55 protein-coding genes and 1 riboswitch (1 of these 56 only partly in view) are annotated in these 55,071 nt (G+C 67.4%); of the genes, 19 read left to right on the forward strand and 36 right to left on the reverse strand.

Annotated features, from left to right (window positions below):
* Nucleotides 1-1,372: the 3' portion of an ABC transporter substrate-binding protein gene (locus AB4Z10_RS23310; protein ID WP_441472783.1), read on the forward strand. The gene continues 218 nt to the left of window position 1, outside the view; only the last 1,372 of its 1,590 coding nucleotides appear in the window; its start codon lies beyond the left edge, outside the window; the stop codon is at nucleotides 1,370-1,372.
* 12 nt (nucleotides 1,373-1,384) lie between these two features.
* Here AB4Z10_RS23310 and AB4Z10_RS23315 read toward each other — a convergent pair whose 3' ends face one another.
* Nucleotides 1,385-2,287, reverse strand: a complete 903-nt coding sequence (locus AB4Z10_RS23315) for an aldose 1-epimerase family protein (protein ID WP_441472784.1) — start codon at nucleotides 2,285-2,287, stop codon at nucleotides 1,385-1,387.
* A 273-nt stretch (nucleotides 2,288-2,560) separates the two neighbouring features.
* Between AB4Z10_RS23315 and AB4Z10_RS23320 the strand changes: the two genes are divergently transcribed.
* The 7 genes from AB4Z10_RS23320 (at nucleotide 2,561) to dapD (ending at nucleotide 7,464) form a co-directional block, all read left to right on the forward strand.
* Nucleotides 2,561-3,160, forward strand: coding sequence for a nitroreductase family protein (locus AB4Z10_RS23320; RefSeq protein ID WP_441472785.1), 600 nt, complete (start codon nucleotides 2,561-2,563; stop codon nucleotides 3,158-3,160).
* A 68-nt stretch (nucleotides 3,161-3,228) separates the two neighbouring features.
* A complete protein-coding gene (locus AB4Z10_RS23325) occupies nucleotides 3,229-4,215 on the forward strand; it encodes a TRAP transporter substrate-binding protein (protein ID WP_441472786.1) in 987 nt (328 codons plus the stop codon).
* A gap of 24 nt (nucleotides 4,216-4,239) precedes the next feature.
* Nucleotides 4,240-5,019: a VOC family protein gene (locus tag AB4Z10_RS23330; protein WP_441472787.1), complete on the forward strand. Its 780-nt coding sequence runs from the start codon at nucleotides 4,240-4,242 to the stop codon at nucleotides 5,017-5,019.
* A 156-nt stretch (nucleotides 5,020-5,175) separates the two neighbouring features.
* Nucleotides 5,176-5,442: a hypothetical protein gene (locus AB4Z10_RS23335; RefSeq protein WP_441472788.1), complete on the forward strand. Its 267-nt coding sequence runs from the start codon at nucleotides 5,176-5,178 to the stop codon at nucleotides 5,440-5,442.
* A gap of 91 nt (nucleotides 5,443-5,533) precedes the next feature.
* On the forward strand, nucleotides 5,534-5,749 hold the full coding sequence (locus tag AB4Z10_RS23340; RefSeq protein WP_441472789.1) for a hypothetical protein: 216 nt from the start codon (nucleotides 5,534-5,536) through the stop codon (nucleotides 5,747-5,749).
* Nucleotides 5,750-5,802: 53 nt separating this feature from the next.
* Entirely contained in the window at nucleotides 5,803-6,564 is a 762-nt protein-coding gene (gene cobF, locus AB4Z10_RS23345) for a precorrin-6A synthase (deacetylating) (protein WP_441472790.1), read from the forward strand.
* 57 nt (nucleotides 6,565-6,621) lie between these two features.
* Nucleotides 6,622-7,464: a 2,3,4,5-tetrahydropyridine-2,6-dicarboxylate N-succinyltransferase gene (gene dapD / locus AB4Z10_RS23350; RefSeq protein ID WP_441472791.1), complete on the forward strand. Its 843-nt coding sequence runs from the start codon at nucleotides 6,622-6,624 to the stop codon at nucleotides 7,462-7,464.
* A 123-nt stretch (nucleotides 7,465-7,587) separates the two neighbouring features.
* Here the strand turns inward: dapD and AB4Z10_RS23355 are convergent, their stop codons facing one another.
* The 3 genes from AB4Z10_RS23355 to AB4Z10_RS23365 all read right to left on the reverse strand — a co-directional run bounded on the left by AB4Z10_RS23355 (nucleotide 7,588) and on the right by AB4Z10_RS23365 (nucleotide 10,308).
* Nucleotides 7,588-8,148 carry a DUF1269 domain-containing protein gene (locus AB4Z10_RS23355; RefSeq protein ID WP_441472792.1) on the reverse strand — a complete coding sequence of 187 codons (561 nt, stop codon included), beginning with the start codon at nucleotides 8,146-8,148 and terminating at the stop codon, nucleotides 7,588-7,590.
* A 96-nt stretch (nucleotides 8,149-8,244) separates the two neighbouring features.
* The gene (locus AB4Z10_RS23360; protein ID WP_441472793.1) at nucleotides 8,245-9,738 is read right to left on the reverse strand and encodes an MDR family MFS transporter; all 1,494 of its coding nucleotides are present in this window, start codon (nucleotides 9,736-9,738) and stop codon (nucleotides 8,245-8,247) included.
* A 123-nt stretch (nucleotides 9,739-9,861) separates the two neighbouring features.
* On the reverse strand, nucleotides 9,862-10,308 hold the full coding sequence (locus AB4Z10_RS23365; RefSeq protein WP_441472794.1) for a MarR family winged helix-turn-helix transcriptional regulator: 447 nt from the start codon (nucleotides 10,306-10,308) through the stop codon (nucleotides 9,862-9,864).
* Nucleotides 10,309-10,441: 133 nt separating this feature from the next.
* Between AB4Z10_RS23365 and AB4Z10_RS23370 the strand changes: the two genes are divergently transcribed.
* Nucleotides 10,442-10,972, forward strand: coding sequence for a hydrolase (locus tag AB4Z10_RS23370; RefSeq protein WP_441472795.1), 531 nt, complete (start codon nucleotides 10,442-10,444; stop codon nucleotides 10,970-10,972).
* Between the two features lie 10 nt (nucleotides 10,973-10,982).
* Here AB4Z10_RS23370 and AB4Z10_RS23375 read toward each other — a convergent pair whose 3' ends face one another.
* The 5 genes from AB4Z10_RS23375 to AB4Z10_RS23395 form a co-directional block, all read right to left on the reverse strand.
* Nucleotides 10,983-11,972 carry a branched-chain amino acid ABC transporter permease gene (locus tag AB4Z10_RS23375; protein ID WP_441472796.1) on the reverse strand — a complete coding sequence of 330 codons (990 nt, stop codon included), beginning with the start codon at nucleotides 11,970-11,972 and terminating at the stop codon, nucleotides 10,983-10,985.
* Nucleotides 11,973-11,992: 20 nt separating this feature from the next.
* Nucleotides 11,993-12,880 (reverse strand): branched-chain amino acid ABC transporter permease, encoded by an 888-nt coding sequence (locus AB4Z10_RS23380; RefSeq protein WP_441472797.1) that lies wholly within the window; start codon nucleotides 12,878-12,880, stop codon nucleotides 11,993-11,995.
* A 195-nt stretch (nucleotides 12,881-13,075) separates the two neighbouring features.
* Nucleotides 13,076-14,281 (reverse strand): ABC transporter substrate-binding protein, encoded by a 1,206-nt coding sequence (locus AB4Z10_RS23385; RefSeq protein ID WP_441472798.1) that lies wholly within the window; start codon nucleotides 14,279-14,281, stop codon nucleotides 13,076-13,078.
* 77 nt (nucleotides 14,282-14,358) lie between these two features.
* Entirely contained in the window at nucleotides 14,359-15,105 is a 747-nt protein-coding gene (locus AB4Z10_RS23390; RefSeq protein WP_441472799.1) for an ABC transporter ATP-binding protein, read from the reverse strand.
* A complete protein-coding gene (locus AB4Z10_RS23395) occupies nucleotides 15,092-15,859 on the reverse strand; it encodes an ABC transporter ATP-binding protein (RefSeq protein WP_441472800.1) in 768 nt (255 codons plus the stop codon). Before AB4Z10_RS23395 ends, AB4Z10_RS23390 begins: the two co-directional genes overlap by 14 nt.
* Before the next feature lie 403 nt (nucleotides 15,860-16,262).
* Between AB4Z10_RS23395 and AB4Z10_RS23400 the strand changes: the two genes are divergently transcribed.
* Nucleotides 16,263-17,912: a caspase family protein gene (locus AB4Z10_RS23400; protein WP_441472801.1), complete on the forward strand. Its 1,650-nt coding sequence runs from the start codon at nucleotides 16,263-16,265 to the stop codon at nucleotides 17,910-17,912.
* Between the two features lie 146 nt (nucleotides 17,913-18,058).
* On the opposite strand, the gene bluB is transcribed toward AB4Z10_RS23400, so the two are convergent.
* From bluB to cbiE, 5 genes are read right to left on the reverse strand one after another with little or no spacing between them, the layout of a single operon-like run.
* Nucleotides 18,059-18,670, reverse strand: a complete 612-nt coding sequence (gene bluB, locus AB4Z10_RS23405; RefSeq protein WP_441472802.1) for a 5,6-dimethylbenzimidazole synthase — start codon at nucleotides 18,668-18,670, stop codon at nucleotides 18,059-18,061.
* On the reverse strand, nucleotides 18,667-19,995 hold the full coding sequence (locus tag AB4Z10_RS23410) for a cobyrinate a,c-diamide synthase (protein ID WP_441472803.1): 1,329 nt from the start codon (nucleotides 19,993-19,995) through the stop codon (nucleotides 18,667-18,669). Before AB4Z10_RS23410 ends, bluB begins: the two co-directional genes overlap by 4 nt.
* Nucleotides 19,992-20,756, reverse strand: coding sequence for a precorrin-4 C(11)-methyltransferase (cobM, locus tag AB4Z10_RS23415; RefSeq protein ID WP_441472804.1), 765 nt, complete (start codon nucleotides 20,754-20,756; stop codon nucleotides 19,992-19,994). The genes AB4Z10_RS23410 and cobM overlap by 4 nt, the downstream gene beginning before the upstream one ends.
* Nucleotides 20,753-21,145 (reverse strand): cobalamin biosynthesis protein, encoded by a 393-nt coding sequence (locus AB4Z10_RS23420; protein ID WP_441472805.1) that lies wholly within the window; start codon nucleotides 21,143-21,145, stop codon nucleotides 20,753-20,755. Before AB4Z10_RS23420 ends, cobM begins: the two co-directional genes overlap by 4 nt.
* Complete coding sequence (cbiE, locus tag AB4Z10_RS23425; protein ID WP_441472806.1) at nucleotides 21,142-22,392, reverse strand: precorrin-6y C5,15-methyltransferase (decarboxylating) subunit CbiE; 1,251 nt, start codon at nucleotides 22,390-22,392, stop codon at nucleotides 21,142-21,144. Before cbiE ends, AB4Z10_RS23420 begins: the two co-directional genes overlap by 4 nt.
* On the opposite strand from cbiE, the gene AB4Z10_RS23430 reads away from it, so the two are divergent.
* Nucleotides 22,391-23,155 carry a cobalt-precorrin-6A reductase gene (locus AB4Z10_RS23430; RefSeq protein ID WP_441472807.1) on the forward strand — a complete coding sequence of 255 codons (765 nt, stop codon included), beginning with the start codon at nucleotides 22,391-22,393 and terminating at the stop codon, nucleotides 23,153-23,155. The two genes, cbiE and AB4Z10_RS23430, sit on opposite strands and share 2 nt — an antisense overlap.
* Here the strand turns inward: AB4Z10_RS23430 and cobJ are convergent.
* Genes cobJ through AB4Z10_RS23475 form a run of 9 tightly spaced genes read right to left on the reverse strand, consistent with a single transcriptional unit; the run spans nucleotide 23,098 to nucleotide 32,600 of the window.
* On the reverse strand, nucleotides 23,098-23,889 hold the full coding sequence (cobJ, locus tag AB4Z10_RS23435; RefSeq protein ID WP_441472808.1) for a precorrin-3B C(17)-methyltransferase: 792 nt from the start codon (nucleotides 23,887-23,889) through the stop codon (nucleotides 23,098-23,100). The two genes, AB4Z10_RS23430 and cobJ, sit on opposite strands and share 58 nt — an antisense overlap.
* A complete protein-coding gene (locus AB4Z10_RS23440) occupies nucleotides 23,886-24,656 on the reverse strand; it encodes a precorrin-2 C(20)-methyltransferase (RefSeq protein ID WP_441472809.1) in 771 nt (256 codons plus the stop codon). The genes cobJ and AB4Z10_RS23440 overlap by 4 nt, the downstream gene beginning before the upstream one ends.
* On the reverse strand, nucleotides 24,631-25,263 hold the full coding sequence (locus AB4Z10_RS23445; protein ID WP_441472810.1) for a precorrin-8X methylmutase: 633 nt from the start codon (nucleotides 25,261-25,263) through the stop codon (nucleotides 24,631-24,633). Before AB4Z10_RS23445 ends, AB4Z10_RS23440 begins: the two co-directional genes overlap by 26 nt.
* A complete protein-coding gene (locus AB4Z10_RS23450; protein ID WP_441472811.1) occupies nucleotides 25,260-26,630 on the reverse strand; it encodes a hypothetical protein in 1,371 nt (456 codons plus the stop codon). Before AB4Z10_RS23450 ends, AB4Z10_RS23445 begins: the two co-directional genes overlap by 4 nt.
* Nucleotides 26,627-30,169 (reverse strand): cobaltochelatase subunit CobN, encoded by a 3,543-nt coding sequence (gene cobN, locus AB4Z10_RS23455; protein WP_441472812.1) that lies wholly within the window; start codon nucleotides 30,167-30,169, stop codon nucleotides 26,627-26,629. Before cobN ends, AB4Z10_RS23450 begins: the two co-directional genes overlap by 4 nt.
* Before the next feature lie 9 nt (nucleotides 30,170-30,178).
* Entirely contained in the window at nucleotides 30,179-31,234 is a 1,056-nt protein-coding gene (cobW, locus tag AB4Z10_RS23460) for a cobalamin biosynthesis protein CobW (RefSeq protein WP_441472813.1), read from the reverse strand.
* A 4-nt stretch (nucleotides 31,235-31,238) separates the two neighbouring features.
* Entirely contained in the window at nucleotides 31,239-31,628 is a 390-nt protein-coding gene (locus AB4Z10_RS23465; RefSeq protein WP_441472814.1) for a DUF1636 family protein, read from the reverse strand.
* Between the two features lie 39 nt (nucleotides 31,629-31,667).
* Nucleotides 31,668-32,411 (reverse strand): CbtA family protein, encoded by a 744-nt coding sequence (locus AB4Z10_RS23470; protein WP_441472815.1) that lies wholly within the window; start codon nucleotides 32,409-32,411, stop codon nucleotides 31,668-31,670.
* A 12-nt stretch (nucleotides 32,412-32,423) separates the two neighbouring features.
* The gene (locus AB4Z10_RS23475; protein ID WP_441472816.1) at nucleotides 32,424-32,600 is read right to left on the reverse strand and encodes a CbtB domain-containing protein; all 177 of its coding nucleotides are present in this window, start codon (nucleotides 32,598-32,600) and stop codon (nucleotides 32,424-32,426) included.
* Nucleotides 32,601-32,636: 36 nt separating this feature from the next.
* Nucleotides 32,637-32,836, reverse strand: a riboswitch (cobalamin riboswitch).
* A 112-nt stretch (nucleotides 32,837-32,948) separates the two neighbouring features.
* On the opposite strand from AB4Z10_RS23475, the gene cobU reads away from it, so the two are divergent.
* Both cobU and cobO read left to right on the forward strand, forming a co-directional pair.
* Nucleotides 32,949-33,467: a bifunctional adenosylcobinamide kinase/adenosylcobinamide-phosphate guanylyltransferase gene (cobU, locus tag AB4Z10_RS23480; protein ID WP_441472817.1), complete on the forward strand. Its 519-nt coding sequence runs from the start codon at nucleotides 32,949-32,951 to the stop codon at nucleotides 33,465-33,467.
* A gap of 13 nt (nucleotides 33,468-33,480) precedes the next feature.
* A complete protein-coding gene (gene cobO / locus AB4Z10_RS23485; protein WP_441472818.1) occupies nucleotides 33,481-34,089 on the forward strand; it encodes a cob(I)yrinic acid a,c-diamide adenosyltransferase in 609 nt (202 codons plus the stop codon).
* Nucleotides 34,090-34,231: 142 nt separating this feature from the next.
* On the opposite strand, the gene AB4Z10_RS23490 is transcribed toward cobO, so the two are convergent.
* The 5 genes from AB4Z10_RS23490 to AB4Z10_RS23510 form a co-directional block, all read right to left on the reverse strand.
* The gene (locus AB4Z10_RS23490; protein WP_441472819.1) at nucleotides 34,232-35,404 is read right to left on the reverse strand and encodes an aminodeoxychorismate synthase component I; all 1,173 of its coding nucleotides are present in this window, start codon (nucleotides 35,402-35,404) and stop codon (nucleotides 34,232-34,234) included.
* 345 nt (nucleotides 35,405-35,749) lie between these two features.
* Nucleotides 35,750-36,775 (reverse strand): Gfo/Idh/MocA family oxidoreductase, encoded by a 1,026-nt coding sequence (locus tag AB4Z10_RS23495; protein ID WP_441472838.1) that lies wholly within the window; start codon nucleotides 36,773-36,775, stop codon nucleotides 35,750-35,752.
* A 9-nt stretch (nucleotides 36,776-36,784) separates the two neighbouring features.
* Nucleotides 36,785-37,678: a sulfurtransferase gene (locus AB4Z10_RS23500; protein WP_441472820.1), complete on the reverse strand. Its 894-nt coding sequence runs from the start codon at nucleotides 37,676-37,678 to the stop codon at nucleotides 36,785-36,787.
* Entirely contained in the window at nucleotides 37,671-38,579 is a 909-nt protein-coding gene (locus AB4Z10_RS23505) for an ABC transporter permease (RefSeq protein WP_441472821.1), read from the reverse strand. The genes AB4Z10_RS23500 and AB4Z10_RS23505 overlap by 8 nt, the downstream gene beginning before the upstream one ends.
* Nucleotides 38,579-39,553, reverse strand: a complete 975-nt coding sequence (locus AB4Z10_RS23510; protein ID WP_441472822.1) for an ABC transporter permease — start codon at nucleotides 39,551-39,553, stop codon at nucleotides 38,579-38,581. The genes AB4Z10_RS23505 and AB4Z10_RS23510 overlap by 1 nt, the downstream gene beginning before the upstream one ends.
* Before the next feature lie 406 nt (nucleotides 39,554-39,959).
* Here AB4Z10_RS23510 and AB4Z10_RS23515 point away from each other — a divergent pair, with 406 nt between their 5' ends.
* From AB4Z10_RS23515 to AB4Z10_RS23535, 5 genes are all read left to right on the forward strand, one after another.
* Nucleotides 39,960-41,309: an LLM class flavin-dependent oxidoreductase gene (locus AB4Z10_RS23515; RefSeq protein ID WP_441472823.1), complete on the forward strand. Its 1,350-nt coding sequence runs from the start codon at nucleotides 39,960-39,962 to the stop codon at nucleotides 41,307-41,309.
* A 38-nt stretch (nucleotides 41,310-41,347) separates the two neighbouring features.
* On the forward strand, nucleotides 41,348-43,006 hold the full coding sequence (locus AB4Z10_RS23520; RefSeq protein ID WP_441472824.1) for an ABC transporter substrate-binding protein: 1,659 nt from the start codon (nucleotides 41,348-41,350) through the stop codon (nucleotides 43,004-43,006).
* 78 nt (nucleotides 43,007-43,084) lie between these two features.
* On the forward strand, nucleotides 43,085-44,446 hold the full coding sequence (locus AB4Z10_RS23525; RefSeq protein WP_441472825.1) for an LLM class flavin-dependent oxidoreductase: 1,362 nt from the start codon (nucleotides 43,085-43,087) through the stop codon (nucleotides 44,444-44,446).
* A 6-nt stretch (nucleotides 44,447-44,452) separates the two neighbouring features.
* Nucleotides 44,453-45,982, forward strand: coding sequence for an FAD/NAD(P)-binding protein (locus AB4Z10_RS23530; protein WP_441472826.1), 1,530 nt, complete (start codon nucleotides 44,453-44,455; stop codon nucleotides 45,980-45,982).
* Nucleotides 45,921-46,541, forward strand: a complete 621-nt coding sequence (locus AB4Z10_RS23535) for a glutathione S-transferase family protein (RefSeq protein ID WP_441472827.1) — start codon at nucleotides 45,921-45,923, stop codon at nucleotides 46,539-46,541. The genes AB4Z10_RS23530 and AB4Z10_RS23535 overlap by 62 nt, the downstream gene beginning before the upstream one ends.
* 306 nt (nucleotides 46,542-46,847) lie before the next feature.
* On the opposite strand, the gene AB4Z10_RS23540 is transcribed toward AB4Z10_RS23535, so the two are convergent.
* The 7 genes from AB4Z10_RS23540 to AB4Z10_RS23570 form a co-directional block, all read right to left on the reverse strand.
* Nucleotides 46,848-47,738 (reverse strand): DUF1684 domain-containing protein, encoded by an 891-nt coding sequence (locus tag AB4Z10_RS23540; RefSeq protein WP_441472828.1) that lies wholly within the window; start codon nucleotides 47,736-47,738, stop codon nucleotides 46,848-46,850.
* 65 nt (nucleotides 47,739-47,803) lie between these two features.
* On the reverse strand, nucleotides 47,804-49,114 hold the full coding sequence (locus AB4Z10_RS23545) for an acyl-CoA thioesterase/BAAT N-terminal domain-containing protein (RefSeq protein WP_441472829.1): 1,311 nt from the start codon (nucleotides 49,112-49,114) through the stop codon (nucleotides 47,804-47,806).
* A gap of 2 nt (nucleotides 49,115-49,116) precedes the next feature.
* A complete protein-coding gene (locus tag AB4Z10_RS23550) occupies nucleotides 49,117-50,028 on the reverse strand; it encodes an Ldh family oxidoreductase (RefSeq protein WP_441472830.1) in 912 nt (303 codons plus the stop codon).
* Nucleotides 50,025-50,744, reverse strand: coding sequence for a GntR family transcriptional regulator (locus AB4Z10_RS23555; RefSeq protein ID WP_441472831.1), 720 nt, complete (start codon nucleotides 50,742-50,744; stop codon nucleotides 50,025-50,027). Before AB4Z10_RS23555 ends, AB4Z10_RS23550 begins: the two co-directional genes overlap by 4 nt.
* Before the next feature lie 21 nt (nucleotides 50,745-50,765).
* Nucleotides 50,766-51,581: an ABC transporter permease gene (locus AB4Z10_RS23560; protein ID WP_441472832.1), complete on the reverse strand. Its 816-nt coding sequence runs from the start codon at nucleotides 51,579-51,581 to the stop codon at nucleotides 50,766-50,768.
* A gap of 1 nt (nucleotide 51,582) precedes the next feature.
* Nucleotides 51,583-52,389 carry an ABC transporter ATP-binding protein gene (locus AB4Z10_RS23565; protein ID WP_441472833.1) on the reverse strand — a complete coding sequence of 269 codons (807 nt, stop codon included), beginning with the start codon at nucleotides 52,387-52,389 and terminating at the stop codon, nucleotides 51,583-51,585.
* Entirely contained in the window at nucleotides 52,386-53,405 is a 1,020-nt protein-coding gene (locus AB4Z10_RS23570; RefSeq protein WP_441472834.1) for an ABC transporter substrate-binding protein, read from the reverse strand. The genes AB4Z10_RS23565 and AB4Z10_RS23570 overlap by 4 nt, the downstream gene beginning before the upstream one ends.
* 482 nt (nucleotides 53,406-53,887) lie before the next feature.
* Here AB4Z10_RS23570 and AB4Z10_RS23575 point away from each other — a divergent pair, with 482 nt between their 5' ends.
* The gene (locus tag AB4Z10_RS23575) at nucleotides 53,888-54,466 is read left to right on the forward strand and encodes a LysE family translocator (RefSeq protein ID WP_441472835.1); all 579 of its coding nucleotides are present in this window, start codon (nucleotides 53,888-53,890) and stop codon (nucleotides 54,464-54,466) included.
* Nucleotides 54,467-54,592: 126 nt separating this feature from the next.
* On the opposite strand, the gene AB4Z10_RS23580 is transcribed toward AB4Z10_RS23575, so the two are convergent.
* Nucleotides 54,593-55,071: aldehyde dehydrogenase family protein (locus AB4Z10_RS23580; protein ID WP_441472836.1), on the reverse strand; the 479-nt coding region annotated here is incomplete at its 5' end.

Here is a 55,071-nt window from a genome sequence, read left to right on the forward strand (position 1 = left end):
CCAGCCGAAGCCGCAGATGGTCGAGAGCTTCGAGACCTCGCCGGACAAGCTGAGCTGGAGTTTCACGCTGCGCCCCGGCCTGAAGTTCCATGATGGCCAGCCGGTCACCACGAAGGACGTCATCGCCTCGCTCGCCCGCTGGATGAAGCGCGATACCATCGGCGGCAAGCTCGGCGAATATACCGAGGGCATGGAGGCGGTCGACGACAGGACCTTCAAGCTCAAGCTCAAGCGCCCGCTGGCGCTGGTGCCCTTCGCGCTCGGCTCGGCCGTTGGCCAGATCCCGGTGATCATGCGCGAGGCGGACGCCAAGAGCGATCCGATGAAGCCGATCACCGAGACGGTCGGCTCCGGCCCGTTCAGATTCAACCGCGAGGAATGGCGCAGCGGCTCGAAGATCGTCTACGACCGCAACCTCGACTACGTGCCGCGCTCCGAGCCGGCCGACGGCCTCGCAGGCGGCCGCGTCGTCAAGGTCGACCGCGTCGAATGGCTGATCATGCCCGACGCCGCGACGGCCGCCGCCGCGCTCCAGACCGGCGAGATCGACATCTGGGAGCAGCCCAGCCAGGACCTGATTCCGGTCGTCTCGGCGAACAAGCAGGTGAAGGTCGAACGCTATTCCAATCTTGCCAACCAGGTGATGCTGCGGCCGAACCATCTCTACCCGCCCTTCGACAATCCCAAGGCCCGGCTCGCCTTGGCCTATGCCACTGACCAGGCGGACTTTCTTGCGGCCGGCTTCGGCGACGAGGAATGGTGGAAGCGCTGCAACGCCTATTTCGTCTGCGGCGGGCCGAACGGCATCGAGGCCGGTGCGGAAGGCTATGCCAAGCCCGATCTGGAGAAGGCGCGCCAGCTCCTCAAGGAGAGCGGCTACAAGGGCGAGAAGCTGGTTCTCTCGACCAGCAACGACATCGCCCCGATCGGTCGCATGGCCGAGGTTGCGGCGTCGCAGCTCAAGGCCGTCGGCTTCAATGTCGACGTCCAGTTCGCGGATTGGGGTGCCGTCACCACGCGCCAGCAGAACAAGAACCCGCCGGATCAGGGCGGCTGGAACCTCTTCGTCACCTATGCCTCGGGCGCGACCATGCAGTCGCCGCTCACCAATATCGGCACCAATATGGCATGCGAGCGCGCCTGGGCCGGCTGGCCTTGCGATGCCGAGGCGGAGAAGCTGCGGGGTGCCTTCGTCGACGCCCCCGATGACGCCAGCCGCAAGGTCGCGCTCGAAGCGCTGCACAGGCGCCTTGCCGAGGCGCAGCCCTATCGCGTGCTCGGCCAGTTCGATCAGCCTTATGCCCGCCGCACGAACGTCGCCGGCGTGCTGGCGGCGCCGGTCATGCTGTTCTGGAACATCGAGAAGAAGTGAGGCCGCGGCTGCTCATGCCGGCGAAGCCGTCGGGATGAAATGCGGCGTGGCATGCCAGACGAAATCGCGGCTTTCGCCCGGCGCCAGCGTCAGGATGCCCGGCTTCTCCGCGAATTCGCCCTGCCAGCCGACCGGGCTCGCCATGCTGAACCAGGGTTCGATGCAGAGGAAGGGGGCGCCGGTCGGCTTCGACCAGATGCCGAGGTCCTTGTAGCCCTCCCAGCTCACGGTGAGGGCGCGGACCTCGCGTCCGGCCGCGTCGAGGGCCGCAAACCGCACCGAGTGGTTGGCAACATCCGGGATCACGATCGCGTCGTTGGCGAACAGCGCCTCCGCAAGCGCCAGCTCCGTGCCCTCGAAGGGCAGGGGGATCGGCGCGCCGAGCAGGCCGCCTTCGACGCTGAGGCCAGGGCCGGGTTCGGCTTGAAGGAAGCTGAGGCGGTGGTCCTCCTTGGCGACGCCCTCCGCCAACGGCCAGAGGAAGGCCGGGTGAGCGCCGGCGCCGCAGATCAGTGTCGTCTCGGCCGGGTTGACGACCCGCGTCGTCACCGAAAGCGTGTCGCCTGCGAACTCGTAGATCATCTGCAGCACGAAGCGGAACGGGTAGCGCGCCAGCGTGTCCGTGCTCTCCCGCAGTTCCAGCACGGCGCGTTGGGGCGCCCGCTCGATCCATCGGAACAGGCTGTCGCGGGCGAAGCCGTGCTGCGTGAGATGGTAGGACCGGCCTTCATGGATCAGCGTGTCGTCGGTGAGGCGCCCGACGATCGGGAAGAGCACGGGCGCGTGGCGCGGCCATTCCGGCCCGCCATGCCAGAGCAGCGGCCCATTCGCATCGGACAGCGCGATCAGCTCGCTGCCTTCGGCACGGATCGTCGCACGCAGCCGGCCGGAGGCAATCTCATATGTGTCGGTCATCTTCGTCTCCGCCGGCTGGCCCTGATCTCGCGAGCCGGTCTGTCCTGCATATCACGCAAGCGTGATCCCGCATTCCCCGGAAACCATGCAAAAGCGGCATCGTTCTCCGCCGGCTTCATCCGGCAGGCAATGCATTGTCGAATCCGGTCTTTTTTAGGTTTTTCCTTTCCTTGACCCCTCCTTCGCCCATGCCGATCCTGCCGGGAGCCTCCGCAGGCGCTCCCGCCGTGACGCATCCCGCGCCGGGTTTCGTTCATGCCGTCAGGATTTCCGATGACCAACACTGCCAATAACCGCTCCGCCGAGCACGACATCGACCCGCTTTTCCTGGAGCGTTGGTCGCCGCGCGCCTTCACCGACGAAATTATCTCGGAGGCCGAGCTGAAGGCGCTGTTCGAGGCGGCGCGCTGGGCACCGTCCTCCTACAACTCCCAGCCCTGGCGCTTCATCTATGCCCGTCGCGGCACGGCGCACTGGCAGACGCTGCTCGGCCTGCTCAACGAGTTCAACCAGTCCTGGGCCAAGAATGCGGCGGCTCTCGTCGTCATCGTCTCGAAGGAGACCATGGCGCTGCCCGGCAAGACCGAGGAAGTGCCGTCCTACAGCCATTCCTTCGATGCCGGCGCCGCCTGGGCCAATCTCGCCCTCCAGGCCGTGCGGCTCGGCTGGCAGGCCCACGGCATGGTCGGCTTCGATCGTGGGCGTGCGCTGTCGGAGCTGAAGGTTCCGGCCGGCTATCGCGTCGAGGCGGCCGTCGCCATCGGCAGGCCCGGCGACAAGACGCAGCTGCCGGAAGCCTTGCAGGCGCGCGAGACGCCGAGCCAGCGCAATCCGATCTCGGCCACCGCCTTCGAGGGCGCCTTCCCGGCCTGAGCGGTGTGCCTCTTGCCGCGGGCCGCGATTCGCGCGATCCCGCGGCATGCGCTGAAGGAGGCACGCTCTTGCTGATCACCCGCCGCCAGTTCGCCGCCGGTTCCCTCGCCGCGCCCGCCATCCTGAAGGGCGGGCGGGCCTTCGCCGCCGGCCGGCCGGTCACCGTCGCCTCTCTGCTTGGCGAGGACAAGCCGGAGACGAAGATCTGGCGGCGCGTCGCCGAGATCCTGGCGCGCACCGCGCCCGGGCGCTTCGATCTGCGGATCGTGCCCAATGCCGCGCTCGGCGGCGAGAAGGAGGTCGCCGAGGGCTTGCGTTTGGGCTCGATCCAGGCGGCGCTCTCGACCGTTTCGTCCTTGTCCGGCTGGGTGCCCGAAGGACAGATTCTCGATCTGCCTTTCCTCTTTAGGGATCGCGACCATCTCGGCCGGGTTCTGGCCGGCCCGCTGGGCGCCGAACTCAAGGCGCGCTACGAGGCGCAGGGCTTCGTCGTGCCGGGCTTCATCAACTATGGCGCCCGCCATCTGCTGGCCAAGGAGCCGCTGACGACGCCGGCGTCGGTCAAGGGCAAGCGCATCCGCGTCATCCAGAGCCCGCTCCATACCGCGCTCTGGTCGGGCTTCGGCGCCTATCCCACGCCGATCCCGATCCCCGAGACCTACAACGCCCTGAAGACCGGCGTGGTCGACTGCATGGACCTGACCAAATCCGCCTATGTCGGCTTCCGGCTGCATGAGGTCGTGCCGGTCCTGATCGAGACCGGCCATATCTGGGCGACCGGGGTCGTGATGTTCGCCGCACCGTTCTGGAAGGCTTTGACGCCGGCAGACCGTGAGGCGCTGGCGGCAGCCATGGCCGAGGGAACCGCCTATTTCGACGAATTGATGCTGGCCGACGAGGCGGCCTCGATGGCGAAGGCCGCTTCCGAAGGCGGCAGGACCGTGCCGGCCGAGGACCGTGCCGGCTGGCAGGACGGCGCCCGCAAGGGCTGGGCGAGCTTTGCGCCCCAGCTCGGCGGCATGGCAAAGATCGAAGCCATCGCGCAAAGCGCTTGATCACCGCATCGCAGGACGACAGCCATGCCGCTTTCGATTGACCATATCGTCATCGCCGTCACCGATCTCGATGCTGCCGTACGGGACTATGCCGCGCTCGGCTTCACCGTGCTGCCGGGCGGCGAGCACCCGCGCGGCTCGCGCAACGCGCTCGTCGTGTTCGAGGACGGCGCCTATCTCGAGATCATCGCCTTCCCGCGGCCCGTGCCGGGTTTCCGCTGGTGGCAGGTGCTGGACCGTGCCGGTCCGGGCCTCGTCGACTACGCCGTGCTGCCGGATGATTTCGAGGCCGATCTCGCCCGCGCCCGCGCCGCTGGCATCGTCATGGACGGGCCGATCGAGGGCGGCCGGCTCCAGCCCGATGGCACACGCATCGCCTGGCGCTCGGCGCGCCCGCCCGAGCCGGATATCCCCTTCCTCGTCACCGACGTCACGCCGCGCGATCTGCGCGTCCCGGCCGGTGCGGCACGTCGTCACCGCAACGAGGTCACGGGGGTCGCGGGCGTTACGGTCGCGGTTCAGGATCTCGTGAGCTCGACAGCCCGCTACCGGGCCTTGCTCGGCCGCGAGCCGCTGGCGATCGGTGGCGTTCCCGGACTCGGCTTCGGCCTCGTCCAGTTCCGCTTGGAACGTCAGACCCTCTCGCTGGTGGAACCGCGCGCTTCCGCCGCAGCCGCTCCGGCGGCCCATCTCATCGCCCGGGGCCAGGGCGCATATGCGATCGCCTTCTACGGCCCGGACGACGCCGTGCTCGACGACGGCCTGACCCATGGTGCCCATCTGGAGATCGTCCGCGATCCCTGAGCCGGCGGCGTCATTTTCCGGTCACGCTTGCGGGCGACAGTGGCCCGTTACCTTCGAATAGTTATATTTATGTAGTAATAACAAAGGCTTGCATCGAATCGCCGGTCTGCCTATCTCTCCCTCGCGATCAGTGAATCAACCGACGGAGGGACCGGAATGGGTGGAGTCACGGAGGTCGATGTCGCGGCCGCGATCGGCCGGATCGACGAGATCATCATTCGCGAAATCGTTCGCACGGGTGCGAGCCGGCCGGAGCTGCGCCGGGCGCTCGCCCTTGCGAAAGGGCCGGGCGATCTCGCTGCCGATGCGGCACTGCCGCCGCATATGCAGCGCCTTGTCGATCTGCTTGTCGTCACATTGCCTGAACAGGGGCCGCCGAACCGCCTCCATGCCGCCATGAAGGGCATCGATCGTGCCGCCTGATCAGGGGAGCGCCGAATCGTTGGAGACCGCCCGGGCCGAAATCCGGCAGGCGGTGCTGACGGCTTTTTGCGCGGCGCTCCACGATACTCGGTTGCCGCCTCTCACCCTGATGGAGTTGGCGGCGCAGGCGGTCGGTTCGGTCTACAGAGAGGTGGCGGATGCTCATTGCGGCGATCAGCCATGCCCTTGCGGCTGGCGGCCGCGCCTCCAGGCGGATCTGGAGGCGCTTCAGGCGGCGCTCGCGCTGAGCGCGGTGCCGGGCTCGCAGCCGGACCTCGCCAGCATGGCCGTTCTCGGCCGGGCCTGACCTCGCATTCCGCTGACATGCCATGCTAAGGCGCCGTGGATCGGCGGAGCGGCATGCGCAACATCCTCATCATCGGCATCGGGGCCGGCAATCCCGACCACATGACGATCGAGGCGATCGCGGCGCTGAACCGCGCCGACGTCCTGTTCATCCCCGACAAGGGCGAGGAGAAGGCGGCTCTGCGGGCCCTGCGCGAAGGCATCTGCGCACGCTTCATCCGCAGCCCGGACTACCGCACCGTTCCCGTCGACATCCCGCGCCGCGGCGAGGCCGGCAGCGACTATCACGGAGTGGTCGACGATTGGCATGAGCGCATCGCCACGCGCTACCGCGCCCTGTTCGAGGCGCAGTTGGCCGCGGGGCAGACAGGCGCGCTGCTGGTCTGGGGCGACCCGGCGCTCTACGACAGCACCCTGCGCATCATGGAGCGGGTCGTCGCCTCCGGTCTCCCCATCGACTGGCAGGTCTATCCCGGCATCAGCAGCGTCCAGGTGCTGGCCGCGCGCCACCGCATCCCCCTCAATACGATCGGCGCTCCGATCCTGATCACTACGGGCCGGCGATTGGCGGCGGGCTTCCCGGCCGATCAGGACAGCGTCGTCGTCATGCTCGATGGCGAGCAGGCCTTCGCCAGGCTCGATCCTGATCGTCTCGACATCTACTGGGGCGCCTATCTCGGCACGCCCGACGAGATTCTCCTCGCCGGGCCGCTCTCCGAACTCTCCGCCGAGATCGTGAGCGTGCGTGCTGCGGCCCGCGCCCGCCACGGCTGGATCATGGATACCTATCTGCTGCGCCGGCGCCCTGCGGCTTGACGCACGAGCCCGCATCCGCCATCGCTCCCGCGACCTTCTAAGCGCTGGAGCTGCCCGATGTCCCTCGCCGATCTCGCCGCCACCATCGACGCCGCCTGGGAGAACCGGGCCGAGATCGGCATCTCCACCAAGGGCGCTGTCCGCGAGGCGGTCGAGCAGGCGATCGAGATGCTCGATGCCGGCGAGACCCGCGTCGCCGAGAAGCAGGGCGCGGATTGGATCGTGCATCAGTGGCTGAAGAAAGCCGTGCTGCTCTCCTTCCGCCTGACCGACAACATGATCATCGCCAACGGACCGGGCGAGGGCGTGTTCTGGGACAAGGTGCCGTCGAAGTTCGAGGGCTGGGGCGAGAACCGCTTCCGCGCCGCCGGCTTCCGCGTCGTGCCGCCGGCCGCCGCGCGCAAGGGGTCGTTCATCGCGTCCGGCGTCGTGCTGATGCCGTCATTCGTCAATATCGGCGCCTATGTCGACAGCGGCACCATGGTCGACACCTGGGCGACCGTCGGCTCCTGCGCCCAGATCGGCAAGAACGTGCATCTCTCGGGCGGCGTCGGCATCGGCGGCGTGCTCGAGCCGCTGCAGGCCAACCCGACCATCATCGAGGACAACTGCTTCATCGGCGCCCGCTCCGAGGTCGTCGAGGGCGTGATCGTCGGCGAGGGCTCGGTGCTCTCGATGGGCGTCTTCATCTCGGCCTCGACCAAGATCGTCGATCGCGCCACCGGCCAGGTCCATGTCGGCAAGGTGCCGCCCTATTCGGTGGTCGTGCCGGGGTCGCTGCCGGGCAAGCCCTTCCCGGACGGCACGCCCGGCCCGGCGCTCTCCTGCGCCGTCATCGTCAAGACGGTCGATGCGCAGACGCGCTCCAAGACAGGCATCAACGAGCTGCTCCGTGACTGAGGCAGCGGTCGCCCTGCGTCATGCTCGGGCTTGACCCGAGCATCTCGGAAACCAGTGTCTTCTTGTGACGAGATTCTCAGGTCGAAGTTTGGCTTCGCCTGAGAATGACGCTGCAAGGACCCCTCAACCCACCGGCGAGGGAGCGCCCGTTCCCTGCGGATAGGGCTCGGGCGGCGTGTCGGTCGCTGGCGCCGCGCCATGTGCGTCGGCGAGCGCGTCGCGCAGCTTCTGCTCCTGCGTGTGGTCGAGCGAGGTCTTGAGCACGGTGCCGCCGGTGCCGCGGATCGCCTCCAGCACCTTGTCGCCGGTCACCTTCTTGACCAGCACGAAGAGCGCGGCGTTGCCGGGCCGCAGGCTGCTCGACAGCTCCTTCATGAACTTGTCGTCGACGCCGTAGTCGGTGAGGGCGCCACCGAGCGCGCCGGAGGCCGCGCCGATCGCCGCCCCGAAGATCGGCATCAGGAAGATCGCGCCGATCAGCAGGCCCCAGAACGAACCGGAGACCGCACCCATCGCCGTGGTGTTGAGCAGTTGGTTCAGCTTCACCTTGCCGTCTTCATGCATGACCGCAATGGCGGCATCCCCGATCTCGATCAGATATTCCTTCTGCAGGCCGATGAGCTTCTGGCGCATTTCTTCGGCGCGGGCCTCGGTCGGATACACGATGACGACGAGATCGGACATGGCGGGAACTCCTGCTGCTGATGCTGCATGTTGGCCCGTGCGGATCACAGGCACAAGGCAACGCACAGCTGCGCTGTCGGTTCCCCCGATGCGGCGCTACTCGCCGCCGACGGCCTTGGCCGCTTCGATTGCCCGGCCGCGCAGAGGCCGCTGCTCCATGCGGGCGAGCGAGATCAGGGCGCAGCCGAAACCGAGGCTCGCTGCGCCGAAGACATAGCGAAACAGCGTCACCATCGTCTCGCGATCGACCGTGCCGAGCTTCAGCGCTTCGGGCGAAAGCTGCGCTGCGGGGCCGCCGACGCCGCCGAGCACGATCGCGCCGAAGACCGCGACGATCAGCGCCCCGCCGATCTGGCGGAAGAAATTGGCCACTGCGGTTGCCGTGCCGAGCTGATGCGCGCTCACCGCATTCTGGATCGAGACGGTCGCGACCGGCAGCAGCGTGCCGAAGCCGATGCTGACGACCGCGAGGATCGCGGAGAAGGCCAGCAGCGGGAGCTGGCCCGAGAAGGCGGACAGCACGGCCGTGCCGGCAAGGGCGACGAAGAGACCGGCCAGCGGCACGCGCTTGTAGTTCGTGACATGCGACATCGCCCGGCCGGAGCTCGTCGCGCCGACCACCGTGCCGCAGGTGAGCGGCAGGAGGCCGAGGCCGGAATGGGTCGCGCTCATCCCCATCACCGTCTCGAAATAGAGCGGCAGATAGATCGTCAGGCCGATGAAGGTGCCCATGCCGAAGCCGGCTGCGACGGTGCCGCGCCGCACGACACGGTTGCCGAGCAGATCGAGCGGGATGAGCGGCTCGGACGCGGTCCGCAGCCGCCAGGCGAAGAGTGCCCAGAGCGCCAGGGACATGCCGACCACCCCGGCGATCGGCAGGGAGCGCCAGGGATAGGCGGTGCCGCCCCAGGAAAGCGCCAGCAGCAGCGATACGGTTCCCAGCGTCATCAGCAAGGCGCCGAGCACGTCCAGCTTGTGGGGGCGCTCATGGCGCGGCAGGCGCTTCAGCGCCGAGCTCGTCATCCAGTAGGCCACGAACCCGAGCGGGACATTGATCCAGAAGATCACCGACCAGTGCAGCTGCTCCGCCAACACGCCGCCGAGGACCGGGCCGAGCAGTGAGGACGACATGAAGACGCTGGCGAAATAGACCTGATAGCGTCCGCGCTCCTTGGGCGGCACCATGTCGGCGACGATGGTCTGGGCAAGCGCGATCAGCCCGCCGCCGCCGAGCCCCTGGATGAAGCGTGCCAGCACCAGCAGCCAGAGCGACGGCGCAAGCGCGCAGGCCACCGACCCGACGACGAAGACAGCGATGCCGGAGAGCAGAACCACCCGCCGCCCATGGATATCGGCGAGCTTGCCGTAGAGCGGCGTCACGGCAGTCGAAGCCAGCAGGTAGATTGTGACGACCCAGGACAGATGCGTGACGTCGTTGAGCTCGCGGCCGATCGTCGGCAGCGCGGTCGCGACGATCGTCTGGTCGAGCGCCGCCAGGAACAGCGCCAGCATGACGCCGATCAGGATCGAGCGGATATCGGCAGGGGTCAGCGATGCGGCCTGGGCCGGTGCGTCGAGCCGCTTGTCCATGGAAACCGTGTTTGAACCTGCATTTTCGGAATGACAGAACTTAGTGCCGGCTTGTGCCATGCGCCAGCCGCGTGTTGTCGGGGCGGCCCTGCGATGAGGGCGGAGCGGTTGCTGCGCGCTTCGTCAGGCCAGCTCGCGCAGGGCGGCGCGCAACGTCTCAGGCGCATCCCCGGGCAACGCCGCCTCGATAGCGGCATGGGTGCTCTGCCAGATCGGTACGGCCGCGGCGAGCAGGGCGCGTCCTTCCGGTGTCAGCGACAGAAGCTTGCTGCGACGGTCGGCGGGGTCGGCGGCAACCCGGATGAGGCTGCGCCGTTCGAGCGGTTTGAGCGCCGCCGTCAGCGTCGTGCGGTCCATGGCGAGAAGGTCGGCGACCGGCCTCAGCGATGGCGGGGCCGGACGATTGAGCGCCATCAGCAGCGAGAACTGGCCGTTCGTCAGCCCGACAGGCCGGAGCGCCTCGTCGAAGCGGCGCGCCAGGGTGCGCGCCGCGCGCTGTACATGCAGGCACAGGCAATGGTCGCGCACATGCAGCGTGGTCGCGAAGGGAACGCCGGCATCCTCGTTCATGCCGATTGCATGTGGGGCGCGCCGGAGCGAGTCAAGCGGCTGCACCCGGCGGCTGCTGGCAGGCCGGGTTGACGCCGACAGTGCCAAGGCGCGCTATGACGGGCAACCAAGAAACAGCGCGAGGAGGTTTGCGATGGCGCTGCTGGCCGCCGAGAATGCGATGCTGGTCGTCATCGACTTCCAGGCGCGGTTGATGCCGGCGATCCATGCCGGCGACAGCGTGCTGCTCAATGCGGGCCGCCTCGTCGAGGCCGCGCGCCTGCTCGGCATTCCCGCAGTCCTGACGGAGCAGAATCCGCGCGGCTTGGGCGCGACGGTGCCGGAGCTGGCGGGGGCTGGGCCGGTCGTCGCGAAGATGAGCTTCGACGCCTGTGCCGAGCCGGATTTCCTCGACGCCTTGGCGGGCGACCGCGAGCTGGTGATCTGCGGCTGCGAGGCGCATGTCTGCGTCGGCCAGACCGTGCTCAGCCTGCTCGATCACCGCCGGCGTGTGATCGTCGTTGCCGATGCGATCGGCTCGCGTGCCCCGGAGTCGCGCGAGATCGCCCTGAACCGCATGGCGAGCCATGGTGCCGAGATCGTCACCACCGAAATGGTGCTGTTCGAATGGCTGCGGACGGCCGATCACCCGCAGTTCAGGACGATCTCGAAGTTGATCCGCTAGAGGCGGCCTCTTACAGCGGCTTCCTGATCGCCTTGGCGATGACGCCGACGATGCCCTCGCGGAAGAGCAGGACGCAGACCACGAAGACGATACCCTGGACGACGGTGACCCAGGCGCCGAGGGTGGCGAGATAGTTCTGCATGGCGACGATGACGAGCGCGCCGACGATCGGTCCGAAGACGGTGCCGAGGCCGCCGACCAGTGTCATCAGCACGACCTCGCCCGACATCGACCAGTAGACGTCGGTGAGCGACGCCAGCTGGAACACGATGGCCTTGGTCGCGCCGGCGAGGCCGGCGAGCGTGGCCGAGAGCACGAAGACCATCAGCTTGTACTGGTTGGCGCGGTAGCCGAGCGAGATGGCGCGGGGCTCGTTGTCGCGGATGGCCTTGCAGACCTGGCCGAAGGGCGAGTGGATGATGCGGTAGATCAGCAGCAGGCCCATCATGAAGATCGCCGCCACCAGCCAGTACAGCACCCGGTCGTCGGCGAGGCTGATCAGGCCGAGGAACTTGCCGCGCGGCACGGCCTGGATGCCGTCCTCGCCGCCGGTGAAGCGCGGCGTCTGCAGCGAGAAGAAGAACACCATCTGTGCCAGCGCCAGCGTGATCATCGCGAAATAGATGCCCTGGCGGCGGATGGCGAGCGCGCCGAAGACGGTGCCGAGCACGGCCGCGATTGCCGTGCCGAGCAGGATCGCGAGCTCCGGTGTCAGGCCCCAGTTCTTGGCGGTGTAGGCGCTGACATAGCTCGCCATGCCGAAATAGGCGGCATGGCCGAAGGAGAGCAGGCCGCCATATCCAAGCAGGAGGTTGAAGGCGAGCGCGAACAGCGCGAAGCACAAAACCTTCATCACGAAGACGGGATAGACGACGAAGGGCGCGACCACGAGCACCGCGGCGATGGCGATGAACAGGTTGCGGTGGAGGCGCGCCGTGCTGTCGTCGGTCTCGGTGACGACGGCGGCAGCCGGGGTGTCGGTCGAGGCAAGGTCGGTCATGTGATTGTCCCTCGCTTGCGTCAGTGGGCGCGGCCGAACAGGCCGGCAGGCTTCACCAGCAGCACCAGCACCATGATGATGAAGATCACCGTCGCGGCCGCTTCCGGGTAGAACACCTTGGTCAGGCCTTCGACCAGCCCGAGCGAGAAGCCGGTGACGATGGCGCCCATGATCGAGCCCATGCCGCCGATCACCACCACGGCGAAGACGACGATGATCAGGTCCCCGCCCATGTTCGGGTTGACCGAATAGATCGGCGCGGCCAGCACGCCGGCGAAGGCCGCGAGCGCGACGCCGAAGCCGTAGGTCAGCGTCACCAGCAGCGGCACATTGATGCCGAAGGCCTGGGTCAGGGTCGGATTCTCCGTGGCGGCGCGCAGATAGGCGCCGAGCTTGGTCTTCTCGATCAGGAACCAGGTGCCGAGGCAGACCACGAGCGAGGCGAAGATCACCCAGGCGCGGTAGTTAGGCAGGAACATGAAGCCCAGATTCTGGCCGCCGGCGAGTTGCGGGGGGATGGCATAGGGCAGGCCCGAGGAGCCGTAGTAGTTGCGGAACACGCCCTGGATGATCAGCGCCAGCCCGAAGGTCAGCAGCAGCCCGTAGAGATGGTCGAGATGGGCGATGCGCTTGAGCAGCAGCCGCTCGATCGCGATGCCGGTCGCACCGACGATGATCGGCGCCAGCAGCAGCGCCGCCCAGTAGTTGATGCCGAGATAGTTCAGGCACATCCAGGCGACGAAGGCGCCCATCATGTACTGGGCGCCATGCGTGAAGTTGATGATGTTCAAGAGCCCGAAGATCACCGCCAGCCCGAGGCTGAGGATCGCGTAGAACGAGCCGTTGATCAGGCCGAGAAGGACCTGGCCGAACAGCGCCTGGGGCGGGACGCCAAGAAGTTCGAACATGCGGGACTCAGATCATCTGGACGTCGGAAGGTCTTCATGGAACCTCGTCCGTCATTCCGGGCGGAGCGAAGCGGAGACCCGGAATCCATCGAAAGGCGCAACGGCTCTATGATGGATTCCGGATCGGCACGCTTCGCGGCCGGTCCGGAATGACGCCGGAGGGTTTGAAACCCGGCCGAGCCGGGCTTCAGCAACTCACTTCTTGACGAGCGGGCACTCGCTCTCGGCCAGCGGCTGGAAGGCCTGCTCCGCCGGCAGGACCGCGATCTGCTTGTAGTAGTCCCACGGGCCCTTCGACTCGGACGGCTTCTTGACCTCGTAGAGATACATGTCGTGCATCTTGCGCCCGTTCGGACGGATCGTGCCCTTGCCGAAGAGCGGATCATCCGTCGGCATCTCCTTCATCTTGGCCATGACGGTGGCGCTGTCCTTGCTCTTCGTCGCCTCGACCGCTTTGAGGTAATGCAGCAGCCCCGAATAGACGCCGGCCTGCACCATGGTCGGCTTCTTGCCGCCGTTGAGCTTGGCGAAGCGTTCCGACCAGGCGCGGGTCTGGTCGTCGCGATCCCAGTAGAAGGATTCGGTCAGGACCAGGCCCTGCGCCGCCTGCAGGCCGAGAGCGTTGACGTCGCTGATGAAGACGAGCAGGCCCGCGAGCTTCTGCCCGCCGGCGACGATGCCGAACTCGCCTGCCTGCTTGATCGCGTTGGTGGTGTCGCTGCCGGCATTCGCCAGGCCGATCACCTTGGCCTTGGAGGCCTGCGCCTGCAGCAGGAAGGACGAGAAATCGGTGCCCGGGAACGGCGTCTTCACCGAGCCCACCACCTTGCCGCCGGCCTTCGTGATGGTCGCGGTCGCGTCGCGCTCCAGCGCATGGCCGAAGGCGTAGTCCGCGGTCAGGAAGAACCAGGTGTCGCCGCCGGCCTTCACCATGGCGCCGCCGGTGCCCTGAGCCAGGGCATAGGTGTCGTAAGTCCAGTGGATCGTGTTGGCGTTGCAGGCCTTGCCGGTCAGGTCGGAGCTACCGGCGCCTGAGTTGATGTTGACCTTGTTCTTTTCCTTGGTGATCTGGCTGACCGCCAGCGCCACCGACGATGTCGGTACGTCGAGGATGAGGTCGACGCCGTCCTGGTCGTACCATTGCCGGGCGATGGTCGAGCCGACATCCGGCTTGTTCTGGTGGTCGGCCGAGACGATCTCGACCTTGATACCCTTGTCGGCCGCCTTGAAGTCCTCGACCGCCATGCGCGCGGCGACGACCGAGCCTTCGCCGGCGAGGTCGGCATAGAGGCCGGAGCGGTCGTTCAGCACGCCGGCCTTGACGGAGATTTGCTGGGCTAGCGCCGGGCTCGCCATCAGGGCGGCGAGCGCGGTCGTTGCAAGAATCGTCTTCAGCTTCATCATTGTTCTCCCTGCTGTGGTTGTCGGCATTTCGCCGTGTTCTTGGCCGCGCAATGCCGGCATCCGGGCGAAGCCCGTCAAACCCCGAGATAGCGGTGCAGCTTGTCGATATTGGCGTCGAGGTCGGAATTGAGGATCATGTCGATCACCTTGCCCTGCTCGACGACGTAATGCCGGTCCGCCACGGTCTGCGCGAAGCGGAAATTCTGCTCCACCAGAATGATGGTGAAGCCCTCCTGCTTCAGTTTCGCGATGGTGCGGCCGATTTGCTCGATGATCACCGGCGCAAGGCCTTCGGTGGGTTCGTCGAGCAGGAGCAGATGCGCGCCGGTCCGCAGGATGCGCCCGATCGCCAGCATCTGCTGCTCGCCGCCGGAGAGCTTGGTGCCCTGGCTCTTCAACCGCTCCTTGATGTTGGGGAAGAGCGTGAAGATGGCGTCGAGGGAAAGCCCGCCGGGCCTGACCTGCGGCGGCAGCATCAGGTTCTCCTCGACCGAGAGCGAGGCGTAGATGCCGCGTTCTTCCGGCACGAAGCCGATGCCAAGCCGGGCGATCGCGCGCGATGGCAGCCCGATCGTCTCCTTGCCCTCCAGCACGACCGAGCCCTTGCGCTTGCCGATCACGCCCATGATCGACTTCAGCGTCGTGGTCTTGCCGGCGCCGTTGCGCCCGAGCAGCGTTACGACCTCGCCGGGCGCGACGTCGAGATCGATGCCGTGCAGCACATGTGATTCCCCGTACCAGGCCTCGAGCCCGCGCACCTTCAGCAGCGGCGCGTTGCCGGAAGCGGCCATGGGAGCTTTCACAGCCTCAGTGATGGCCATGGCCGCCTCCCGAACCGATATAGGCCTCGACCACGCGCGGGTCCTTCGAGACGGTGGCGTAATCGCCCTCCGCCAGGACCTGCCCGCGCGCCAGCACGGTGATGCGGTCCGACAGCGAGGCGACAACCGAGAGGTTGTGCTCGACCATCAGGATGGTGCGGTTCTGCGAGATCTTGCGGATCAGCGCAGCGATGCGATCGACATCCTCGCGGCCCATGCCGGCCATAGGCTCGTCGAGCAGCAGCATCTCGGGGTCGAGCGCCAGCGTCGTCGCGATCTCCAGCGCGCGCTTGCGGCCGTAGGAGAGCTCGCCGGCGGTCAGCGACAGGAAGGGCGTCAGGCCGACCGCGTCGACGAGGCTCCTCGCTTCGTCGTCCAGGCTCTTGAGCGTGCGCTCCGAACGCCAGAAATCGAAGGAATCGCCGCGCTTGCGCTGCAGGGCGATGCGGACATTGGTCAGCACCGACAACTGCGGGAACACGGCGGAGATCTGGAACGAGCGCACCAGCCCGAGCCGTGCGATCTCGGCCGGCTTCTCGCGCGTGATGTCCCGGCCGTTGTACGTGATCGTTCCGCGGGTCGGCGGGAGAAACTTGGTCAGCAGGTTGAAGCAGGTCGTTTTGCCGGCGCCGTTGGGGCCGATCAAAGCGTGAATCGAGCCGCGCCGGACATTGAGGTTGACGCCGTTCACAGCTGTAAAGCCGGCAAATTCTTTGGTTAGACCTGAGGTCGAAAGAATATTGTCCTCAGACATGCCGACTGCCAGCCTTCATCAGCTTAGTCTTTCTTTCTTGTGCGGTTCCCCTTGCATGGCATGCTGCACCGCGTCGGGAACATAAGTCAACGTTCGCTGAGCGGCTCGCGGAAGCAGGTTCATATACTTTGGTCTTATTCTGAAGATGTCCTGCAAATGGAGGATGTCGCGCCCGGCCGCGTCGCGCGATGTTGCCTGCTTCGGACGCGAATCCGAAAAATCCATTTGAACCTGGGACAAGGTAGGCGCGACCAAGGGGTATTCTGGTTTACCGTCGGGAAGTGTTGCGGTAAAAATGCCCGTTGGCTTTCACTATTGTTGTCCGTCGACCAATCGTGTGGTGTCCCCTGTCGGGAGCTTCGCGGCCAGAAGGTATGTGCCGCTGAATTCGGAGGAGGTTGTCGTGAGCTTCGCGTCTCTGGTTTCGGTGTTCCAAGCCCGCATGGCTTCGGTCCTTGCGTTGGTGCTCTGGGCCGTTGCGCTGTCTTCGCCCGGCTTCGCCGCCGCGCCGGAGCGGCGCGTTGCGCTGGTGATCGGCAATAGCGCCTACACGGCGGTGCCGCCGCTCGCCAACCCGCAGCGGGACGCCAAGGGCATCTCGGCCGCGTTGAAGCGCCTCGGCTTCGACGTCGTGGAAGGCTACGACCTCAAGATGGACGAAATGACGGGCATCGTGCGCGAATTCGCGCAGAAGCTCGACGGCGCCAAGGCCGGCCTCGTCTACTATGCCGGCCATGGCATCGCCGTCGGCGACGAGAACTATCTCATCCCGGTCGACGCCTCGCTGCGTTCTGAGGCGGATCTCGACTTCAAGGCCGTCAACGTGCAGCTGGTCCTGCGACAGATGCAGCGCGACGAGCGCGTCAACATCGTCATCCTCGATGCCTGCCGCGACAACCCCTTCGCGGCCCAGCTCGCCGCGAAGTCCCGTGCCGTCACGCGCGGCCTCACCGCGATCGAGACCCAGTCGGCCTCCGGCATTCTGATCGCCTTCGCCACCGATCCGCGCGCGACCGCGCTCGATGGCGAGCGTGACGGCAACAGCCCGTTCACCTCCGCCCTGCTCAAGCATATCGAGACGCCCGAGGTCTCCATCACCACGGTGATGGACCGCGTGCGCGCCGATGTCTGGGAAACGACGGGCAAGAAGCAGAAGCCCTGGACGAATTCGTCGATCATCGGCGAGTTCAAGATGAACCCGACGCTGAAGCTCGCCTCGGTCGATGCCTCGGCTGCCGCGACCAAGACCATCGACGCGGCCGTGCCGGTTCCGGCCATGCCGGCTGCGCCCTCGCTGGACCGTGCCCAGCTCGACGTGAAGACCTGGGAAGTCGCCGAGCGCGGCAATTCCCTAGCCGACTATCGCGCTTATCTCGAAGCCTTCCCGTCCGGCCAGTTCGCCACCTTCGCGCGCAATCGCCTTGCCAGCCTTGAAGCGGCGAAGCCCGCTGCGAGCGCCACGGAAATGCCTCCCGGCGTCACTGACGAGGCGCTCAAGAAGGAGGTCGGCACTGTGCAGACCGAGACGGCGATGAAGCTCCAGGCCAAGGATCGCCGCGAGTTGCAGGTCCGCCTTGGCGTCGCCGGCTTCCAGTCCGGCAAGCCCGCCACCACCTTCGGGCCGGGCCAGCGCAAGGCGATCCAGGAATGGCAGAAGTCGCGCAGCATCCCGGAGACCGGCTTCCTGACGGCCATGCAGGCGACGGCGCTGCGCGCCCAGAGCGAGGTCACCTATCGGCAGGTGCTGGCTCAGGAAGAGAAGGCGGCCGCCGAGAAGAAGACCCGCAAGGTCGGCGATGCCCAGCAGGGTAGCCGCAGTGCCCGCAAGACCACCGACGAGGGCGAGGAGATGTACCGGCGCGATCTCGCCCGCGAGCGCGGCACGGCCTATGAAGGCTCGGCTACTCCGGCCCGCGGCACGAGCAGCAGCGGCTATCAGGGCCGCGTCCGGACGCGTGAGAGTGATGCCGGGGACAGCACGGGTGCCGCGATCTTCGGCGGCATCGTCGGCGGCGCTTTGGGCGGGGTGATCGGTGGCGGCTTCCGCCGCTGAGGCACCGTCTCCCGCTTATATCATCCGGAAGGCCGGCCCCTCGGGCCGGCTTTTTTCTTTCTGCTGTAGTATGGCGGCCATGGCCTTGCGCGGCGACATCGTGCGGCTGCGGCAGGGCGGCGTCTGACGGGGGAGTGCCTGAGCCCTCAGCCCTGTTCCCAGCCGGCCCTGACCAGATCCGGCACGTCGCAATCCTGTTCCGGCCAGCCCACGCAGAGATAGGCGATCAGCTTCCAGTCAGGTGATGCGCCGAGAGCCGCCGTGATCTCGGCGGGCTCGAGGATCGAGACCCAGCCGACGCCGAGACCATGAACGCGCGCCGCCAGCCAGAACTGCGTGATGGCCGCGACGACCGAGTAGTCGAGCATCTCCGGCATGGTCCGTCGGCCGAGGCCATGGCCGCGCTCGGTGCCGTGGTCGCAGAACACGGCGAGCTGCACCGGAGCCTCGCGCAGGCCTTCGAGCTTGAGGCGCGCATAGAGCGCGGCGCGCTCGCCCTCATAGGACGCCAGCGCCGCGACATTGCAGCGGCTGAAGCTGGCCTGCGCGGCTTCGCGCTGAGCCGGCTCCTCGACGGCGAGCCAGCGCCAGGGTTGCGAATGCCCGACGGAGGGCGAGAGCTGCGTCTGGGCGATGAGACGTGCGATGAGATCGGCCGGGACGGGATCGCGCCGGAACCGCCGGACATCGCGCCGCCAGCGCAGCAGCTCCTCGAACTGCCGTGCGAAGGCCTCGTCGAAGACGGGGGGCTCGTTCACGCCAGGCCTGCGGTGGCGATGGCATGGAAGAAGGACCCCGTCACCAGCCCGCGCCGGCTCCCGGCCGGGGCAGGCGCCGAGCCATGCGGATCGGTCACCACCGCGAAGGGCGGGTCCTCTCCCTGCGCGACGATGCTGGCATAGTGGAACTCATGCCCGGTCAGCGCGGAACCCGCCGGCCCGAGCGGTCCGCCCGCCTCCAGGACGGCCCGGCGATAGCCGAGATTCATCTTGCGCCTGGCGAAGGAGGTATCGACCGAGAGCAGCCCGGCCATGGCATGAGCGACGCCGTCGGCATCGGTCAGGCTGCGCCCGAGAACCATGTAGCCCCCGCACTCGCCATGCACGGGCCGGGTCCCGGCGAAGCTGCGCAAGCCAGCGAGGAAGCGGCCGGCCGCCGCGATGGTGCCGGCATGGAGCTCGGGATAGCCTCCAGGCAGCCAGCAGGCGTCGCAATCCTGCGGCGGCGCCTCGTCCCTGAGTGGTGAGAACGGCACGAGTTCGGCGCCCGCCGCGCGCCACCCCGCTTCGACATGCGGATAGACGAAGGAGAAGGCGGCATCGCGCGCGATCGCGATCCGCCGTCCCGGTGCGGGCAGCGGTGGGGCATTGCCATCGGCTGCGGCCGTGAGAATGGCGTCGCCGGCCGCTGCGACAATCGCATCGAGCTCGACTGCAGCCGCTACGGCCTCGGCCAATGAATCGAGCCGCGCATGCAGGTCGGCGGTCTCGCCGGCCTGGACCAGCCCGAGATGGCGCTCCGGCAGGATCAGGCTTGCCTCGCGCGGCAGCGCTCCGAGGACGGGCAGGCCGATCCGCTCCATGCCCTGCCGCACCAGCCGCTCATGGCGGGCGCTCGCGACCTTGTTGAGGATGACGCCGGCGACGCGGATGCGCTGATCGTAGACCTTGCAGCCGAGCGCGACCGCCGCCGCCGACTGCGCCTGTCCGGAGACGTCGATGACGAGCACGACCGGCCACCCGGTGAGCGCCGCGATGTCGGCACTGGCGCCGGTATGGCCTGCCGGTCCCGGCACGGCGTCGAACAGCCCCATCGAGCCTTCGGCGATGACGATGTCGGCCGCCTGCATCGCCTCGCCCGCGATCTGCCCGAGCAGGCTGTCCGACATCGCGTAGCTGTCGAGATTGGCACTCGGCGCCCCCGTCGCGGCGGCATGGAAGGCGGGGTCGATATAATCGGGCCCGCATTTCAACCCGCGCACGGTCAGCCCGCGGCGTGTCAGCGCGCGCTGCAGCCCGAGCGTGATCGTGGTCTTGCCCGAGCCGGAGCGCGGCGCGGCGATGAGCAGCCCGCGCGCGCTCATAGCCCGCCCCGCGGCCGGAAGCGGCGGTCGTAGTCGATCGAATAGAGCGCACTTTCGCCGAAGTCATCGGCCGCCAGCGCGGGGCCGACCAGGATCAGCGCGGTGCGTTCGAGTTCGCTGGCGCGGACCTTGACAGCGATGTCGGCGAGCGCCCCTTGCAGCACCGTCTCGTCCGGCCATGTCGCGCGGAACACCACGGCGACGGGACAGTCTGCGCCATAGAACGGGGTCAGTTCCGCCACGACCTGTTCGATGACGTGGATCGAGAGATGGATGGCGAGCGTCGCGCCGGAGGCGGCGAATGTCGCGAGCTTTTCCTTCGGTGGCATGGCCGAGGCGCGGCCGGAAGTGCGCGTCAGTACCAGCGATTGGGCTACGCCTGGCAGGGTGAGCTCGCGCTTCAGCACCGCGGCGGCGGCGGCGAAGGCCGGCACGCCCGGCGTCACCGTGTAGGGAATGCCGAGCCGGTCGAGCCGGCGCATCTGCTCGCCGCAGGCGCTCCAGATCGAGAGATCGCCGGAATGCAGCCGCGCCACGTCCTGCCCGGCGAGATGCGCAGCCTCCATCTCGGCGATGATCGCGTCGAGAGCGAGCGGGGCGGTGTCGACGATGCGGGCGCCCGGAGGACACCAGTCGAGCATCACCTTGGGGATCAGCGATCCCGCGTAGAGGCAGACCGGGCAGGCGGCGATGAGGTCGCGCCCGCGCAGCGTGATGAGATCGGGCGCGCCGGGGCCGGCGCCGATGAAATGGATCGTCACGACACGCTCCTGGCCAGCGCGCAGGTGACGCGCGCGGTCGCGATGCGCGGCTGTACCAGCTGGCCGCCCGGGCCCGCCCCAGCCAGCGCCGCAGCCTCCGCCACCGAGCCGACGCCGTAGAGCGAGGCGATCCGGGTCGAGCGCGTCGCGCAGGCGGCCTCGAAGCCTTTCAGCGCCTCGTCGGGGATGGCGACGAGCTCGGCCGTGCGGTCGGCCGCGGCCGCGACCATGCCGGCTTCCGCGGCTCGGCTCGCGAGCGTGGCGAAGCGCGGTGTCGCGGTGCCGCTGAGCCCCGCGATCGCCAGCGCCTCGTCGAGGCAGGCGAGGATGTCGGCGGCCTCGGTGCCGGGCCGGATGCCGATGCCGGCGACGAGGCGGCCGGCGCTCAAGGCTTCTCGACCCGCCATTGCGTCACCGGCATCGCCGGGCGCCAGCCATGCTTGCCGCCGACGGGTGCGAGCCGGTCGATCGAGATGCGGCGCAGCGAGCCGCCATGTTCGGCGTGGAGCGCCGCGAGCTTCGCCTCGCCCTCGATGGTGACGACATTGGCGACGAGGCGACCGCCGGGCTTCAGAGCCGCCCAGGCGGCGTCGAACAGCCCCTCCTCGGTCAGCCCTCCGCCGATGAAGACGGCGTCCGGCGCCTCGCGCCCGACGAAGCCCTCGGGCGCTGCACCAGCGACAGTTACGTCGAGCCCGCCGAGTTCGAGCTTGTTGCGCGCGATCCGCTCGGCCCGGTCAGCCCGCGCCTCGAACGCGATCGCCCGGTTGCGGACATGGCGCTGGCACCATTCGACGGCGACCGAGCCGGAGCCGGCGCCGACGTCCCAGAGCAGCTCGCCGGCTCGTGGTGCCAGCGCCGAGAGGGTGATGGCGCGGATCTCCGATTTGGTGATCTGCCCGTCATGGGCGAACCACTCCTCGTCGAGCCCGGGCGTCAGCGGCAGGATGCGCGAGTCGTGCGTCGCGGCAACCTCGACCGCGATCAGGTTGAGCGGCACGACATCGTCGAGGGCGAAGGCGTCGGCGCGGGCCTCGCGGATGCGCTCCTGCGGCCCGCCGAGCGATTCCATCACGACGATGCGGCTCGCGCCGAGGCCGCGTGCGGTCATGAGTTCCGCAACGGCGCGCGGCGTGCTCTCATCCCAGGAGAGGGCAAGGATGCGGGCATCGGGCTGGAGATGCGGGACGATGCGGTAGAGCGTGCGGCCGTGCAGCGAAACCAGCGCGCATTCCTCCTGCGGCCAGCGCATCCGCGTGCAGGCCATCGAGAAGGACGAGAGCTGCGGGATGATCCGCATCTCCTCGGCGGGGATCGCGCGGCTCAGGCTGTTGCCGATGCCGTAATGGAACGGGTCGCTGGTCGCGAGCACGCAGACCTTGCGGCCGCGCTCCTTGAGGATCTGCGGCAGCGCGTTGCGGAAGGGCTGCGGCCAGGGCCTGAGCTCGCCCGGCACCGAGCCGACCAGCGCGATATGCCGCTCGCCGCCGAAGACGATCTCGGCCTCGTTCAGTGCCACCAGCGCGTCGCGGCAGAGGCCGGCGGAACCGTCTTCGCCGAGGCCGATCAGCGAGAGCCAGGGCGCGGGCGCCTCGCCGCTCGACAGAACATCCGATTCACGCAAAACTGTCGACATGACCGTCCTCATCCTTGGCGGAACGAGCGAAGCTGCAGCACTCGATCAGCTTCTTGCTGATCAGGCTCCCGATATCCGTGCCATTATCTCGCTGGCGGGCCGCACCGTCGATCCCCGCCCGACCAACCTGCCGGTGCGTGTCGGAGGCTTCGGCGGCATCGAGGGTTTGAGGCGCTATCTGGTCGATGAGGGCATCGTCGCCGTCGTCGACGCGACCCACCCCTTCGCCGCGGTGATGCCCTTCAACGCCGAGCATGCCTGCAAGGCGGAAGGCGTGCCGCTGCTCGCCATTCGCCGCGACTCCTGGAAGCCGCGCGACGGCGATCGCTGGAAATCCGTGCCGGACATCGATGCCGCCGTGCAGGCATTGGGCGATGAGCCGCGGCGCGTCTTCCTCACGGTCGGCCGGCTCGAACTGCCGGCTTTCGCTGATGCCCCGCAGCATCGCTATCTCGTGCGCGCCATCGAGCCGATCGGCGATCGGCTGCCGGTACCGCATGTCGACGTCATCCAGCAGCGCGGCCCCTTTGACACCGACGACGAGGAGGACCTGATGCGGCGCGAGGGCGTCGAGGTCCTGGTCAGCAAGAACTCGGGCGGATCGGCGACGATCGGCAAGCTCGTGGCGGCGCGCCGGCTCTCCCTGCCGGTGATCATGGTGGAGCGGCCGCCCAAGCCCGATGTCGAGACCGTCGATCATATCGATCAGGTCCTGCCCTGGCTGGTGACACAGGGGCTCTTCGTCACCGAACGCGGCGTATAGACGTAAGGTGCCGCGCCCGCGCGTGCGATCAGCCGCGTGCTGGAAGCTCCGATCATCACCAACGTCGCCATGTCGGCCGTGCCTGCGGCCGCGACGGCCTCGGCCAGCGTCAGCACGCGCAAATTCTCGTCCGGGCGCCCGACGGCGCGGGCGAAGACCACGGGCGTTGCCGCGTCGCGCTGCGTTGCCGTCAGTTCCAGCGCCGCTCCGAGCTGCCAGGGCCGCGCTTTCGAGATCGGGTTGTACAGGCAGATCACGAAATCGGCGGCGAGGGCCGCTTCGAGGCGGGTGGTCACGACATCCCACGGCTTGAGGTTGTCCGAGAGCGAGATCGCGCAGAAATCGCCGCCGAGCGGGGCGCCGGCCCGCGCCGCCGCCGCCAGCATCGCGGTGATGCCGGGTTCGACCGTGATCGGGATGACCAGCCACTCCGAAGGCCCGGCTTCCAGCGCCTCGAATACTGCCGCGGCCATGGCGAACACACCGGGATCACCGCCCGAGACGACTGCGACCTTGCGCCCCTCGGCCGCCAGCCTCAGCGCGTGCGCCGCTCGCTCGACCTCGACGCGGTTGTCTGACGCGTGCTTGGTCCGTCCTTCCCGCTCAACTATGCGGTCGACATAGGGGCCGTAGCCCACGAGGTCGCTCGCGGCATCGAGCGCGGCCTGAGCGGCGGGAGTGATCCACTCCGCCGTGCCGGGGCCGAGCCCGACGATGGTGAGCGAGCCCGTCACAGCCGCCGCCCCTCGCCGGGCACCAGCACCATCGCGAAATAGGGCGCCTCGTCATCGGTCTTGTCGGCGAGGCGCGCCACCACCTGCCGCGCCATCGTCGCCCGCTCGACATAGATCGCGCGGCCCTCAAGCCCGGCGGCCATCAGCGCGCGGCGCACCTTCGGCAGGTTGCGGCCGAGCTTCATGATCACGGCGGCGTCGGTATCGGCCAGCCGCCGTGCCAGCTCCGCCTCCGGCAGCGTGCCGGGCAGCACGGTCATGACGTCGTCGCCCCAGGTGATCGGCGCGCCGGCTTCCCCCCAGGCGCCGGTCATGCCGGTGACGCCGGGCACGATTTCGGTCGGGAAGCGCTGGGAGAGCCGCCGCCACAGATGCATGAAGGAGCCGTAGAAGAACGGGTCGCCGTCGCAGAGCACGGCGAGCGTCCGCCCGGCCTGCATCTCCGCCGCCAGACGTTCGGCAGCCTCCTCGTAGAAGGCCGCGATCGGCCCGTCATAGTCGGGCTCGCCGACATTGGCCTCGGTCGTGACGGGGAAGGCGAGCTCGATCTCGCGGGCCGGATCGGGCGCGATGATGGCGTCGGCGGTGCTGCGGGCATTGCCGCGCCGTCCGCGCTTGCAGAAATGCACCAGCCGGTCCGTCGACAGGATGATCTCGCGGGCGCGCACCGTCATCAGATCCGGTGCGCCCGGTCCGAGGCCGACGCCGTAGAGCAGGGTCTTGGCTGTCCCGCTCACCCGCTTATTCCTTGTCCTGCGCCAGCGCATTGACGGCGGCTGCCGCCATGGCTGAGCCGCCACGTCGCCCATGTACGACGACGCAGGGTACGCGCCCGTCCCGGGCCAGCGCTTCCTTCGATTCCGCCGCGCCGACGAAGCCGACGGGGATGCCGATCACCGCGGCAGGCTTCGGCGCGCCTGCATCGAGCATTTCGAGCAGCCGGAACAGCGAGGTCGGGGCGTTGCCGATGACGACGACGGAGCCTGCGAGCCTGGGCTTCCAGAGTTCCATCGCGGCGGCGGAACGCGTCGTGCCCATCTCGGTTGCGAGCGCTGGGACCTGCGGGTCGTCGAGCGTGCAGATGACCTCGTTGCCGGCCGGCAGGCGCGCGCGCGTCACGCCGTTGGCGACCATCTTGGCATCGCAGAGGATCGGTGCGCCGCTCTTGAGCGCAGCCTGCGCGGCGTCCGCGAAACCGGCGGACATCTCGACGTCATCAGGCAGGTCGGTCATGCCGCAAGCATGGATCATGCGCACCACGACGCGCTCGGCCGCGCCGCTGAAGCGGGCGAGATCGGCTTCCGCGCGGATGATCGCGAAGGAGCGCTCATAGATCGCCGCCCCGTCCTGAATATAATCGTATGCCTTGTTCAACCGCGCGGTCCTGTTGAACGCACGGCCTTGGCCAGCTGTGCGTGAATCTCCTGTCCGGGCTGCAATCGCGCCAGGAGCGTCGAAAGGTCAAGCGTCGCGACCGGCTTGTCCCGCGTCGTGCCGCCGAACACGGCGTCGTAGCGCCCCTCGCGCCCGACCAGGGTGAGGTCGGATTCCGCAGGGTGAGCGCAGGCTTTGACGCAGCCGGAAACGTGCAGCGTCACGCCCTGCGTGAGCAGATCGGCGGCAGCCCCGGCGAGCCTGGCCGCGTCCGCCATGGTCGGGGCCTCGGCGCGGGAGCAGGCGGGGCTGCCGGCACAGGCTTGCACGGAAAGGCGCGGATCGTCGTCGCGTGTGATCAGGCCGAGGCCGTTCGCCAGCGCCATCAGCTTGTCGGCCTCGGCACGGCGAAGATTGCGGAAGGCGAGCCCTCGCCATGGCGAGAGCCGGATGTCGGCTGCGCTTGCCTCGATACCGGCGCCGAGCTTGTCGAGGATGGCTGTGTCGCACCGGCCGAAGGGAAGGCCGATGAGCACCGCGAGCCGGCCCTCTCCCAGAGCGAACAGCCCGGCGCGCCGAGGAGCAGGGCGTGGCGCGGGGGCGGGTATTTCGGGCAGGAGGCTCAGCTCGGCCAACGCTTCGGGCGGCAGATCGCGCAGGCGGCGGATGCACTCGGGATCAGCGCTGCGCAGGATCGCGAAACCGCGCAGGACGGCTTCGACCGCTGCGGCGGCCTCCGCTTCGGGGATAGGGCCCCGCCAGAGATGATCCGCAAGACTCAAGGCGGCGCGCCCGGCGCCGATACCGACGAGCCGGATGTCGCCGGGGAAGCTGTCGAGTGCCTGCGGCCCGCCATCGTCGACGACGACGCTGAGCTTGGCCGGCAGGCCAGGGATGTTTCGCGCCCGCTCCTCGATGGCCGCGGACAACGCCACGGCGTCGAGCAAGCCCTTCCCGTCATTCTCGGGCGGCGCGCCGCGCCGACCCGAGAATATCGTCGAAGAGATGTTCGGGCCAGGCCCGAGCATGACGGCCTCGTTGAAGCCGGCGAGCGGCGAGATCAATGTCAGCCGTTGCGGCCCGTCGCCGGCATGTTCGTCGACGAGGCGCTCCGCCAGGAGGCGCTCGACCAGAGCTGGATGGCTTTCGGCCGTCACGCCGCGAATCTGCAGATTGCCACGGGCGGAGATTTCGATCAGCCCGTTGCCATGCCCGGCGGCCAGGGCCGCGATCCTCCGCAATTGCGCTGGAGTCAGCTTCGCGCCCGGTGGATGCAGGCGCACCAGCCAGCCATCGCCGGTCTCCATCGGCTTCAGCGTGCTCGGACACCAGCCGCGTCGCAGCGCTTCCTTGGTCGGCGCGCTCATTCCGCCGCCTCCCGCGCCAGGAAGGCGCCGACCGAATTGCGCCGGCTGCTCCAGAGCCCGCGCCGCGCGGCCTCCGCCAGCCGCGAGCGGATCGAGGCGGCAGCCGGCGCATTGGCACTTTCCAGCGCCGTCCAGACCTGCGGATCGGCGCAATAGGCCTGGAAGACCGCATCGAAGAGCCCGTCCGCGACGGCATCCGTGCTCGCCGCGAAGACGAAGAGCGTGTCGACCGCCTCGGCTAGCTCGGCCGCGCCGCGCCAGCCATGAGCGAGCTGGCCGGCGATCCAGCGCGGATGCGTCAGCCGGCCATGGACGATGCGGGCGATATCCTCCGCCAGCGTGCGGGCTTTCGGCGCTTCCGGGTTCGAGCTGTCGAGGCTGTACAGCGCGGGATCGGCGCCGAGCGCCTTCGCCGCCGCCGCGAGCCCGCCGATGACATCCGCGGCGCTGCTCGCTTCGAGGATGTCGCGCCCGGCGGTGTCGCTGACATGGATGAACGCGTCGGAAGCCTTGATGCGCCCGGCAAAGCCGGCATCGGCTGTGGCCGCGCCTTCCGGGCCGCCATAGGCATGGTCGGAGGCCGCGAGATAGCCGGCGCCGAGCTCTTCGCGGTGCGTCCAGTCGCCGTCGAGCGCGCGGTCGGCCATGGCCGCGCCATAGCGGCCGGGCGCGGCGCCGAAGATGCGGGCGCCATGCTCGCCGCGACGGCGGGCCGCGGCGGCCTCGTTCCAGTCATCCGGCTCGTCCAGCGCGGCCACCGCTCGGGCCGCTTGGTCGATCAAGGCGATCTGGCCGGGAAACGTGTCGCGGAAGGTGCCGGAGATGCGCACGGTAACGTCGAGCCGCGGATAGGTGAGCTTCGGCTGCGGGATGATCGTAAAGCCGGTGACACGCGTCGAGGCATCGTCCCAGAGGGGCTCGATGCCCATCAGCGCCAGCGCATGGGCGATATCCTCGCCGCCGGAGCGCAACGTCGGCGAGGCCCAGAGGTCCATCACGATCCGGCGGGGATAGTCGCCGTGATCCTGGAGATGGCGCGACACCACCGCCTGCGCCGCGAGCTTCCCGAGCCTGGCGGCAGCGCGCGTCGGGATCGCGCGGGGATCGAGCGTCGAGAGGTTGCGCCCGGTCGGCAATACGTCGGGCCGGCCGCGATGCGGCGAGCCTGCGGGGCCGGGCGGGACGAACCGGCCGTCGAGGGCGCGCAGGAGATTTTCGCGTTCGTTGCTGGCTGAGGCTGGATCAGCATCGGACTGTCCGAAGACATGCAGCCCGTCGCGGAAGGGCAGTTCGGCGATGTCGCAGAGATGGGCGTCGAGCCGCGTCAGCGCCTCGTTCATCTCGGTATCGGCAGCGACGCCGCAGGCGGCGGCGAGCCCGCTCGCCTCGGCGCGCGAGCGGATTTCGGCGGCGACGATGTCGGCGCGGCGCGGATCGAGCACCTGCGCCTGCGAGAACTCCTCGACGAGGTCGCGCAGCAAAGCAGTCTCGCCGGCGGCATCCGCTTCGGCCAAGGGAGGCGGCAGATGGCCGAGCGTCACCGCCGAGAGCCGCCGCTTGGCCGGGGCGGCCTCGCCGGGATCGTCGACGACGTAGGGGTAGATCACCGGCAGCCCGCCGACGGCAAGGCGCGGCCAGCAGCCGGCCGAGAGCGCCACCGCCTTGCCCGGCAGCCATTCCATGGTGCCGTGCGTGCCCAGATGGATCAGCGCGTCGATGGCCTCCGTCTCACGCAGCGCGAGGTAGAAGGCGAGATAGCCATGGCCCGGCGGGGCATCGGGGTCGTGATAAACAGCCTTGCGGTCGGGCGTCGCATCGCGTGGAGGCTGCAGGGCCACAGTGAGGCGGCCATAACGCACGGTGCGGAAGTGGAAGGCGCCCTCGCGGCAGGTGGGATCGGCTTCGGGCTCACCATGAGCGGCGAGAAGCGCCCCGCAGGCTGCGGCGGGAATGGTGGCGAGCCAGTTGCGATAGGCCGCGAGCGGCATGGAGAGATTGGTTGGCCCGGCAGTAAGTGCGGCCATGAGGCCTGCGCCTTCGCCTCCCCACTGGCCGTCATCCCGGACAAGCCGCGTCAGCGGCACGGATCCGGGATCCATGCCTGAACCTTCATCGGAGACGCTCAGGTATGGATCCCGGGTCTCCCTCCGGTCGCCCGGGATGACCGGGGAGGGGAGATCGACGGGGTATCCCACCCCCGCAAGCAGTTCCCGGATCGCCAGCACGCTCGCCGGCGTGTCGAGCCCGACGGCGAAGCCGGCCCGGCCGCCGCGCGCGGGGTAGTCCGACATAACCAGCGCCAGCTTTCGCTCGGCCGCGGGTTTCCGGGCCAGCGCGATCCACCCCTCCGTCAAATCGGCAAGCGCAGAGATGCCGTCGCGGTCGGGCACGAGCCGGCGGATGCTGAGCCCGGTCGCCTGGTCGCTCGCTTCCGCCTTGAAGGCCACCGGGATGGCGCCGATGCGTCCGTCGAATTCCGGCAGTGCCACCTGCATGGCGAGATCAGCAGCCGAAAGGCCGCGCGGCGAAGCCTCCCAGGCCTCGCGGGGGCTGCCGACGGGCATGGCCTGCAGAATCGGGCAATCGGCGGCGTCGAGCACGAAATCCGCGCTGTCGCGTGCCGAGAAGGCGGTGGTGGTGAGGATCAGCGCGGGTCTGCACGTCGCGATCAGCGCCGCGAGTTCCGCCGTGGCGGCCGGGTCCTTCAGGCTGGTCAACGCGAGTGGCAGCGCCGCGAGGCCACGTGAGGTCAGGGCGGCCGTCAGTGCCTCGCCCATGGCCGTATCGCCCGCCGCGACGCTGGAGCGATAGAGCAGGATCGGGACCAGCGGGATGTTTGCCGGCAGGGCGGCGAGTGCGTCCCGCCAAGGCAGAGGCATACCGCCTCCGCCCAGTGCGAAGAATGGCGGCAACGGAAGCGGAGCGCGATCGGCAGCGTCGCGCGACCCCTCCAGATAGTCGTCGATCCGCCTCAGCAGCCGCCGCATGTTCTCCGTGCCGCCGCCGGCCTGGAAATAGGCCAGCAGCTCGGCGGCGAACCCGGGTGGCACGGTAGCATGCTCGCCCAATCTTGGATCGTCGCGCTCGTCACCGGGCAGGATCGCGAGCGGAATGCCGCGCGCACGGCAGGCGACGCCGAGCTGCTCGATGCCATAGCGCCAGTAGTCAAGCCCGCCGAGGCAGCGCACCAGCACGAAGCGGCATTGCGCCGCCGTCTTCTCGATCAGGAAATCGACCGAGAGCGGGTGTTTCAGCCGCCGGAGCGGAGCGAGGCGGACAGTGAGGCTCTGCCCGTCATGCTCGCCCTTGCGGCGAGCATCCACGTCTTGGACATGATCTTCGAGCAGCGAAGACGTGGATGGTCGGGGCAAGCCCGACCATGACGACAACGGCTCCACATAAGTACGTGCCGCCACCGCCAGCGCCGAAAGGTCGCTGTCGGTGAAGGACAGGACGAGCACATCTCCCGGCGGCAGGGCGAGATCGACAGCGTCCTCGCCGTCGTCGAGCCTGATCTCGCTGGTCGGGAGCAGGTGCATCGGTTGATGTTACGCCCCCGCGAGGGCCGCTTCCACGGCCTTCAGATCGAAGCCCTTGAGGCCGATCACTGTGAGGCGCCCCTCGCGCGGCTCAGCTGCCGCCCACGGCCGGTCGAAATGATGGCCGACGCGCCGGCCGACGCCCTGCACGACGAGCCGCATCGGCTTGCCCGGCACTGCGGTGAAGCCCTTGAGGCGCAGCACGCCCTCGGCCTCGGCCGCCTTGGCGACGCGCGCCGTGAGCTCCTCCGGCGAAAGGCCCTCGGGCAGCGGCACGGCGACCGAGTCGAAATCGTCATGGTCGTGATCGTGCTCGCCTTCCCCGTGATGCGACGGGCGAGCGGCGAGGTCGCTCTCGGCGGCGGCGCCGAGGCCGACGATCAGCGCGGGCTCGACCTTGCCATGGGCGGTCTCGACGATCTTGATCGCCTTGGGCAGATGCTCGGCGATCTCGGCCTTGACGCGGGCGCGGCCGGCCTCGTCGACGAGGTCGCTCTTGTTGAGCAGGATGAGGTCGGCGCAGAGGATCTGGTCCTCGAACACCTCTTCCAGCGGATTGTCGTGCTCGACCGATGCATCCGCCGCCTTCTGCGCCGCGAGCGCCTCCGGATCATCGGCGAACTGGCCCTCGGCCACCGCCGGGCCGTCGACCACGGCGATGACGCCGTCGACCGTGACACGGGCGCGGATCGCTGGCCAGTTGAAGGCCTGGACCAGCGGCTTGGGCAGGGCGAGGCCGGAGGTCTCGATCAGGATGTGCTCGGGCGGGTTCGGCCGGTTCAGTAGCTTCTCCAGCGCCGGCACGAAATCGTCGGCGACGGTGCAGCAGATGCAGCCATTCGGCAGCTCGACCACGTCCTCGTCGCTGCAGCCGGCGATGCCGCAGCCTTTCAGGAATTCGCCGTCGAAGCCGAGGTCGCCGAACTCGTTGACGAGCACGGCGAGCTTCTTGCCCTCAGCGTTCTCGAGGAGATGGCGCACCAGCGTCGTCTTCCCGGCGCCGAGGAAGCCGGTGATGATCGTGCAGGGAACCTTGCCCAGATTCGTATTCTGCGGAGCGTTCATGATGTCATCCTTGCTGGCGCGCCGGCAAAGGCGGCACGCGCGCGACCACGCCCTTGCGGAAGGACTGCGGCCGCTCTTTCCAGGGAACGATGCCGTTGGCGCTGGCGGCATAGGCCTCCGCCGCGCCGACGATCTCGTCGAGATGGGTTTGCGTGTCGAGGTCGCCGATCAGATAGGTCCATTTGCCGTCGGCGCAGAGCGCGATGGTGCAGGGCCGCTTGCAGACGGCGAGGCATTCTACCGGCAGCACGGGGATCGTGCTGCCCTTGGCGATGAGGCGCTCGGCGAGCGCCTCGGCGAGCGCCAGCCCCGGCTGGTCGTAACCCTCCGGGAGATCGGCGCGCGCGCGTCTGCAGGCTGTGCAGACATGGATGGTGAGGTCGCCCTCGGACATGGCTTGCCTTTCGCGCGGAGCCCGCAGGCTCCGCTGCCTTCAGCGCGCCAGGGCAGCGCGCCGGCTGGCCCAGGGCCAGAGCACGCCGACCATGAAGGCGGTCGCGAGCCAGAGTGCGGCCTGGATTCCGAGGGAGAGGGCCGCGAAATGAGCCGCGACCTCGGCCGGCACCTTGCTCTCCGGCGAGGCCGGATGCGGGGCGCCGACGACATGCGGCAGCAGGATCACGACGGCGGCCAGGAGCTTGAGCCAGGGTTGCTCGAAGCGCAGGAACAGGAAGAGGCCGAGCGCCGTCGCGATAGCGGTCGTGAGCCACCAGAACTGCCTCTGTTCCAGCGCTGCGGACGCCGCGCCCGGCAATTCCGGAGCGAGCCCCATCGCCGGTGCGAGACCGAGCGCGAGGAAGCCGCAGGCTCCCCAGACCAGGGCGCTGCGCTGGTCGATCGTGTCTCCGGCCGCGATCATGCCCGCGAGCAGCAGCGCCGCGAAGCCGATGGCCGTCGCGATCGTCACTGCGCTGGTGAAGAGCGTGCGCTGGAGGCCGTCCTGCGGCTTCCACTCGGCATGCTCGTGGCCGGGCGCATCGCCGGCGGGGCCGTGCGCGAGGATGATCCTGGCTTCGCCGTCGGAAGCGGCGAGCGTCGGCGCCTGCAGGCGCAGCGCCGCCTCATAGGTCTCGGCCTTGAGGATCAGCGGGGTGGTGGTGACATGCTGGAGGGCGGCGACGATCAGCCCAGCCAGAAGCCCGGCCAGAATGCTGACCGTGAGAACACGCGTAACCATGGTTGCTTTCCCTCAGTGGCAGGGAAAGGCGAGGCCGTGACGGGTGTCGTGCGCGGCGTTGTGGACGTCGGTCGAGGCCGCGAAGCCGGTCGTGTAGATCAGCGCGACGCCGATCACGAGCGCGGCGGCGACCGCCTTGACGCGTTCCGAGACGCTGAGCTGGGTAGTGGAAACCGAAGCAGTGTTCATAGGGCTCTCCGTGGCCGCCCCGCCGGCAGCCGGTTGGATCTTTGCGGGTCGACGGCAGGTCTCCTGGCTCGCGGATTTGGCGCCCTGTGCCGCCTTCCCGGAGTGAACGCTCCAGTGGCCGATGGCGAAGGACATCCGCTTACAGTTGCGGGGGCAGCCGCGGCATTGGGCAGAGCAAGCCCGCACCGCGTTCCCTTTTCACCTCCTCGCGGAGGCACCGTCAGCGACGATCATTAGCCTTCGCCGTGCCGCTGTGCAATGCAGAGGCTCTACTCCTTGCGAACCTTCATCTCGGAGAGCCGTTTAGCGGCGTTTCGCGCGATGGGGCTCGTGAACATGGCGAATGTTATGCCCACGGAAATGCGTCATCTCACCCTCGTCCTGGGCGGCGCCCGCTCGGGCAAGAGCCGCTATGCCGAAGGGCTGGTCGAACAGCTGCCCGCGCCCTGGGCCTATATCGCCACTGCTCAGGCCTATGACGACGAGATGCGGGAGCGGATCGCCACCCACCGCGCGCGCAGGCCGTCCGGCTGGGATACGGTCGATGCTCCGCTCGACCTTCCCGAGGCGATCGCCGCGATGCCCGCCGGTCGGCCGGTTCTCGTCGATTGCCTGACGCTCTGGCTGACCAACCTCATCCTGGCCGAGCGCGACACCGTCGCTGCCACGACGGCTCTTATCTCCACCTGCGAGCGGGTTTTTGGCCCGCTCGTGCTGGTCGGCAACGAGGTCGGCCTCGGCATCGTGCCGGATAATGCGCTCGCCCGCCGTTTCCGCGACGAGGCCGGGCGATTGCATCAGGCGCTTGCCGCGCGCGCCGGCCGCGTGGTCTTCATGGTCGCCGGATTGCCGATGCAAGTAAAATGACACGAGCGAAGTGATGACCGATACGGACGAAGCCGCGCGCCACAAGGCGAAGATGGAGAAGCGCAAGGCGGTGCAGGACGCCGAGGTCGCCTCCAAGACGGTCGAGAAGGGGCTGCTCATCGTCAACACCGGCCCCGGCAAGGGTAAGTCGACGGCGGCCTTCGGGCTGATCCTGCGCGCACTCGGCCATGGCTGGCGCATCGGCGTGGTGCAGTTCATCAAGGGCGCCTGGTCGACCGGCGAGCGCCGGGCGTTGGAAGCCTTCGGCGATCAGGTCAGCTGGCACAGCATGGGCGAGGGCTTCACCTGGGAGACGCAGGACAAGGTCCGCGACATTGCCGCCGCCGAACGCGCCTTCGCCAAGGCTGGGGAGCTGATGGCCGATCCTGAGATCCGGCTGCTCGTGCTCGACGAGCTCAACATCGCCCTGCGCTACGACTACTTGCCGCTCGCCGAGGTGGTGGGGGCGCTCAAGGCCCGCCGGCCCGATCTCCACGTCGTCGTCACCGGCCGCAACGCCAAGTCGGAGCTGATCGAGGCTGCGGACCTCGTCACCGAGATGGCACTGGTGAAGCACCATTTCGCCGCCGGCGTGAAGGCACAGGAAGGCATCGAGTTCTAGCCTAGGTAATGGACCGAAAGGATCCCGGTGCACGCGGCTGGTCCTGTCCGGTTTTGTGGGCGGGCTGCCATGCAAGGCTTAGGACCTCGAAAGCCTAGCTTGCAACGGCACGGGGGCGCGCAGCCGCAGCCCGTCCTCGGTGCTAGTGCTGGTCAGATGCCCGCTGCAGCGACGAGGTGCTGCCATCATCGAGGAACGCCGCCTTCAGCAGGCACTCCGCGTACTCACTTTGGGCTTCGGAATCGAAAACCAGCCCTGAGCCCGTGTTGTAGGTCGCTGTGCCCGAGGCGCTCAGCGTCAGCGTCCGGATCGCGACGCTGAGCCGCGCCTCTCCCTGCGGCGAGAACATGCCGATACTGCCGCAGTAGACGCCTCGCGGATGCTCTTCGAGCTCATGGATCACCTGCATTGCCCGGATCTTGGGCGCACCCGTCACCGAACCGCAGGGGAAGAGAGCGCGGAGCAAATCCGGAAATCGGATATCCTGCCGGAGCTGCGCTTCGATTCCGGACGTCATCTGAAACAGGGTGGGGTAGCGCTCGATGGTGAAAAGGTCCGTCACTCCAACCGACCCGACTTCGGAGATCCTGCTTAGATCGTTCCGCAGCAGATCGACGATCATCAGGTTCTCGGCCCGGTTCTTCTCGCTCGATTGCAGTTCGCTCGCTGCGCGCAGATCATCAGCCGGTGAGGCCTGCCGCGGCGCGGTTCCTTTCATGGGGCGGGCGCGTATCGACGAGCCCCGGGCTTCGAAGAAGAGCTCGGGCGACAAGGACACAATGGTGTCCCCACCGAGCGCGACGAGCGCTCCGTAAGGCGCAGGCTGACGAGAGCGCAGCCCCGCAAACAGCGCAACCGGATCACCGGACCACGTCCCGAGCATGGGAAATGTCAGGTTCACTTGATAGACGTCCCCTGACCGGATGTAGGCGATCACGCTCCTGAAGCGGGCTTCGTAGTCGTCGAGCGTCCATACCGGTGACAAATGTCGGAGGCTCCCGGCGCCGCGCATCGCGCCCCAGTCAAAGCGATCAGGCTCGTCAAAGACTCCGAAATGGAGGAGCGGCCCCTTCAGCTCGGGCGCCAGCGCGGCGAGCCGTGGCTCGAAGATATAACCCAGTTCGTATGCGGCATATCCCGCCAGATGGTACCCGGCGTTCTGGGCGTCGAGCATGGCCGCCAGCACGGCCGGGACGTCAGCGAATGTCCGCGCTTCGAGAACGCGGTGGCATCGCGTGAACGAGAGGGTGTCGCCCGATCGCCCGTCCTCGATCAGGACGAGCGGAGCATCGAAATTCCGATCAGGGGCGCTCAATCCAGCCTCTCGCAATCGGGCAATTGCGCACCTTCGCCTGCCCGCATCCAGCTTCCAACATCGAAATCTGCTACCCCGGAGAGACGGGTGCGGGAATAGCCAATGCCATATCCGCCGGGGCCAGGATCGAGAAGCCGTGCCGGCCCAGCGCATCGCTATCGACCGAACGGCTCAGGCGATCGCGGCTGTCGTCGCCCTGGTCGAAGGTGAAGACGCGTGGCTTCAGCGCGGGGTTCTGCTGTTCGTCGACATGGACGGAGTCGCAGATGACAGTCTGGTCGCCGCCCTGGCAGGTACGGGCGGCGCCATCACCGGCATAGTTCCAGATGCGCTACCGCCGGAAGGTCAGCCCAGTATCTCGGTGACTGTCACGTTTCGCCGCTCTGCAAGAGAGCGGGTTGCCGCTTCCGCGAGGACGAGCGAGCGGAAGCCGTCCTCGATGCCCGGAACCGCGGATCTCTCACCAAGCGCGAATTCGACGAAGGCCGCGATCGAGGCCGCGTAGCTCGGCGCCATCCGGAGCATCGGGTCCTTCGGCAGTCCCTCGGTCAGCACCTTGTCATCGAATATCCGCATCACGTTGCCTTCAGTGATGCGCGACGACTCCAGCAGTCCGCCCGTTCCGAACACCTCGATGCGGTCGTCGTAGCCGTAGACGGCACGGCGGGCATTATCGATCAGGCACAGCGCGCCGCTTTCCATCCGCAGGGTCACGAGCGCCGTATCGACGTCACCGAACTCGGCAAAGACCGGATCGGCGATCACCGAACCCAGCGCCGAGACTTCGATCGCCTCCTCGCCGGTCAACCATCGCGCGAGGTCGAAGAAATGCACCATCTTGTCGTAGAAGAGGTTGCCCGAGAGCTTCAGATAGCTTGCCGGCGGAATCGCGTTCGGACCTCTCGACGTCATCTGCACGGTCTGGACACGACCAATCGCTCCGGCCGCGACATCGGCGGCGACACTGGCGTGGTTGCGGTCGAAGCGGCGGTTGAAGCCCAGCATCACCCGTGAGTTCTGGCCGGACAGATCGCGGTGAAGGGAATGAGCCTCGGACAGGCTGCTCGCGAGCGGCTTCTCGCAATAGACTGCCTTCTGCGTCTGCGCGGCATGGCGCAGCACGACCGGATGCGTCTCCGTCGACGACGCGATGACAACTGCGTCGATGTCGTCCGCTTCGACGATGTCACGCCAATCCCGAGCGATCCGTGCGCCGTGCTCGTCCGCGATCCGCTGGGCCCGATCCGCCAGCGGATCGAAAACCGCGACGATTGTTGCCTGGCGGACCGAGGCAAGATGCTTCGCATGGACCGAGCCGATCCTGCCCGCTCCGATGAGGCCGATCCTGAGCATATTCCGTTCCTGTAAGATTGAGGGGCGTCAGCCGATTTCCATTGGCAGATCGTTCTCGCCCGCCCACTCCGAGAGCGAGGCGTCGTAGAGGCGCACGTCGCGGCGGCCGATGAGCGCGAGAGCGAAGGCGTCGGCGCTGGCGGCGATACCGTGGCCGCAATAGAGGATCACGGACCTGTCGGCCGGGAGCTGCGAAAAGCGCTCGCGCAGCGCCTGTTCTTCGAGAAGGCGACGCGGCTGGGATGTGAACAGGGAGGCTGCGGGAATGTTGACGCTCCGCGCGATCCGCCCCGGTCGGCCATAACTGTTGCCGTCAATGCCGGCAAATTGACTCGGCAGCCGAGCGTTGACGAGAGATGCGCCGTGGTCGTCATGAATCGCGCTGAGCACGTCATCCCGGGTGGCCACGAGTTCGGGACGATGCGCCGCCCGGAAGTCACCGCCGGTACGCGGGCGCGCAGGGCCGCTCTCGACCGGACGACCAGCCTGCAGCCAGCCATCCCAGCCACCGTCGAGCACATGCGCGCCGTCGAAGCCGAAGACGCGCAGCATCCACCACACCCGCGTCGCCCACCAGGGATCGCCGGTGCTGTAGAGCACGACGCGGCTGTCCTGCCTCAGGCCGAACCGCCGCATCGCCGCCTGGAACGCGTCCCGCGCGGGCAGCATGAACCGCCAGCGGCTCGCCGAGTCCGAGATATCGGCCTGGACGTCGATGAATTGCGCACCCGGGATATGGGCCGCCTCGAAGCGCGCGCGTTCGGGGACGCTCCGATAGATCGTCTTCTCATCGGGCACGATGCTCGTCGTGCAGTCGAAGACGAGCAGGGAGGCGTCGCCGAGCCGTCCGGCCAGCCATTCGCCATCGACGAGTGGCGAGAGCGAGCCTTGTTCCCGGGTACTGGTCCAAGTCTCAATCATGCGACAGCCGCGGATCGAGCGCCTCGCTGAGGCCGTCGCCGATCAGGTTGAGCGAAAGCACGGTCAGCACGATGCAGAGCCCGGGCAGAGCCGAGACATACCAGGCGGAGCGGAGATACTGCCGCCCCTCGCCGATCATCGATCCCCAGCTCACCGCATTCGGGTCCCCCAGGCCCATGAAGGACAAGGCGCTCTCCGACAGGATAGCGGACGCAACCATGATCGAGGCAGTCAGGATGATCGGCGAAAGCGCGTTCGGGAGGATGTGGCGCAGGATGATCCATGTGTCGCGGACGCCCACCGCCTTGGCCGCGATCACATATTCCCGGGCCTTGATGGACCGGAACTCGGCGCGCACGAGCCGTGCGATCGTCGTCCAGCTCACCAGGCCGATCGCCACGATGATCGTCGCGACCGACGGGCCGATGATCGAGATCATCACGACGAGCAGGATGAAATTGGGGATCGTCTGAAAGATCTCGGTCAGCCGCGTGAGCAGGCTGTCGATCCAGCCTCCGAAATATCCCGAAAGAGCCCCGACGAGCACACCGACGCCGGTGCCGATCACCGTCGCGGAAAATCCGACCAGCAGCGAGACGCGCGCGCCGTACAGCAGGCCGGCCAGCATATCCCGCCCCATCGAGTCCGTCCCAAGCGGGAAATCCCGGTGCTGGCCGGGCCATTGAAGCGGCCGCCCAACTGGCGCGAGGGGATCGCCGGGGGCAAGCAAACCGGCGAAGACAGCCAGGAGCAGCGAGGCAGACAGAATGGCGAGGCCGGCGACGCAGAGCGGATTGGCCGTCAGCACCCAGAAAACCGAGCGCCTGCGCTCGCTGGCGAGCACGGCCAGCCCATCGGACGATGCGGTTCCACCCGGCGACGTGGTTTCGACTAACGCCATCAGCCGATCTCCACACGCGGATCGAGCCAGGCTTGCGTCACGTCGGCCAGGACGTTGGCGAAGGTCACGAGAACCGAGGACAGCACGAGGATGCCCAGCATCACGTTGAAGTCCCGCGCCATGACGGATTCGAAGGCGAGGCGGCCCAGGCCGGGCCATGCATAGATCGTCTCGACCACGACGGCTCCGCCGAGGATTCCACCGAAGTGAACGCCTGCGACGGTCGTCACCGGCAGCAGYGCGTTCCGCAGGGCATGGGTGAACAGGACGGTCCGCTGCGGAACGCCCTTGGCCTGTGCTGTGCGCAGATAGTCCTGTCTCGCCACATCGAGCATCGAGGCCCGCATGAGCCGGGCGTAGATCGCGACATAGAACAGCGACAGCGAGAGGCACGGCATCATCATGTACTTCACGCGGTCGAGGGCGAGGCTCACGCCGGAGAGGCCGGAGGCGATGGTTCGATCCCCCCCGGACGGGAGCCAGCCCAGCTTCACCGAGAACAGCACGATCATCATCAGGCCGATCCAGAAGCTCGGCACGGAGTAGAAGAAGATCGAGATCACCGACAGGACACGATCAGGCCAGCTGCCGCGGCGGGCAGCCATTGCCGAACCCAGCACGACGCCGAGACCGACAGCGATGGCGAGCGAGACTCCCATGAGCGCGAGGGTGCCGGGCAGGCGTTCGAGAATGAGTTCCGAAACGGGAACCCCGAAGCGCGGCGATGTGCCGAGGCTGAACTGCGCGAGATTGCCGAGATAGACCAGGAATTGCGCGAGGAGCGGGAGATCCAGGCCGAATTGCCGTCTCCAGAGCGCCACGCCCTCCTCGGTCGCGGCACCGCTCTCCGCAGTCAGCACGTCCACGAGATCGCCGGGAACCAATTTCAGCAGGAAGAATGACAGGACGACGATCCCCAGCATCGTCGGGGCCGCCCTGATCAGTGCGCGTCCGAAAACGCCGGCTACTCTCATCTCAGATTCCTGTTCGGAATAAAGGACGCGGCTTGCTCCAGCGGCCCGCCTATGGCTTAGCGCCAAAAGAGCATCGGCGAACTAGAATTCTTTTCCTTTCTTTTATCCATCGAGAGGATTCACGTCTGTTGTTCGGAAACTCGCGGCGCTTTCGTCCTGTCTGATGCGGCGAGCGCGGTCGAGCGCCTGTCATAAGTCAGTCACGGTCGAATTTTTATTATCATTTATATGTCAATGACATAATCAGCTCTCACGGTTGCCTGATTTTGGATTTGCCGCGCCGCGTTGCGGCTATCGCAGCTGGTGACAATCCGAGTTCGCGGGAAACTCCGCACGGCAGCCGGTCATTGTCCGCGGCTAATTATATATCTATGAGGTAGATTATATATTTTTCCAGAGACTTGGTATGCCACCCCGCCCATCGCTTGCCCTTAACGTCCATTTCATCCACTCCGGCACCTACAGTTCGGCCTGGCGGACGCCAGAGGCGAAGCCGACGGATTTCTACGACATCGATTTCTATATCAGGGGTGCCCGGACCGCGGAGCGGGGAACCTTCGACTCGTTTTTTTTGGCAGATGTCCCTGCGCTGATCGATCGACCGCAATACCGGCCGAGCTACGCGCTGGAGCCAACGATCGCGCTCGCCGCGATCGCCGCTGCAACCCAGCATATCGGGCTGATCGCCACGCTCTCGACATCCTATAACGAGCCCTACAACGTCGCTCGGCGCATCGCATCGCTCGATCACATCAGCAGAGGCCGCGCCGGCTGGAACATCGTCACGACGTCGAAAGCCGAGGCCTCATCGAATTTCGGCCTGTCCGAGGTCGCCGCGCATGCCGACCGCTACGACAAGGCGCGCGAGTTCACGCAGATCGTCGCCGCGCTGTGGGACAGCTGGGAGCCGGGTGCTCTGGTGGGCGACAAGGAAACGGCGCGCTTCGTCGACCTGTCGCGCGTCCATCCGATCGACCACAAGGGCAAGCATTTCTCGGTGCGCGGCCCCCTCAACCTGCCGCGATCACCGCAGGGCTGGCCCCTCCTCGTCCAGGCAGGCGGCTCGCCGGACGGAATCGACCTCGCGGCCCGCTTCGCCGATGTCGTCTATTCCGTCTCGCATACGCTTGAGGATGCTGCCGTCTATGCGCGCAAGGTTCGGGAGCGGCTGCTTCATTACGGACGTCAGCCCGACGATGTCGTCATCTGCCCCGGTCTGGTGACGATCATCGGCAGCACCGAGGAGGAGGCACGCCGGCGCGAGCGCGATCTCTGGGAGCTGGTTCCGCTCGAATACGGACTTGGTCGGGTCGCCGATCAGCTCGGGATCGACCCCTCGAAACTCGATCTCGACGCACCGCTGCCGGACGGGTTGAAGCTGCCGGTCAACGGCAACCAGACCTTCTTCAACGTCGCCACGCAGACCGCGCAGCGCGGCCGCCTCACCGTGCGCGACCTGATCCGCGTGCAGGGCGGCGGCACGCTGAGCCCCATCGCGATCGGGACCCCCGAGCAGATCGCAGGCCGCATGGAGGAATGGTTTCGTGCGGGCGTCATCGGCGGCTTCAACATCATGCCGGACGTGTTGCCATCGGGCCTCGAGGACTTCGTCGACACCGTGGTGCCGCTCCTGCGCGACAAGGGCATCTTCCGGCGCGAATACGGCGAGGGAACGGTGCGCGAGCGGCTGGGGCTTTCCCATTCGGCCCACCGTGCGATCGACCCCGTCGCGCCCATCGCCGCGAGCGTCGGCTGACCCCATTCCACCGACATTTCATGACGGAGATCGACACCATGTCGAACAATGATGCTTCTTCTTTTGCCGGCGGTCGCGACAAGGGCGCCCCTTCACGTCGCGCGGTCGTCGCCGGGCTGGGAACTCTCGGCGTCATGGGCGTGCTGCTGCCCGAAATCGCGCTCGCCCAGGGCAAGGCCGAACTTCCCGAGAAGGAGCGCTTCGGCGGGACCGTCACCTTCAGCTATGGTCGAAACGACCCGACAATGCTGTCCAACATCGACCGCAGCGGGACCGAGGCCATCACGAACAAGATCTTCGAGGGGCTGATCGGCTTCGATTTCGACCTCAAGCCGATCCCTGCCCTGGCCAAATCCTGGGAGATCTCACCGGACGGCCTGCGCTATACGTTCAAGCTCCATGAGACTGTGAAGTGGCATGACGGCAAGCCCTTCAGTTCCTCCGACGTCGCCTATTCAATCAAGACGCTCAAGGAGCTGCATCCGCGCCGTCGCGCCACCTTCGCCAACATCAGCGAGATCGAGACGCCCGACGACCTGACGGTCACGCTCGTCCTGTCGAAGCCGGCTCCGTATCTGCTCGGCGCGCTCGACGCGACCTCCGCGCCGATCTTCGCCCGCCATCTCTACGAGGGTAAGGACTTCGTCACCAACCCGGCCAATCAGAAACCGGTCGGCACCGGTCCCTTCGTGTTCAAGGAGTGGGTGAAGGGCAGCCACGTCCTGCTGGAGCGCAATCCGGACTACCGTCAAAAAGGCCGGCCTTATGTCGACCGGATCGTTGCCCGCATCATTCCGGACCCGGCGGCGCGCGTCGCCGGTTTCGAGACGGGAGAAATCGATGTCGGCAACGGCAACCCCGTCCCGGCGGCGGATATCGAGCGCCTGAAGGCCATTCCGACGCTGGAATTCGAAGACCGGGGCTACGCACGCGCAGCGCAGCAGAGCCAGATCTTCTTCAATCTGGACAACCCGATCCTCCAGAACCGGCAGGTGCGGTTGGCGATCGCGCATGCACTCGACCCGGTTGCGATCCGCGAGGTCGCCTGGAACGGACAAGCCCGTCTCTCGCCGGCCGCGATCGTGCCCGGCGGCGAATTCAACAATCCGAAGATCGCGTTCTACAAGTACGATCCGGCGCTGGCGCGCAAACTGCTGGACGAGGCCGGCTTCCCCGAGAAGCAGGGAGGCCGCTTCCCGATCCGCATCCTCTGGGCGCCCTGGCTCGACACGCTGAAGCGCGTCGCCGACCAGGTACGCGGCCAGTTGCGCGCCGTCGGCATCGCTGCGGAAGTGCAGACCTACGACTACGCGACCTTCGCCAACAAGGTCTACACGGACCGGGCCTTCGACATCGACGTCGAGGCGTTGCAGAACGGCTACGACCCGCTCGACGGCGTGCACCGCATCTACTGGTCGAAGGCGTTCAAGATCGGCCTGCAGTTCTCGAACCCCTCCCACTACGCGAATCCAGAGGTCGACGCGCTGCTGGAGGCTGCGGCCGGCGAGAACGATTTCGAGAAGCGCCGGCAGCACTATCTCAGGTTCCAGGAGATCGTTCATCACGATCTTCCGGCCGTGAATCTTACGGAGGCGATTACCTACACGGTCGCGAACCGCCGGCTGAAGAACCACACCATCGACGCGGCCGGGGCGACCTACAGCTTCTCGGAAGCCTACCTGCAAAAAGCAGGTTGATGCTCCCGGGCGACGGCCGCCTCACGGCGGCCGTCGCGTCAACATCGATCGACATCATTCCCCTCAGGACGTGTTTCCATGACAGCCTCCGGATCGCAGATGCATCTCGGTGCCTTTCTTCTGGCGACGGGACATCATCAGGCCGGATGGCGCGATCCGGGGGCAGCCGCCGATGCGGGCGCCAACCTGGCCCACTATGTCCAGCTCGCGCGCCTTTGCGAGGAGGCGAGGCTCGACATGGTCTTCCTCGAGGATGTGCTGAGCGTTCGCGATGCCGATCCGACGATCGTCAGCCGGATGGCTCGCGCGACGATCTTCGAGCCGCTGACCCTGCTCTCGGCGCTCGCCATGGCGACGAGCCGGATCGGCCTCGTCGGCACTGCCTCGACGAGCTATCACCACCCGTTCCACGTCGCGCGCCTCTTCGCCTCGCTCGACCTCATCAGCGGCGGCCGGGCGGCCTGGAACCAGGTCACCAGCATCACCGATCTGGAAGCCCGGAACTTCGACCGCGACAAGCATCTCGCCCATGCGGACCGCTACGCCCGCGCCCGCGAATTCGCCCATGTCGTCCGCGGTCTCTGGAACAGCTGGGAACCGGATTCCTTTACCCGGGACAAGGAGAGCGGCTGGTTCATCGACGCCGAGAAGATGCATGTGCTCGACCACAAGGGCGCGCATTTCCAGGTGCGTGGCCCGCTGAACGTGGTCCCGTCCCCACAAGGGCATCCGGTGCTGGTGCAGGCCGGCTCTTCCGATGCCGGACGGGAACTTGCTGCGGAGAGCGCGGAAGTCGTCTTCACGGCCCAGACGACGCTCGCGGACGCACAGGAATTCTACGGAGACCTGAAAGACCGCATGGCCAAATACGGCCGGGCGCGCGATGCCCTCAAGATATTGCCAGGGCTGTCGCCAGTCGTCGCGGCGACGCGGCAGGAGGCACAGGACAAGTTCGATCGCCTGCAAAACCTCGTCATTCCCGAGGTGGGCCTGCGCATCCTCGCCGAAAAGCTCGATATCGACGATCTCGCCGACTATCCGCTCGATGGACCAATCCCCGAGCTGTCGCAAACGGAACGGGCGATCGGCCGGCAGAACCTGCTGCGGGATCTGGCGCGCCGCGAAAACCTCACCATCCGCCAGCTCTATCTGCGTATCGCCGGGGCCCGCGGTCATCTGCAACTGGTGGGCACCGCTCAGGATATCGCCGACGTCATGGAGGAGTGGTTCTCGAAAGGCGGGTCGGACGGCTTCAACATCATGCCGCCGGTGCTGCCGACCAGCCTCGAGGATTTCGTCTCGCTCGTGGTGCCGGAGTTGCAGCGCCGCGGCCTGTTCCGCACCGAGTATTCAGGGACGACACTCCGGGATCACCTCGCGCTGGCCAAGCCGATCCATCCAGCCAAACTGGGTGCCGTGGCGCGCGCGAGCCGCAACTGACCGTTCATGACGGAGCAAAGCCCCATACGCCCGCCCGGCGCCCCGTCCAGCCTCGCGGAACTAGAGGCCCGGATCGCCTATGACCTCGCCTGCGCCGACTATCCCCGTTCGTCGTGGCTCCCGGCCCGCACGGATCGTCGGGGACGCCATGTCCACGACGTCGTCATCATCGGAGCCGGACAGAGCGGACTGGCGGCTGCCTGGGCCCTGAAGCGGCTAAGAGTAGACGACGTCAGGATCTTCGATCGCGCCCCCAAGGGCTTCGAAGGTCCCTGGGACACCTATGCGCGCATGGAGACGTTGCGGACGCCGAAACACGTCACGGCGCTCGAAAGCGGAATGCCATCCCTATCGTTCCGGGCCTGGTATGACGCGAGCGGCTTTCAGCCGGGCTGGGAGGGATTGCAGCGCGCCCCACGCCGGATCTGGATGGAGTATCTGCGCTGGTTCAGACGGGTGCTCGGACTTGCCGTCGAGAACGAGGCGGAGCTGCTTGGGTTCTCCCCGACCGATGACGGCTTCATCGCGATCGATCTGCGGCGCGGAGCCGCCATTGAAACGGTCGTGGCTCGCAAGCTCGTCATGGCCACCGGCCTCGACGGCTGCGGTCGCTACGAGCCACCGCCGGCGCTCGTAAAGGGCCTGCCTGCGCATCTCCATGCCCATGCCTATCATGACATCGACTTTGCCCGGCTGGCGGGAAAGCGCGTCGCGATCCTCGGGATAGGTTCGGCAGCGACCGACAACGCCGCGGCGGCGCTGGAAGCCGGCTGCGCAAGTGCAGACCTCTTCGCGAGACGATCGCATCCGGTCAACCTCGACGCGCGCGACTGGGTGGAGCACGCGGGCTTTCTGGGCTCGTTCGCCGACCTGGGCGACGCACTGAGATGGCGGGTGTCGCATCGCCTGGTCGGCGTGAGCTCCCCCGCTCCGCCCTGGAGCCTCGAACGTTGCGAGGCCTTTCCCAACTGCCGCTTTCATTTCGGTGCGGCCTGGCTGAGGCTCGAATGGACGGGAAAAGACATCGTCATCGACACGGCGAGGGGGGCATTCACCGTCGATTTCGTGATCTTCGCGACCGGAACGGACGTCGACCTGTCCGGGCGGCCGGAATTCACGGCACATGCTCCGTTCATCGCCTTGTGGCGGGACCGCTTCCAGCCTGAACCGGCAGAAGCCGTCGAGGACGCGCTTGCCTATCCCTATCTCGGCCAGGGCTACGAGCTGACCGAGAGGCGTGAAGGCACCGCCCCCTACCTGTCCGATGTCCACGTCTTCAATCACGCGGCCGTGGTCAGCATGGGCGTCGGCGCCGCGACCGTGACCGGATTGGCCTTTGCGGCCAGCCGGCTCTCGACCGCAATCGCCCGCGATCTCTATCGCGCGGTCGCTGCCGAGCATGTCGCAGCCATGCCCTGGCCGCCCTACCACAGACCCACTCCACCTCATTTCCCGCCTCTGGAGGGCAATAACGATGCTGACGATCTGGGGCCGCGCGAATTCGATGAACGTGCGGAAGGTGCTCTGGTGCGCTGAAGAGCTTGGCCTCGCATACGAGCATATTCCGGCGGGCGCTGACTACGGCGTCGTCGACAGCGCCGACTTCCGAGCCCTCAATCCGAACGGCCTCGTACCCTTGATCCGCGACGGCGATGTCGTCCTGTGGGAGTCGAATACGATCGTGCGCTATCTCGGGGCTGCTTACGGCGACGAGGGCTTTGCGCCGACCGACGCCGCGCGCCGCGCCCAGGCCGAGAAATGGATGGACTGGACCTCGATCGCCTTCGCCCGGCCGTTTCGCGACGTGTTCTGGAACCTCGTGAGGGCCTCTCCGGAACAGCGGAACGACGAGGAGATCGCCAGAGGAACGAAGGAGGGAAACAGGCTGCTCGCCACGGTCGACCATGTCCTGGCGACGCAGCCGTTTCTGTCGGGCGATGCTTTCGGGATCGGCGACATCCCTTTGGGCACGCTCTTGCACGGCTGGTTCGGGCTGCCGATCGACCATGCCGAGCTGCCCGCTCTGGCCGCCTGGCGGAAGCGACTGGAGGAGCGTGTCGCCTATGGGCGGATTGCACTGATCCCGCTGGCCTAGATCTTTGATCTCGCCATCTAGCGTGACGTAGCCGTCACTGTTCGATTCACTCGGTCGGCGTTTGGGACGCGGCGAGCTCCGTTGGCTGGATCGGCAATCGGCTGCGCCTGCCGCCGTCAACGAAACGTTGGAGGCGACTTGGGGGCTTGGTCCGGGTATGGTTTACCGGCAAGTGAGCGAGTACCGCCTGTTTCAGCACTGACCGATAGACTATGGGGTGCCGGGCGCTGGGCCATTTGGTCACCCACCTCTGCCATTTCGCAGCTAGCGAACAGGCCCTTGTTCGGGAGCGAGCCGTGACAGGCGTCAGGCAGCGCTGCTCGCTCTGGGCTGATAGGTCATCGTCCTCGCGACGCCCTGTGCGGGGCGCTTTTCGCCGGCCAGCACCTCGAAATCGAGATGGTTTTCGGGCGGGACCAGCGGGCAGGTGACGAAATTCGTGAAGGCGCATGGCAGCGCCACCGCATAGTTGAAATCGATCCAGTCGATGCGCGTGCAGGCTGCGTCGGCGAACTGCAATTCGATGACCCGGCCGGCGCCGTAGGTGACGGGACCACTGGTCAGATCACGGACATGCGCGACCGGCTGCACACCGTTCGGCGTGTCCTTGCCGATGAGCACGACGGTATGGGTCTTGCCGCCGTGCTCGAAGGTGAAGGTTCCCATGCGCGGCGTGTTCTCGCGGACGCCGGCTTCCACGGTCTCCGCCTCGAAGGCGACGCGCTCGGCGGGCGTATAATGGCCGCGGATGCGCCAGGCGGGATCATAGTCGAAGGCCGTGACGCCGGCATCCTCCAGCCGCGTCGCCTGACGCGGATCGCGCACGCGCACGCCATAGAGCTGCTGTCCGTCATGCTTGGTCCGCACGATGGTCTCGACCTCGTTCACACCGAAATAGACCGGCACGCTGTTGCCGTGACCATAGGTCTGGTTGCGCCCGGGAATGATCTCGACCGGCCCGGCGGGATATTCGCCGTTCACCGACAAGGTCGGCCCGGAAGCCGGCGGGGTGAAGATGACCCGGCCGCTTTCGACCGACCAGTTGCCGGGCAGCAGGTCGAACGTGACGTTCCGATCATTCTCCTCCAGCCAGTACTGCGCGACGAGCGAGGTCCAGCCATAGGGGCGGAACATCGTGGCGACATGGGCATAGCGCCATTCGCGCCACTGGCCTGCCAGGTGCTCGTTCGTGGGCATGTCCGTCTTCCTTTCAAAACCCAGTTGTCTGCTTGCGCGCCAGGGCATGGGCGGGCCGGGCTGGATCAGCGCCCGGCGATCTCGGCCAGGAAGGCGAGGACGCCACGCCAGGAGCCATCATCGGCCCGGGCATTGCCCGAGGGCGTGCCGCCGCTGGTGTAGGGCACCTTCGAGACCGGGTGCTCGCGGCTCAATTGCGTCGTCGGCACGAAGGGCAGGTTGATGGCGTGGCCGGCATCGTCGAAATCGAGATGGCGGACCAGATGCGGATGGCCGTGCCGGCTGAGCGTCGAGACCACCATCCGGGAGTAGAGGCTGGAGGGCCAGGCACGGTCGTCGCGGCCCGATATCAGCAGCACCGGTCCAGAGATCTTCTCGACCGGAATCCGCGCGCGTGCCGCCAGGGCGCGATCCTTCAAGCCCTCGAAGAAGACGGAGTGATGCCGGGTGGGCGGGGCATCGCCGGCCCAGGGGTGCCAGTGCACCGCCTTGTTGTCCTGCCAGAGATGCGGCAGCGGTTCGCCGGCCCTGGTCCAGGTCACGCCCTGCCAGCCGCCGCGTGCGGGGTCGCCGGCGCCTTGGGCGCCATGGACCATCGCGCCGGGCACATAGGCGATCACGGCCGAGACGAGATCGGGGAAGGTCGCGCCGAGCAGCAGAGCGAGTTCGCCGCCACGCGATTGGCCGCTGACCGCAACGAAGCCGTCGCGCGGTTGGAGTTCCTGATGGACCCAGCGCAGCCCTGCCTCGAGATATTCGAGCGGCGTTTCGGTGATGAAGGGTGAGAGGCCCGGCGCCTTGAAATAGCCGAGCGCGAAGGCCTGATAGCCATGAGAGGCGTAGAGCGCGCCGCGCGGCTCGTTGATGCCGCCGCCCGAGCCGTTGAGCACCATGACGATCGGATGCGGCCCTGGCCCAGCCGGCGTGAAGAGCGTGCCGACCAGGCCGTCCTCCCGGATTTCCCGCTGCGTCACGCCCGGCGCGGCGAAGCGCTGGAGGAGCTCCGCCTCGGCGCGGACGCCGCCTGGAGTTTCGGCCGTCAGCGTCGTCGATAGAGGGTGCATGACGTCGTCGGCGAAGAGCTCCTGGCTCGTGCCACCTTCCGGGTGCTGGCTCCAGAGCAGGCCCATCGCCGAGACTTCGGCGTAGTCGCCGCCGACCGGCGCGTCGCGGGTCAGGTCGACCACACCCTGTACGTCGGCCATATAGGTCGCCTGGCTGTCCCAGAGGACGCCGCGCGAGCGCAACGTCCGGGCGGAGATGGCGACGAGTTCGTCGGGCGCGAGGCCGGAGATGGTGATGCGGCGCGGCTCGTCTATCAGGCCATCGGCAGGCGTGACCGAAAGCACGGGCCTGGAAGCGGGGCTTGTCGTCATCATCAATCTCCTCGGCCCGTCATCCGGGCGAGATGGGCGTCGAGGCGCTGTGCGAACGCCGCGTCAAGCACCGCCTCGGCCGGCAATCCGCCGCCGCGCGGCCAGTGACCGCCACCGGCGGTCCAATCGCTCTTCAACCCGGCAAGCCTGGATTGCCAGTCGAGGCGCTCTCCGGCCGCAGCCGGATCGAAAGCGAGGACGAACACGCCTCGCCCTTTCGGATCGCCCCGGCCGCCGCCGGCGACCCCGGCCATGAGCTCCACCACGAGCCCGAGCAACGAGCCGATCTGGCCACCGCGCGGCAGGAGCGCCGCGACCTCGGCGGCGATGCTGGTCGGCATTCCCCCGCCATCCAGCGCGATCCCTTCCGGCAGTTCCCTGCCAGTGGCGCGAGCATTCCGGATATCGGCCATGGTGGCGCTGCTGCTGGCGACGTCGATGACCACGCGCTCCGGGCCCTGGCCCATGGCGATGGCGAGCGGGTTGGTGCCGATCACCGGCTGCGTGCCGCCATGCGGCGCGACGAAAGGCGGCCCTTCGGCTCCGGCCAAGCCGACGAGGCCCGCATCGGCAACGTGGCGGACGAAGGGCGCGAGCCGGCCGAAGCCCCTGACACCGCGCAGGAAGACGGCCGCGATGCCGAATTGCCGGGCGGCGGCTTCCAGATCGAGCGTGGCAGTGGCGACGGCGAGCGGCGCGAAGCAGGAGGAGCAGTCGAGCCAGCGGATGGCCTGTCGTTGCTCGTTCGCCGGCAGGGGCGCGGTACCGGCCGTCCATTCATCGAGCATGCCGACGCCGAAGCGCGGCAACCCGAGCACGTCGGCCTCGACCAGCGCCGAAGCGGCGAGCTTGGCTGCCGGGCTGCCACCGAGGGCGGCCGACAGCCGTGTTATCGCATCGGCGGCCGCGATCATTCGCCTGCACTCCGCGCCGCGCTGCCGATCCGGATCTCGCTTTCCGAGAGATAGCCCAGCGTCATCAGCCGTTCGATCAGGAACTCGCGGGCGCTCCGGATATGGGCGGTCTCGATCGCCGCGGCCCGCTCGCCGTCACCCGCTTCGATCGCATCGACGAGCGCGGTGTGTTCGTCGGAATGCTCGCCAGCCTTCACGGAAAAATCGATGGCGAAACGCAGGAGGCGTTCGAGCTCGTCGAACAGGTTCTCGGACAAGGCGATGACGCGCTTGTTGCGGCTGCAGCGGGCGATGGCGACGTGGAAGCGCCGCGCCACCTGCTGCATGGCGCCGACATCGAGCGGCGCGGCATATTCCCGGACGATCTGGCGCAGTTCGGCGATGTCGGCCGCCGTGGCGTAGCGTGCCGCCTGCCGCGCCGCATGCGGGCCAATCGCCGCGCGCAGGTCGAGGATCTCGTGCACGGCCTGGAAGGTGATGGCGGCGACGCGGTAGCCGCTGCGTGGCAGGATCGTCACCAGCCCGTCGGCGGCGAGCTTTTGCATGGCGTCACGCACCGGCGTCTTCGAGACTTCGTAGCGACGGGCGATGGCGGCGGCGTCGAGCGTCGTCCCCGGAGCGATCTCGCAGCGCATGATCTCTTGCCGGAGCGCAAGATAGATGCGCTCCGAAACGGGTGGGTGGTTGGTGGCGGCCGGGCCTGTGCCTACGGTCATGAGCTTCTGCCCCCGCCGCCGTCAGTGCTTCGCCCAGGGCACAAAGCGCCGTTCCAACGCCTCGAGCGCGAGGATGGTGAGGTAGCCCAAGGCCGAGATCACCACGATGCCGACGAACATCCGCGAGACTGCGAAGGTCTGCCAAGACGCCCAGATGAAGAAGCCGACGCCACTGCGCGCTCCCAGGAACTCTGCCGCGGCGATGATGATGTAGGATGAGCCGGCGGCGAGCTTCAGCCCGGTGAAGATGCTCGGCAGCGCGGCCGGGAAGGCGATACGCCGGAAGGTCTGGAAGCGGCTCGCGCCGGCATTCTTCGCGACATCCATGTAGATCTGCGGCGTCTGCATCACCCCGCTCATGGTGTTGTAGAACATGAGGAAGAAGACGCCGATGGCGATGACGACGAACTTCGAGGCGTCGCCGACGCCGAAGATCAGCAGGATCAGCGGCAGGATGGCGATCTTCGGTACGGGGTAGAGAGCCGAGAAGATCGGTCCGAGTATCCGGCGGGTTGGCCGCGACAGGCCCAGGATGAGCCCCATGACGATGCCGGGAACGGCACCCATGGCGTAGCCGACGCCGACGCGGCGCAGCGTGGCGCCGATATGGTCGAACAGTTCGAAGCTCAGCACCATGCGCCAGGCGGTCTGGGCGATCGCGCTCGGGGCCGGGAAGAAGCGCCGGTCGATCAGATTGAGCTGGCTCGACAGCTCCCAGAGCAGCAACAGCAGGAGCGGGCTGAAATAGGAGGCGAGCCGGAAGAGCCGCTCGCGCCGGGCCGGCGCCTTGAGCCGGCGCAGCTCGTCTTCAGTCAGTGTCACGGGAACGGCGCTCATCTCATGCCCCCGCCCGAGAGGCCAGCAGCCGCCAGACCTCGTAGGTCAAATCCCAGAAGCGCTTGTCGCGCCGCATCTCGACAACGTCGCGCGGCCGCTCGAACGGCACATCGAGGTCGGCGACCAGGGTGCCCGGACGGGGCGACATGACGAGCACGCGGTCGGCCAGCGTCAGCGCCTCGTCGACGCTGTGGGTGATGAAGACCACGGTCTTGCCGGTCGTTTCCCAGATGCGCAGCAACTCCTGCTGCAGGACGAGGCGGGTCTGCTCGTCGAGCGCGCCGAAGGGCTCGTCCATCAGCAGGATATCGCGGTCGTCGACCAGAGCGCGCGCCACCGAGACGCGCTGCTTCATGCCGCCGGAGAGTTGATGGGGGCGAGCCCCGGCAAAGTCGGCGAGCCCGGTGAGTGCCAGGAGGTCCCGGACCCGCGCATCCTGCTCGGCGCGGGAAGCGCCCTTGAGGCTCAGCGGAAAGGCGATGTTCTCCGACACGGTCAGCCAGGGCAGGACCGACGCTTCCTGAAAGACCATGGCCGGCGGGGTCTTGCTATGCAGCGTCACCGTGCCGCTGAGCTTCTGCTCGAGATCCGCCAGGATGCGCAGGACCGTGGTCTTGCCACAGCCGCTGGGCCCGACGATGCAGACGAACTCGCCGCGTGCCACGGTAAAGCTGACATCGGAGACGGCCACGGTCACGCGGTCGCTTTCGCTGTCGTAGAACGCCTTGGTGAGGTGGCCGACCTCGATCGCCGGACGGGCCGTTGCCATCGAGGCCGGACGCGCGATCTCGAGCACCGCCGCCGTCACGGCTTGCTCGCGACGAGCTCGTTGGCGCGCTTCAGGAGATCGACACGATAGACGGCATCGATCTTGGCCGGCCCCTTGTATTCGAGCGCGCCGCGCTTGCGGAAGAACTCTTCCTGCTCGCGCACCGAGGCCATGTCGATGGCACCGTCCTCGGAGCGGACCGTATAGGGGATGCCGCGCAGGGCATCGCGCTCGGTCCCGGTGTATTTGGCGACGATGTCGAGGATCTTGTCGTCCTTCCAGCCACCCTTGTCGAGCAGACGGGCGGCTTTGAGATAGCCCGCCATGAAGCGAACCACCGCATCCTCGTTCTTGGCGACGAAGTCCTGGTTGAAGGCGATCAGGCCGAGCTCGGTGCCGAAGGTGTGGTCCTCGACGAGCCGGCGGCCAAGACCCTGCTTCTCCAGCTGCTGGGCGAAGGGCTCGATGCTCCAGCCCGCCTCGAGCCCGCCATTGGCGAAGGCGGCGGCTGTCGCCGGCGGCGGCAGGTACACCGGCTCGACGTCCTCGATCGTCAATCCGCCCTTCTCCAGGGCCTTGGCGACGGAAAACATGCCGAAGCCGCTCGGTCCGGGAATCCCGACGCGCTTGCCTTTGAGCCCGGCGACGGTCCGGATGCCTGCGTCCCACGCCTTCTGCGAGACCATGAAGGGAGAGGGCGAGGGGACCGTAGACGGCATCCTGGCCGAAGTGGCGATGATCGCAACCGTGGCGCCGCGGTCGAGCGCATTGAAGAGGCCTGCGCCCCAGGTTGCGGCGCCGGCTTCGACATTGCCGGAAGCGAGCAACTGGATGGTCTCCGCCGTGCCGCCCTTCGGAGAGAGCGTCACCTCGACGCCGAAATCCTTGAAGAAACCGAGCTCTTTGGCAACGAAGAACGGCGCGTAATCGGCGAAGGGCGAATAAAGGAATTCGACCTTGGGCAACTTCTGTGCCCGGGCGGCCGGGACGACCGAGGAAGCCAGGGCGGCGGCAGCCGCCGCTGCCATGAGATCACGACGACTGACTGACGGCATGCGCGAGGCTCCTCTTGCGCCGGTAAGGCTTTCCGGCGCCGGTCCCCGACGATCCTCTCGCTCACCTGCAGAGACGAGTATCCCGCCGATGAGCCGATTGTCAGAACCGGAGGCGGTTGCTTACAACTGATGCATCAAACTCGCAATCTGATATTTTCATGGAAGGCCGAACGTCACTGGCGGGGCTGCGGGCTCTCTGGAAGGCATCCCGGCCGCGGATAAGCACGGATTTGCATCTGGTGTTTTCAGCGAGAACAGGCGCATTAACCGCGGACAAGCTGGCGCAGGATTGGGATGCTCCCAGCGTCACAAGGCCGCCCATGAGCCGTTGCCCGCGAGCAGGCCGCCTGGGTCCGCTGCAGGGAGAGCGGCCCACGCGAAGGCCGCGGCCTGATTTGGCCAGAGGCAAGCCAAGACCAGGCCCTGCGGGGACTGACCGAGATCAAGGCACAGGGACCGAGCTTGTGGCACCAGAGGCGCCCATGCACCTGCCGATATTCGCCTTCGCCTGCGCATCGCTGCTTGCGACACCGGGTCCGACCAACACCTTGTTGGCGACCGCTGGCGCGGAAGCTGGATGGCGGTCCGCCAGATATCTGTTGGCTGCTGAGCTCGCCGGCTATCTGCTGGCCGTGACGATCTTGAGGGTCTTATTGGGTCCGATGATCGCGGCGCAGCCGGGGTTCGCGTTGGCGCTGCAAGGCGTCGTCGTCGTGTATGTGCTTCATCTCGCCGTCGCGCTTTGGAGGCGCAGCAATGCGCACGTCCTCTCCGGGCAATCGATCACGTTTCGGCGGGTGTTGCTGACCACGCTGCTCAATCCGAAAGGATTGATCTTCGCGTTCGTTCTGCTTCCGGCGGCGGCCGATGGCATGCTGCTTTGGCTCGCTGTGCTTTCGGTCGAGATCGTTGCGATTGGCTTCGGTTGGATACTCCTCGGGAGCGCCTTCCACGCGAGGCTGCAGAATGCAGCCAACGCGAAGATCGGCTACCGTTTGAGCGCTGGAATGCTGGCCTGTCTCGCGAGCGTGGTCGCCACGCACGTCATTGTGGCACTTTAACCTGTCCCAGCCTCGCCAACCGCAACTCTACGCGCGAATGGCCTCAGCGGCTCGGCAAGATGCGACCTGCCGCCGGGAGCGACGGCCAGTGCTCGCGTCGTAACCGATGGATATGCGATGGGCGGATTACCCGCCTAGCGTATAGGCGGTCTTGACGGTTGTGTAGAACTCCTTGGCGTAGGCGCCCTGCTCGCGCGGGCCGTAGCTGGAGCCCTTCCGGCCACCGAACGGGACATGATAGTCGACGCCCGCCGTCGGGAGGTTGACCATCACCATGCCGGCCTCGCTGTTGCGCTTGAAATGCGTGGCGTGCTTCAGCGAGGTCGTGCAGATGCCCGACGAAAGGCCGAACTCGGTGTCGTTGGCGAGGCTGAGCGCCTCGTCGTAATCCTTGACGCGGACGATATTGGCGACCGGGCCGAAGACCTCCTCGCGCGAGATGCGCATGGCGTTGGTGGTTTCGGTGAACAGCGCCGGCGCGAGGTAGAAGCCGGGGGTGTCGCGCTTCAGCAGCTCGCCGCCGAAGACCAGCTTGCCGCCCTCGTCCTTGGCGATCTGGATGTATTTCAGGTCCTGGTCGAGCTGGCTCTGGTCGACGACCGGGC

Source organism: Allobosea sp. RAF48 (genome assembly GCF_052114025.1).
Lineage (GTDB): Bacteria > Pseudomonadota > Alphaproteobacteria > Rhizobiales > Beijerinckiaceae > Allobosea.

Bases quoted from the DNA above. Each gene is read 5' to 3' on its own strand.
- AB4Z10_RS23370 (WP_441472795.1), top strand. From the start codon at position 10,442: ATGGCGCTGCTGGCCGCCGAGAATGCGATGCTGGTCGTCATCGACTTC.
- AB4Z10_RS23540 (WP_441472828.1), bottom strand. From the start codon at position 47,738: ATGCCCACGAACGAGCACCTGGCAGGCCAGTGGCGCGAATGGCGCTAT.
- AB4Z10_RS23315 (WP_441472784.1), bottom strand. From the start codon at position 2,287: ATGACCGACACATATGAGATTGCCTCCGGCCGGCTGCGTGCGACGATC.
- AB4Z10_RS23465 (WP_441472814.1), bottom strand. From the start codon at position 31,628: ATGTCCGAGGGCGACCTCACCATCCATGTCTGCACAGCCTGCAGACGC.
- AB4Z10_RS23320 (WP_441472785.1), top strand. From the start codon at position 2,561: ATGACCAACACTGCCAATAACCGCTCCGCCGAGCACGACATCGACCCG.
- AB4Z10_RS23380 (WP_441472797.1), bottom strand. From the start codon at position 12,880: ATGTTCGAACTTCTTGGCGTCCCGCCCCAGGCGCTGTTCGGCCAGGTC.
- cobU (WP_441472817.1), top strand. From the start codon at position 32,949: ATGCCCACGGAAATGCGTCATCTCACCCTCGTCCTGGGCGGCGCCCGC.
- AB4Z10_RS23525 (WP_441472825.1), top strand. From the start codon at position 43,085: ATGACAGCCTCCGGATCGCAGATGCATCTCGGTGCCTTTCTTCTGGCG.
- AB4Z10_RS23450 (WP_441472811.1), bottom strand. From the start codon at position 26,630: ATGAGCGCGCCGACCAAGGAAGCGCTGCGACGCGGCTGGTGTCCGAGC.
- AB4Z10_RS23530 (WP_441472826.1), top strand. From the start codon at position 44,453: ATGACGGAGCAAAGCCCCATACGCCCGCCCGGCGCCCCGTCCAGCCTC.
- AB4Z10_RS23430 (WP_441472807.1), top strand. From the start codon at position 22,391: ATGACCGTCCTCATCCTTGGCGGAACGAGCGAAGCTGCAGCACTCGAT.
- AB4Z10_RS23355 (WP_441472792.1), bottom strand. From the start codon at position 8,148: ATGTCCGATCTCGTCGTCATCGTGTATCCGACCGAGGCCCGCGCCGAA.
- dapD (WP_441472791.1), top strand. From the start codon at position 6,622: ATGTCCCTCGCCGATCTCGCCGCCACCATCGACGCCGCCTGGGAGAAC.
- AB4Z10_RS23515 (WP_441472823.1), top strand. From the start codon at position 39,960: ATGCCACCCCGCCCATCGCTTGCCCTTAACGTCCATTTCATCCACTCC.
- AB4Z10_RS23555 (WP_441472831.1), bottom strand. From the start codon at position 50,744: ATGACCGTAGGCACAGGCCCGGCCGCCACCAACCACCCACCCGTTTCG.
- AB4Z10_RS23470 (WP_441472815.1), bottom strand. From the start codon at position 32,411: ATGGTTACGCGTGTTCTCACGGTCAGCATTCTGGCCGGGCTTCTGGCT.
- AB4Z10_RS23335 (WP_441472788.1), top strand. From the start codon at position 5,176: ATGGGTGGAGTCACGGAGGTCGATGTCGCGGCCGCGATCGGCCGGATC.
- AB4Z10_RS23535 (WP_441472827.1), top strand. From the start codon at position 45,921: ATGCTGACGATCTGGGGCCGCGCGAATTCGATGAACGTGCGGAAGGTG.
- AB4Z10_RS23560 (WP_441472832.1), bottom strand. From the start codon at position 51,581: ATGAGCGCCGTTCCCGTGACACTGACTGAAGACGAGCTGCGCCGGCTC.
- cobW (WP_441472813.1), bottom strand. From the start codon at position 31,234: ATGAACGCTCCGCAGAATACGAATCTGGGCAAGGTTCCCTGCACGATC.
- cbiE (WP_441472806.1), bottom strand. From the start codon at position 22,392: ATGTCGACAGTTTTGCGTGAATCGGATGTTCTGTCGAGCGGCGAGGCG.
- cobN (WP_441472812.1), bottom strand. From the start codon at position 30,169: ATGCACCTGCTCCCGACCAGCGAGATCAGGCTCGACGACGGCGAGGAC.
- AB4Z10_RS23440 (WP_441472809.1), bottom strand. From the start codon at position 24,656: ATGCGCTGGCGCAGGACAAGGAATAAGCGGGTGAGCGGGACAGCCAAG.
- AB4Z10_RS23375 (WP_441472796.1), bottom strand. From the start codon at position 11,972: ATGACCGACCTTGCCTCGACCGACACCCCGGCTGCCGCCGTCGTCACC.
- AB4Z10_RS23390 (WP_441472799.1), bottom strand. From the start codon at position 15,105: ATGGCCATCACTGAGGCTGTGAAAGCTCCCATGGCCGCTTCCGGCAAC.
- AB4Z10_RS23475 (WP_441472816.1), bottom strand. From the start codon at position 32,600: ATGAACACTGCTTCGGTTTCCACTACCCAGCTCAGCGTCTCGGAACGC.
- AB4Z10_RS23575 (WP_441472835.1), top strand. From the start codon at position 53,888: ATGCACCTGCCGATATTCGCCTTCGCCTGCGCATCGCTGCTTGCGACA.
- AB4Z10_RS23520 (WP_441472824.1), top strand. From the start codon at position 41,348: ATGTCGAACAATGATGCTTCTTCTTTTGCCGGCGGTCGCGACAAGGGC.
- AB4Z10_RS23545 (WP_441472829.1), bottom strand. From the start codon at position 49,114: ATGACGACAAGCCCCGCTTCCAGGCCCGTGCTTTCGGTCACGCCTGCC.
- AB4Z10_RS23500 (WP_441472820.1), bottom strand. From the start codon at position 37,678: ATGATTGAGACTTGGACCAGTACCCGGGAACAAGGCTCGCTCTCGCCA.
- AB4Z10_RS23385 (WP_441472798.1), bottom strand. From the start codon at position 14,281: ATGAAGCTGAAGACGATTCTTGCAACGACCGCGCTCGCCGCCCTGATG.
- cobF (WP_441472790.1), top strand. From the start codon at position 5,803: ATGCGCAACATCCTCATCATCGGCATCGGGGCCGGCAATCCCGACCAC.
- AB4Z10_RS23550 (WP_441472830.1), bottom strand. From the start codon at position 50,028: ATGATCGCGGCCGCCGATGCGATAACACGGCTGTCGGCCGCCCTCGGT.
- AB4Z10_RS23410 (WP_441472803.1), bottom strand. From the start codon at position 19,995: ATGAGCGCGCGCGGGCTGCTCATCGCCGCGCCGCGCTCCGGCTCGGGC.
- AB4Z10_RS23365 (WP_441472794.1), bottom strand. From the start codon at position 10,308: ATGAACGAGGATGCCGGCGTTCCCTTCGCGACCACGCTGCATGTGCGC.
- AB4Z10_RS23570 (WP_441472834.1), bottom strand. From the start codon at position 53,405: ATGCCGTCAGTCAGTCGTCGTGATCTCATGGCAGCGGCGGCTGCCGCC.
- AB4Z10_RS23505 (WP_441472821.1), bottom strand. From the start codon at position 38,579: ATGGCGTTAGTCGAAACCACGTCGCCGGGTGGAACCGCATCGTCCGAT.
- AB4Z10_RS23330 (WP_441472787.1), top strand. From the start codon at position 4,240: ATGCCGCTTTCGATTGACCATATCGTCATCGCCGTCACCGATCTCGAT.
- AB4Z10_RS23395 (WP_441472800.1), bottom strand. From the start codon at position 15,859: ATGTCTGAGGACAATATTCTTTCGACCTCAGGTCTAACCAAAGAATTT.
- AB4Z10_RS23360 (WP_441472793.1), bottom strand. From the start codon at position 9,738: ATGGACAAGCGGCTCGACGCACCGGCCCAGGCCGCATCGCTGACCCCT.
- cobO (WP_441472818.1), top strand. From the start codon at position 33,481: ATGACCGATACGGACGAAGCCGCGCGCCACAAGGCGAAGATGGAGAAG.